Below are 53,305 nucleotides of genomic sequence, written 5' to 3' on the forward strand. Positions count from 1 at the left end.
ATTTCATTTGACAACAGGAACTTTTGAAGCTGTTCTATAGGCTAAACCAAGGCTACGATTAGCCTTGGCTAGTTAGCCTAACAGCTCCAAACCTGCTATCAAATGAAATAAGGAATCGACATCAAAAAGTTAAAGTACTTAAATTTCTAATAGGGTGGGGTGGCTAACTTCATTTTAGAACTTTCAAAATAAAACATAATATTGAAAAGTGTTTAGATATTTGAGATAATAAAGACAAATGACAAGCCAAATGCTATAATAGAACTAGTATTTTTATGAGGAGAAAAGTCCATGGAATTAGTTCGTGATAAAATTTTTGTTAGTCAATACCATTATGATGCTCGTAACTTTGAGTGGGAGAAAGAAAATGGTGCCCCTGAAACGAAGATTGACGTCAATTTCCAACTCATTAGTCGTGATGAAGCTAGTCAAAAGACTTCAATGGTTGTTATTGTAAGCTTTATGGTTGTTTTTGATACTTTTGTAATCAGTGGTGTGATTTCCCAAACCAATCATGTGCAAAATCGTTTTATCAACGAACCAAGTGAACTAGAGCAAGCTGAAGTGCAGCAGTTGGCGGAGCCAAGTCTTGGTATGCTTAACCGCTTGACCTATGAAGTAACAGAAATTGCCTTGGATATGCCAGGTATTAATTTGGAGTTTTAAAAAATGAAGAAAGTTGCAGTGATTACCGATGCATCTGCTTATCTAACAGATTTAACAGATGCAAAGAATTTGTTTGTTCTAGATATTCCTGTCTTGATTGATGGGGAGACTTATCTAGAAGGCAAAAATCTGACTGCTGAAGAATTTTATGAAAAAATGGCGGCTTCTAAGGAACTGCCTAAGACGAGTCAACCAAGTTTAGCAGAGCTGGAAGCTCTCTTGCAGCAGTTGGAATTGGATGGCTATACTCATGTACTCGGTCTATTTCTTTCAAGTGGAATTTCAGGTTTTTACCAGAATATTCAATTTTTGAAAGATGAGTTTTCAAATTTAGAAATTGCCTTTCCAGATACCAAGATTACCAGTGCGCCGCTTGGTCTGATGGTTAAGACTGCGTTGGAAGCTCTTGAAGCTGGGCAAGATTTTGACAGGGTTCTTGAAAATATTCAAAAGCAAATTGACGGTGTCCAAGCTTACATCTTGGTAGATGATCTTAATCATTTGGTTAAAGGGGGACGGCTATCGAATGGTGCTGCTCTCCTAGGGAGTCTCCTAAGTATCAAACCGATTCTCTATTTTACAGATGAAGGTAAGATTGAGGTCTTTGAGAAAGTTCGGACTGAGAAGAAAGCGATGAAGCGTCTTTGTGATCTGGTTAGTCAGGAAATCACAAATGGGGACTATTATGTCGCTGTTATCCATTCTCACTGCGAAGATAAGGCCTTGCAAATGCAAGCTCTTCTTCAGGAAGCTGGTGTAGTTGGCGAGATTCCTTTGGTAACTTTTGGAAGTATTATTGGAACCCATCTAGGTGCAGGTAGTGTTGCTGTCGGTCTCCTACCTCGTGTGCTCTGATTTTAATAGTAAATCAGTATTAGTGGACTTATTTTTATGAAATTAACAAGTTTGCCTTCTGAATTTCAGAAGGCTTTGCCTATATTAAGCAAAATTCAAGAGGCTGGTTTTCAAGCCTACTTTGTCGGTGGTTGTGTGCGGGATGTACTTTTGAATCATCCCATCCATGATGTAGATATCGCTTCCTCAGCTTATCCGCAAGAAATTAAAGATCTTTTTGAACGGACGGTCGATGTCGGTATTGAGCATGGGACTGTCTTAGTTCTGGAGGGCGGTCAGGAGTATGAAATTACCACTTTCCGGACGGAAGAAGAGTATGTGGATTATCGTCGCCCGAGTCAGGTTCATTTTGTTCGTTCTTTGGAAGAAGATTTAAAACGGCGGGACTTTACGATTAATGCTCTGGCCTTGGATTCTGAGGGGCATCTCGTGGATCTTTTTCATGGGTTAGAGGATTTGGAAGCGAAAGTGATTCGAGCTGTTGGGTTAGCACAGGAGCGTTTTCAAGAGGACGCTTTACGAATCATGCGGGGATTTCGTTTCCAGGCTTCTTTAGGTTTTGATTTGGAGTCGGAGACCTTTCAAGCTATGATGGATTGCGCCCCTTTACTTGAGAAAATTGCCATCGAGCGTATTTTTATTGAGTTTGAAAAATTACTACTTGCGGATTCATGGGCAAGAGGTTTTTCTTCTCTCCTTGCTGCAAATGCCTCTCTCTACTTACCTGGTTTTGAACTGGAGTCTCAGGGGCTCTATACTTTTTTGGAAAAAGTCCGATCAGATTTCAGTTTCACCAGTTCAGCGCAAGCTTGGGCGGCTATGTTGTATCACTTTGATAATAAGCAAGCTGGTCCGATTTTAAAGGCTTGGAAGACTTCTAGGGATTTTCAAAAACAAGTTTTAGAACTGCTCGAAATCCTCAAAAAACGTGAGAAGGGTCTTTTGTCCGCTTGGGATTGTTATATGTATCAAGATGATCTTCTGTACCAAGCTGAAGATATTCGAATGGCCATAAATCTGGAGACTAATTCTCAATATATCACAGATACCTTAGCAGATTTAGCCATTCGAGATAAGCAAGAGATTGTGGTGACTGGTAGGACCTTAATACAAGAAGAGGGCATTCAACCTGGTCCTTTAATGGGACAAGCCTTAAAAGATGTTGAACGAGCTATCGTCAAGGGCGATTTACCAAATGAAAAAGCGGCTATTTTAGCCTTTGTAAAGGAGCGAATGCATGACTGATTTTATTGTGGAAGGTCTGACCAAATCGGTAGCCGATAAGGTCTTGTTTCGAGACCTGTCCTTCATTATTCATCCGCAAGATCGGATTGGTTTGATTGGTCTAAATGGAACTGGGAAATCATCTCTTTTAGACGTACTCGCAGGTGTAGCGGGTTTTGATGGGGATCGCAGTCCTTTCCAGACTAAAACGGATTATGAGATTGCTTATTTGACACAGGAGCCTGATTTCCAAGCTGGTGCGAGTATTTTAGAGACAGTTCTTTCGAGTAGACCCAAAGAGATGAGCTTATTAAAGGACTATCAAGAGCTGATGGAAACGTATGAAGAGTCGAAGCAGGATAGACTCGATCAGTTGGTTGCTCAATTAGAGGCTCAGGATGTTTGGGGACTGGAAAGCCAGGCTAAGACCATTCTTTCGAAGTTAGGTATGGAGAATATGCAGCAATCGGTAGATGACTTGTCTGGCGGACAGCGTCGCCGAGTGCAGTTGGCTCAGGTTCTTTTGCGGAAGGCAGATTTATTATTGCTAGATGAGCCAACTAACCATCTCGATATTGATATGGTCGATTGGTTGGCCAATTACTTGACCAGTCATCAAAGCACCGTTTGTTTTATTACTCATGATCGCTATTTTTTGGATCAAGTTTCTAATCGCATTTTTGAATTAGACCAGGGACGACTTGCCGAATATCAAGGAAATTATCAGGATTATGTAGCTCAAAAAGCGGACGAGGAAGAACGGGCAGCTAGTGCGCAACACAAACGCCACCAGCTTTACAAACAGGAACTTTCTTGGATGCGTCGTCAGCCACAGGCGCGAGCGACTAAACAGGAGGCGCGTATCAAACGGTTTGAAAGTTTGAAAAAAGATATGGCTGCCTATCAGACAAAAGACGCGTTGGAAATTCAGTTCGAAACTAGTCGGATTGGAAAGAAAGTTTTGGAATTTAAAGATGTGAGTTTTGGCTATGGGCAGAAACTCCTTTTCCAAAACTTCAATCTTCTTATTCAAAATCGAGATCGGATTGGTATTGTTGGAGATAACGGGGTTGGAAAGTCTAGTCTCCTAAACTTGATTGCCGACCAGCTTGAACCAACTGCGGGTGAGCTGATTCGTGGAGAAACGGTTAAAATTGCCTATTTTTCTCAATCTGCGGAGGATTTGGATGAATCCATGCGGATGATTGAATATCTGAGTCAGGTAGCTAGTGAGGCAAAGACATCTAGTGGGAGTGTCAGTGTTTCAGAATTGTTGGAGCAATTTCTCTTTCCGCGTTCCAGTCATGGAACCGTGATTGCTAAATTGTCTGGAGGAGAGAAGAAACGGCTTTACCTATTAAAATTACTGATTCAGCAACCAAATGTTCTGTTATTAGACGAACCGACCAATGATTTAGATATTGCGACCTTAACCGTTTTAGAGGCTTTTCTTCAACAATTTGCTGGTCCAATTTTAACGGTCAGTCATGACCGCTACTTTTTAGATAAGGTTTCAACGAAACTCTTGGCTTTTGAAAGCGGTGAGATTCGAGAGTATTTCGGAAATTACACAGATTATCTAGATGAAAAGAAATTTAGGCAAGAACTCCTTCAAAAGAAGGAAACCCAGAGTAAGTCCAGCAAACCACGTGAGCGCTCACAAGTGAAGCGGATGACCTACCAAGAGCAACAAGAATGGAAAGAAATTGAAGCCAAAATTGAAAATTTGGAAGCTACTATTGAAGAAGTTGAAAGTCAAATGCAGGAGAATGCCAGTGATTACGGGGCCCTGGCTCCTCTCCAAACAGAACTAGAACAATTAAATGAAGACCTGCTTTATCAATATGAACGGTATGAGTACCTTTCTTCCTTTGAATAAAAGGTATGGGATGTGACAGGACGAGAGGGTAGTATTAGTTCGTCGTTTGATTCCTCATTTGAATGTTGCTTGATAAGTGGTACTTGATTTCCCCTAACAGCTTGGGATGCTAGTAGGGCTATCAACAACTTTGGAAAAGCAGATTGGATTAAGCAGAATAAGGAAACTAAGAAGGTTGAGGCATGGTTCTCAGCCTCTTTTTAGGTTGTGAAAGCGAGCAACTTACAAGTTTAAAGTGGTATCCTTTATAAAACCGCTTAAAACCAATACTGATTAAACTTTTTCACCTACTCAAAGTACCAGTAAAATCCTTGTGAAATAGGGTGAGATAAGGATATAATAGAGTCAAGGAAAGGAGAAATCATGAAAAAGAATTTGTCCATGCCCTTACATACGCAACTAACGGATCAATTAATGGAAGCGATTAGAGAAATGCGCATTCATGAAAAACTCAGCTCAGAGAGAGAGTTATGTCAACAATTCCATGTTAGCCGTACAACGGTTCGTAAATCATTAGCAGAGCTCGAAGACTTAGGCTATATTTATCGCAAACATGGTCAAGGAACTTTTGTTTCAGGTTTATGGAGACGCAAGCAAAATCTCTTAGATTCTTACAATTTTAACCAACATATGGTGAATCTTGGTAAGGTTCCATCTGATCAGATCGAATATTTTGAACTGGTACAGGCCCATCAAAAAGTGGCCTCCTATCTTCATATCGAAGAACAAGATTTGGTTTATAAAATCAAACGTCTTCGTCTAGCTGATGGAGAAGCTATGATGTTTGAAACGACCTATATACCAGCTCATCTTTTTCCAGACTTGACCCAGGAGCGGATTCAGGAAAAGGGACTGTATAAGACCCTAGAGCAGGATTATGGTCAACGAATTGTGTATGCAGATGAACTTTTTTCTGCTGGCCAAATCGGTGAAAATGTGACCCAATACCTGAATCAACCGATTTCGACTCCCTGTCTGAATATTCGACGCGAAACTTATAATCAAGATCGTAACATTATTGAATTGACCTTTACAACTGCAAGAAGTGATCAATTTTCCTATAAAGTTCGTCATTTCAACACCTATTTGGATTAGGAGGTTCTTATGTTCCAAAAAACAATCGAACAATTGGAAACACTCGGTGCCCATATTACTACTAGAGAGATTCAACAACAACCGGAGCTCTGGCAAGAACTTTGGGAATCTTATGTAGAACAAGAAGAGGAGCTTCAAGCTTTCTTAAGCCATATTCTTGATCAGCATCAACGGATGCGTGTTATCTTTACGGGAGCTGGGACATCTGCTTATGTGGGCGATACAATCCTTCCGTACTTAAAGGAAGTGGTTGATGAAGACGTTTGGGATCTCCAAGCTGTACCAACAACCCACTTAGTGTCGAATCCACGACAGTTTTTGAAAAAAGAGATTCCGACGCTACTTGTTTCCTTTGCGCGTTCTGGAAATAGTCCTGAAAGTATTGGAGCTGTAGAAGTTGGGCAAGCCTTAGTAGATGATTTTTACCAATTGACTATTACCTGTGCTCCTGATGGGCAATTAGCTCAGAAGGCACAAGGGGATGACAAGAATTATCTGTTTTTAATGCCTGCTGGTTCCAATGACCAAGGTTTTGCTATGACAGGAAGCTTTACCTGCATGAGTTTGGCAACTCTCTTAGTGTTTGATCCAAAACCACAAGCCACTAAGAAAGAATTTATCCAAGGTGTTATCACTTTAGGACAAAGTGCACTACAATTTGAAAGCGCTTTAGAGACGATGGTGAAACAACCTTTCACACGTGTTGTTTATCTGGGTTCTGGAGCTTTTGCGGGAATGGCTCGTGAAGCGCAGTTAAAAATCTTAGAGTTAACAGCAGGCCGTATTGCAACTGGATTTGATTCTTCCCTAGGATTCCGTCATGGCCCTAAATCTTTCGTGGATAAGAACACTCTTGTATTTACCTTTGTTTCCAATGATGCTCATACTCGTTTGTATGATCGGGATATTTTGTTTGAATTAGCAGGAGATCAGGTAGCGCAAGAAGTAGTTGCTGTATCTATTGGAAAAGTTGATGGGTTTGAAGGAACTCAGCTTACTTTCGATAAAGCATATAGCTTTATTCCAGATGCTTATGTGGCCTTAGCCTTTGTGCTACTAGGTCAGACCCTTGCTCTTCACGCTTCTATTAAAGTTGGAAACTTACCAGATACACCTTCGCCAACTGGAACTGTGAATCGAGTTGTAAAAGGGGTTGTCCTCTATCCTTTAGAAAAATAAATAAGGAGAAAAACATGTCAAAATTTAATCCAAGTCCAACCAAAATCGCTGCTCTAGAGAAATTAGCTGATGAGAACGGAGTCATCGGAGCTCTTGCCATTGACCAACGTGGTGCTCTTCAACGCATGTTGTCCCAAGGAGGACAGTCTTTAGGTGAAGACGGAGTTGTTCACTTCAAGGAGTTGGTCAGTCAAGAATTAACCCCTTACGCTTCTTCGATTCTATTGGATCCGGAATTTGGCTTACCAGCTTCACGGGTTCGTGCAGAAGGAGCTGGTCTATTGCTAGCTTATGAGAAAACTGGCTATGATGCTAGTGAACCAGGACGTTTTCCAGATTTAATTGATGACTTATCCGTTTTGAGAATCAAGGAAGCTGGCAGTGATGCTGTTAAACTTCTCCTTTATTATGATGTGGATGAGGATGCGGCTATCAACGAGCGCAAGAAGGCCTTTGTAGAGAGAGTTGGGAGTGAATGCCTAGCAGAAGAGATTCCATTCTTTCTTGAATTACTGACCTATGATGCTCATTTAGAAGATGTGAGTGGAGCTGAATTTGCTCGATTAAAACCTCATAAAGTGAATGAGGCGATGCGAGAATTTTCAAAGGATGTCTATCAAGTTGATGTCTTGAAGGTGGAAGTTCCTGTGAATATGAACTTTGTAGAGGGCTTCAGTCAAGGTGAAGTGGTGTATAGCAAGGAAGAAGCCGTTAAGGCTTTTCAAGAGCAAGCACAGGCAACTCACTTACCATTTATTTTCTTGAGTGCCGGTGTCTCTGCTCAACTGTTCCAAGATACTCTTTATTTTGCTAAGGAAGCAGGCTCCAACTTTAATGGTGTGTTGTGCGGACGCGCGACTTGGAAAGACAGCGTAGCTATTTTTGCCGAACAAGGGGAGGCAGCTTGTCGGGAATGGCTTCAAACTCAAGGTCGTCAAAATATCGAAGATTTGAATGCTGTCTTGGCTGAAACAGCTCATTCTTGGAAAGCGAAACTTTAAGTTGTTTTGATAAGCTAATATATTGACATCATCGAAAGAAAAGACTAGAATGAAAGTATAGAAAGCGCTTTCTATCTGGTGAGGGAAGTTGTATGGAAACATTTTCAATCTCACAAGATTTTCTATTGAATGAGCAACCCTTTAAGATTTTATCAGGGGCCATTCATTATTTCAGGATACCAAGAGACGACTGGTATCACTCGCTTTATAATTTAAAAGCTCTGGGCTTTAATACCGTTGAAACCTATGTCCCATGGAATCTTCATGAAGCTCAAGAAGGCGTCTATGATTTTCAAGGAGAACTTGACTTGGGTGCTTTCTTAGATTTAGCTCAAGAACTTGGCTTATATGCTTTAATTCGCCCTTCTCCCTATATATGTGCAGAATGGGAGTTTGGGGGATTGCCAGCTTGGCTATTGACGAAAAATATTCGCATTCGTTCAAGTGATCCAGGTTTTCTAAGCTATGTAGATTTGTATTACCAGCAGCTAGGACCGATTTTAGCTCAACGACAATTGAACCGTGGGGGCAATATTCTCATGTTTCAAGTGGAAAATGAGTATGGATCCTATGGGGAAGACAAGGCTTACCTCAGACGGCTGAAAGGACTAATGGAGAAGCAGGGCTGGGATATGCCTTACTTCACCTCAGACGGTGCTTGGTTAGCAACCTTACAAGCTGGAACCCTACTGGATGAAGGAATTTTGCCAACAGGTAATTTTGGTTCCAAAGCTGAGGAAAATTTTGCTAATCTACAAAACTTCATGCAGGAACATGATTTTCAAGGTCCCCTTATGTGTATGGAGTTCTGGTTAGGTTGGTTTAATCGTTGGAAAGAACCGATTATTCAGCGTGATTCTAAAGAGACGGTTGCTGCAATCATGGATACTCTTAAACGTGGTAGCATTAACCTCTATATGTTTCATGGTGGCACCAATTTCGGGTTTATGAATGGAACTTCGGCACGGGGGAATCGAGATTTACCTCAGGTGACATCTTATGACTACGATGCTATTCTGGATGAGGTGGGGAATCCAACTGAGAAGTACTATCTGCTCCAAGAAGCACTTCACCAATGGAACCCAGCCTTAGAGCAAAGTGAACCGTTGGTAAAGCCTATGATGGAGAACCGGATTATACAAAAGAAACGCAGTGTATCACTATGGTCTACCTTGGATCAGTTGACACAGAGTAAAAAGTCCTTGTATCCAATGAAAATGGAAGAATTGGGTCAAGCAACCGGTTATACCCTCTATCGGAAACAAGTCGCTTACGATGGTTCCCCTCAATCCTACCGCTTGGTCGATGTTAGTGACCGGGTACAGGTCTTCATCAATCAAGTTCCTGTCGTTGTACAAGATCAAGATACAGTGGGTGCTTCTTTTGAATTTCATTCACAAGAAGCAAGCGATCAATTGGATATTTTGGTTGAAAACCAGGGACGTGTTAATTACGGTCATAAGCTCTTAGCAGCTAGTCAAGAAAAAGGTATTCGAACCGGTGTTATTAAAGATCTTCATTTTTTGATCAATTGGGAACAATTCCCGTTGTCTTTTGACAGTAACATGCTCAATCATATTGATTTTGATGGAGATTGGGAATGTGGACAACCAGGTTTTCATGAATTTGAATTTGAGCTAGAGGAGCTCCTTTCTTGTCACATTAATGTAAGCGGTTTCGGGAAAGGCTTTGTTTCGGTCAATGGGCACAATCTAGGTCGCTTTTGGGAGGTTGGTCCCTATCTTAGCTTATATCTACCAGCGGCTTTTTTAAAAAAAGGAATCAATACCTTGCTCGTATTTGAGAGTGAGGGAATGATTAGAGACAGCATTCAACTCGGATCCAAGCCTGTTATTAAGGAAGGTTTGGAAGCACAAAAGGAGGAAAACTAATGGCAATTATCGCAACTCGAATCGATGGACGTCTTATCCACGGACAAGTGGCTAATCTCTGGGCTTCAAAATTGAATATTTCTCGTATCATGGTGATTGATGACGAGGTTGCCCAAAATGATATTGAAAAAGCAGGCTTGAAATTAGCAGTGCCACCTGGAGTACGCCTTAGTATTTTACCAGTTGCTAAAGCAGCTGCTAATATCAATGCAGGAAAATATGACTCTCAACGTTTGATGATTGTAGCTCGCAAACCAGACCGCTTCTTGGAATTGGTGGAAAACGGAGTTGCTCTTGAAGAGCTCAACGTTGGGAACATGTCTCAAAGTGAGGAAACACGTTCAATAACTCGGAGTGTCAATGTCACTGATAAAGATGTTGAAGACTTTAAACAATTACATGCCAAAGGGGTTAAGTTGTATCATCAAATGGTTCCAAATGATGGGGCAGAAGACTTCATGGCCTTGCTAAACAAATAGTAGATAGGAGGAATCTCTTATGATTCAATGGTGGCAAATCTTACTTCTAACCCTTTATGCGGGTTACCAAATCTTGGATGAATTGACCATCGTGTCTTCAGCGGGATCACCTGTATTCGCTGGTTTTATGGCTGGTTTAATTATGGGAGATTTACAGACAGGTCTTTTCATTGGTGGATCTCTTCAATTGACTGTATTAGGTGTTGGAACTTTCGGGGGAGCTTCCCGTATCGATGCCAACTCAGGTACTGTTTTAGCAACTGCCTTCTCAGTTGCCCTCAAGATGGATCCATTATTGGCGATCTCAACCATTGCCGTACCGGTTGCAGCCTTGATGGTACAAACTGACGTTCTTGGACGTTTTACGACCACCTACTTTGCTCATCGAATTGATAAACATGTTGAGAATTTCAACTATAAAGGGATTGAAGTCAACTATCTACTAGGTGCTCTTCCTTGGGCTCTCTCTCGTGCTCTTCCAGTTTTCCTAGCACTTACTTTTGGAGCAGGAGCTGTTCAGTCCACAGTAGATTATTTGGAAACTTCCCTTCCTTGGTTAACTAAAGGTTTGACTGTGGCAGGTGGAGCTCTTCCAGGTGTTGGATTTGCAATCTTGCTTCGTTACCTTCCAGTTAAGAAACATTTCCCATATTTGATTGGTGGTTTCGTCATCACTGCCCTTTTGACTACTCTCTTTGGATATACCTCAACTTTGGGTACTGCAGTAGCTGGCTTGTCTGAAGACTTTACTGCGAAATTTAACGGACTATCCATTTTGGGAATTGCCTTGATCGGTTTTGCCATTGCTTCTCTTCACTACAAAAAACTCATTGAAGCACCAAAAGTAGTTGCGGCAGCCGACCCAAATGAGACAGAGGAGATTGAAGATGATGAAATCTAAATACCAATTAACCAAAGAAGATTTTAACCAAATCAATAAACGGAGTTTGTTAACCTTCCAATTGGGTTGGAACTACGAACGGATGCAGGGATCTGGTTATCTCTATATGATTCTTCCGCAATTGCGTAAGATGTATGGTGATGGAACTGAAGAGCTTCAACAAATGATGAAAACGCATACTCAGTTCTTTAACACTTCCAACTTTTTCCATACAATTGTAACTGGTATTGATATTGCTTTGGAAGAAAAAGAAGGAGTTGCTTCTAAAGATGCTGTTTCTGGTATTAAAACCGCTTTGATGGGACCATTTGCAGCGATCGGAGATGCAATCTTTGCCGCTATCATTCCAGCCATTATGGGTGCAATTGCAGCTAATATGGCTATTGAAGGAAATCCAATCGGAGTCTTTCTTTGGGTAGCAGTATCCATGGCTATTAACGTTTTCCGTTGGAAACAATTGGAAATTGCTTATAAAGAAGGGGTATCCCTTGTAACAACCATGCAGTCACACTTGGAAGCATTGACTGACTCAGCTTCTGTATTAGGTATTTTCATGGTTGGGGCCCTTATTGCAACCATGATCAATGTCAAAATTGCTGCTGTACCAGAAGTGTTCGGCGTTCCATTAGATATTCAAAATTACCTTGATATGATCATGCCACGAATGGTACCAGCTTTGATTGCCGGTGGTGTTTACTGGCTTCTTGGTAAAAAAGGAATGTCTTCAACTAAGGCTATCTTTATCGTTATTGCAATCATTGTTGCTCTATCAGCACTCGGACAAGCAATTGGAATGGATATCCTAACGAAATAGAAAATGAGGCCACTATGGAAAAACAATTAATTTTGGTCAGTCACGGTCATTTTGCTACGGAATTGAAAAAAAGTACAGAAATGATTATGGGACCACAGGACAATATTCATGCAGTCGGTCTCTTGGAAAGTGAGGGTCCAGAGGACTTTCAAGCAAAAGTCGAGGCTATTCTTGCGGAACATGAAGGAGATGAGTTTGTTATTTTTGCAGATTTGCAAGGTGGAACTCCCTGTAATGTTGTCAGCCGCATGGTACTAGAAGGTGCTACATTGGATATCTACGCAGGTATGAATATGCCCATGGTCATTGCCTATCTCAATTGTTTGTGGACTGGACAGGAAGCAGACTTCGTCGAGAAGGCAAGGCAGAATACCCTACACGTCAATTCCCTCTTATTTGGAGAGGACGATGACGATTTAGATGAGTAGTCCTTATCCTAGATTGAGAAGGTTGGTCTTCTCCAAATTGTAGGAAAACATGGGCAGAAAGCTGATTTCTCAAGGTTTGTGGAAACTGGGATCCCAAACTTTAGAGAGTCAGCTTTTTGTTTTTCCATTAAAAATAATGTAAACTAATGGTAGCAATATTGAACTAAATTTAAGGAGGTAAGGGATGGAGACAGTAAAAGCGTTAGTAGTTGAAGCTCCAGGTGAGGTTACAATCAACCAGCTTACTTTGGATAAACTTGGATCTGGAAATGTTCTAATCAAGATTGCCTACTCTTCAATTAATTTTAAGGATATGCTCGCTTTAGAACCAGGGGGAGGGATTATTCGTGATTATCCGATGATTCCTGGAATTGATCTCAGTGGGTGGGTTGTAGCCAGCGATGATTCTAAGATTTCGGTTGGGCAGGAAGTTCTAGTGACGGGATATGGTCTTGGTGTGAATCATCCAGGAGGTTTTGCAGAATATGCTAGAGTACCTGCTGATTGGCTAACCCCCTTACCATCAGGGCTCAGCCTGAAAGAGGCTATGGTTTATGGAACGGCTGGAGTAACGGCCGCTATGTCTGTTATCGAACTAGAACAGGCGGGTATGTCTCCGCAGCAGGAGCCTCGAATTCTGCTAACTGGAGCTAGTGGAGGTGTTGGAAGCCTTGCCCTCCAATTCTTGGTCAAGGCTGGCTATCAGAATGTCCAGGCCTTGATTCGCAAAGATTACCAGGCATTGCTTGTAGAAAACTTGGGAGCCAGTAAAATTTTATTTGCTTCAGATTTAGTATCCTCTGGAAAACCGTTGGAAAAGCAGGAATTTGACTATGTTCTAGATACAGTAGGTGGAGAAGTACTTTCACGGTTGCTTCCTAAAATTGCCTATGGAGGTGCAGTAACGACCTGTGGAAATGTGGGTGGTTTAAACTTGGAGACAACAGTGTTCCCTTTTATTCTTCGGGGAATTCGTCTCATTGGTATTGATTCTGTTGCACTTGACCAAAAGAAACGCCAAAAAATCTGGTCCCTTCTAGCTAAGGAATGGAAACTTTCTAGAAATGAAGCTGTTAGAGTGGTCAGATTGGAGGATGTTGTGCAGGTTGCTCAGGAACTCAAGGAGGGTCAGCATTTGGGGCGGACAATTGTAGAGATTTCTTGACAAGAATATAGGAAATCTATATAGTAGAAACAGCTAGAAGGAAAGGAGCCTGATTGATGAAGCAGGGTAGTAAATGGGGAGTAATGGGTTCGGCTTTTATCTCAATTATATTAGGGATTTTTTTATTTTTGAACCCAAGTACTGACCTTAAGAATATCTTCTGGCTCTTATCAATTTCGATACTCTTTGACGGTATAACAGGCTTTTATTTTTATAGGGAACTACCAAGTAGGGCAAAATCAATTTGGTTGTTATTGGTCGTCGGAGCAGAAATTCTGGTGGGAAGTTATCTTTTAGCTGGTGGAGTTTTAGGTTTGTCCTTAGTTATTCCGACTCTTTTAGGAATTTGGATTCTAGCACTCTCGCTTATTCGCTTGGGCCAGGCAATCAGTTTGTGCAAGGATGTTCCGATTCTAACCAATTACCTATTTTGGTCTAGTATCCTTGGATTGGTTTTGGGCTTCTTTCTTATCAATCATTCAATGGTTGGAAGTGGCGTTGCAGCCCTTTTAGTTGCAGCTTCCTTTATCTATGTAGGTTTGGTGCAATTGATGAAGGTTTTGAATAATTGAAGTAGCTGGGCTTACCCAGCTTTTTTAGAGGAAAATGATGAAACTTCAAGAATTAACTAGACACATCATGTCAGATACTATGAATTAAGAGACAAGTTCAAGGGAAATTTAACAGAAACGGTTCAACAATACTCGGGTTACCTACCACAGTATTTTCCACTTCCCCATCCATCTCCTCGGAATAATATCTGGCTTAAAAAGAACCTCTGGTTTGAAGCAGAGGTTATTGTTGATTTGCAAAAAAAGATTCGTGAGATTAGCTCTAACCATTCATAAAGCAAGCGTTTGCCTCTTTTCAGGAAGGGGGATTTTTGATATACTAAAACCGATATAAAAATCGAAGGAGTTCGAAAATGGAGAAGAAAATCATCGGTATTGATCTTGGGGGAACATCCGTAAAATTTGCAATTTTGACACAGGCGGGTGAAATTCAAGAAAAATGGTCTATCAAAACCAATATTCTAGATGAGGGAAGCCATATTGTTCCAGAAATGATTGCTTCGATCAAACATCACTTGGAGCTATTGAATTTAACAGCTGAAAATTTCCTTGGAATCGGTATGGGTTCTCCGGGTGTTGTTGACCGTAAAGCTGGTACAGTTGTTGGAGCCTATAATCTTAACTGGAAAACTCTTCAGCCAGTAAAAAAACAGATGGAAGAAGGACTTGGTATTCCATTCTTTATTGACAACGATGCCAACGTTGCAGCACTTGGTGAACAATGGGTAGGTGCTGGTAGTAATGATCCAGATGTAGTTTTCATGACTCTTGGAACCGGTGTTGGTGGTGGTGTCATTGCTGATGGCAATCTGATTCACGGTGTTGCAGGTGCCGGTGGCGAATTGGGGCATATTGTCGTAGACTTTGATCAACCAATTATGTGTACCTGTGGGAAACCAGGTTGCTTGGAAACCGTTGCTTCAGCGACTGGTATTGTTAACCTGACTCGTCGTTATGCAGATGAGTATGCAGGAGATGCTCGTTTGAAACAATTAATCGATGATGGTGACGATGTAACGGCTAAAGTTGTCTTTGATCTCGCTAAAGAAGGGGATGAGTTGGCTTTGATTGTGTACCGTAATTTTTCTCGATATCTTGGAATAGCATGTGCGAATATTGCTAGCATTCTAAATCCATCAACCATTGTTATTGGTGGCGGTGTTTCTGCGGCTGGAGAGTTCCTCTTGAAAGGTGTAGAAGAAGTCTTTAAAGCAAATGCTTTTCCACAAGTAGCCAGCTCTACCAAGTTATCTTTGGCCCAATTGGGGAATGACGCCGGTGTCATTGGAGCAGCTTCCTTGGTTCGCCAATAATGAACGAAGAGGAATAGGAAAGAACTCTTTGGTTGCCCCAATCAACCACTGCGTTAAAGAATGTTCATGAACTAAAAATTAGAGGCTGGTATCTTGCCCAGCCTCTTCTAACGTGAGAAGGAAATAGGCAATGACATACGCAGATGAAATATTTAAGACCAATATACGAAAAATCCTTGATGAAGGTGTTATGAGTGAGCAGGCTAGACCTCTGTATAAAGACGGTCGGCCTGCCCATTCGAAATACATTACGGGTTCTTTTGCTGAATACGATTTATCTAAAGGTGAATTTCCTATCACCAGCCTACGACCAATTCCTATCAAATCGGCGATTAAAGAGATCTTGTGGATTTACCAAGATCAGTCCAACAGCCTAGACCTGTTAACTGAAAAATATGGAGTTCACTATTGGAATGACTGGGAAGTGGGCAATACTAGAACCATTGGACAACGATATGGAGCTGTTGTAAAAGAACATAGGATTATGGATCGTATCTTGGAACAACTCGCAGAAAATCCTTGGAACCGGCGGAATGTCATTTCTCTATGGGACTACCAAGCCTTTGATCAGACTGAGGGACTGTTACCGTGTGCTTTTCAAACGATGTTTGATGTTCGTCGGGTAGATGGAGATATCTATTTAGATGCTACTTTGACGCAACGTTCTAACGATATGCTAGTGGCTCATCACATTAATGCAATGCAATATGTTGCTCTGCAAATGATGGTTGCCAAACATTTTGGGTGGAAAGTCGGAAAATTCTTTTACTTTGTCAATAATCTTCATATTTATGACAATCAGTTTCCACAAGCTGAGGAATTATTGAGTCGTATACCCACTAACCAATCCCCGCGGTTGATGTTACATGTTCCAGATGGGACTAATTTTTATGATATAAGAATTGAGGATTTTGAATTGGTTGATTATGATCCAGTTCATCCACAATTGAAATTTGATTTAGCAATATGATTGATTTGAAAAAATATGGTATCGAAATGTGGCCTGAAGAGAAGATTCAGGCTTTTCGGTTGGCCTTGCTTCGTTGGTATGATCAAGAAAAAAGAGATTTGCCTTGGAGGGAAAATACAGATCCTTATCGTATATGGGTTTCGGAAATTATGCTTCAGCAGACTCGTGTTGATACAGTGATTCCTTATTTTCATCGTTTTCTGAAAACATTTCCGACAATCCAAGACTTGGCAGCTGCTGAAGAAGAAATTCTGCTAAAAACCTGGGAAGGACTAGGTTATTATTCGCGAGTTCGGAATATGCAGACGGCAGCTCAGACGATGGTCGAGGAGTATCAGGGACGTTTCCCAGAAACCATGGAAGAGATTCGAAAACTGAAAGGAATTGGTCCTTATACCGCAGGAGCTATCGCAAGTATCGCTTTTAATTTACCGGAACCAGCTGTTGACGGTAATGTGATGCGGGTATTAGCGAGGCTTTTTGAAGTCAATCTGGATATTGGAAATCCAACGAATCGGAAGATTTTTCAAGCTATGATGGAAGTGTTGATTGATCCTCAACGACCAGGAGACTTTAATCAAGCCTTGATGGATCTTGGATCTGACATTGAAGCTCCAGTTAATCCAAGACCAGAAGAAAGTCCCGTTAAAGAATTTTCAGCAGCCTATTTACATGGAACGATGGACAAATATCCCATTAAGGCTCCTAAGAAAAAGCCAGTACCGATTTATTTGAAGGCTTTTATTCTGCAAAATCAAGAGGGGAAATTCCTTCTGGAAAAAAATGATCACAGTAAACTCCTAGCAGGTTTTTGGCATTTTCCCTTAATAGAAGTAGAGGAGGAACCAGAAGTGGATCTGTTTCATCCAATACTTGAGGTTAGTGAGGTTGTAGATGCACGCACGCGCCTTGAAGCGGACTATCCTTTCGAGATTGAGTGGGAGGAATACCAATTCCCACAAGTAAAACATGTCTTTAGTCATCGTAAATGGCATATTGACATCCAGCTAGGGCAAGTGAAGGGGACTCCAGAGTTACCAGATGGTAGCCTTTGGTTATCCGCAGAGGAATTCAGTTCTTACCCTTTGGCTAGACCTCAACAAAAAATTTGGGAAGTGTTTCTAAGCCAGAAAATTGATGGTTTTTGATAAAACTACCTGGAAAGAAATAAGATCATAGGAATTGTATTATAGTTTTAAGTTTAGTGAGGGTATTTCAGCCCTAATGTATAGGAGTGCTCCTTTACTTTATATGAAATTTACGATAGCAGTATAGAATAGGCTCATTTCTTTATCGCCTATCACCCAAAAAGAGTTACAAACTGAGGTAACTCTTTTTCCTTTTTTCTGTGGGTATATTCGATTGTTTCTTTAAATAGTTTCAGATTTTCCGCAATCATTCGATATCTTTAGCCTTGAATGACAGGCTTAAATAATCTTTGTATTTTATGAAAATTATTATGTTTTTAAAAACTATTGACAAGACCGTTCATAAGTGTATAATTAGAACAGTTCTAAATAAAAAGAATAGGGTGCGACATAGACAGACTTTGGGAAAAATCTGTTAGGAATTACTAGTGACAAAAGAAGGTTAGGAAATCGTCTCACAATGTCATCAATCGCGGAGAAGAGGAGTGGCAACTCGACGTTATCTATAGCCCTGTTCATAAAAGTCAAGTTCTTGTAATTGTAGAGGAGGAAGTAGGAGAGTATGGATATGCATTCATCTAAGTTGATTCAATTAGAGACGATTGGCTTTTCCCATGAAGGAAAGTCGATTTTAGAAGACATCACTTTTTCCATTAGTGAAGGGGAGCGTGTCCAATTAGTGGGACCATCAGGTAGTGGAAAAAGTACGATTTTGAAATTAATTGCAGGAATTCAATCTCCTACACAAGGGCAAATTTTCTACCAAGGACGGAATCTGGATGATTTGGATATGCCAGTTTACCGACGCAGTGTATCCTATTGTTACCAGCAACCGGTTCTTTTTGGAACAACAGTCGAGGATAATTTGGCTTTCCCTTACCAAATTCGGCAACAAGATTTTGATTCAGAGCAGGCTCTTCTTGCACTTTCTTCCGTTGATTTATCAGCAGATTTTTTACAGAAAAAAATCATTGAATTATCTGGTGGAGAGAAACAACGGGTTGCTCTTATCCGGAATCTGTTATTTGAACCAGATGTCTTGTTGTTGGATGAAATTACAGCAGGGCTTGATCCACGAACTAAGGACATTGTTCGCGAGCTTCTGGAAAATTACCATGCTAAAGGAAAAACATTAATAGAAGTTAGTCATGATCAAGATGAGATCATGCAGGCGAAACGTATTATTTCCATTCAAGGAGGGAGAATGCAATCATGACATCTGTATCCGTTGATAATCTATCACTGGCTTTGGTTTTTGGATTGGTATTAGTGGCGCTTGCAATTAGCCAAAAGGAAAAACTAGACTTAACCAAGGATATTCTGTGGGCAGTTGGTCGCACAGTTGTCCAACTTTTTTTGGTGGGTTATGTTTTGCATTTTATCTTTGCAGCATCTAATGCGGTACTTAGTCTCGCTATGGTTTTGGTTATTCTTTTCAATGCAAGTTTACAGGCTAATAAGCGAAATCCTAATCCCAATAAGAAACAAATATATCCATTCATAGCCCTCCTAGTATCAACTGGACTGACTCTTTCTATTCTGATTTTATCAGGAGCTATTCAATTTATTCCGTCTCAGGTGATTCCAATAACAGGGATGTTGGCTAGTAATGCCATGACAGCTATCGGCTTGTCTTATCGAGCTATGTATCGATCTTTTACAGATAATCGTCAAGCGGTCTTGGAAAAATTGAGTTTAGGCGCTCCCATTAAATTGGTGTCTCAAGATATATTACGAGAATCCATTCGTACGGGGATGCAGCCTACGATTGATTCTGCCAAAACAGTTGGGCTAGTGAGTTTACCTGGAATGATGTCAGGGTTAATTTTCGCTGGAGTAGATCCAGTCGAAGCGATTCGCTATCAAATCATGGTCATGTTTATGCTCTTGTCTGCGACTAGTATAGCCTCTATGTTGGCTTCTTATGCAGCCTATAAAACGTATTTTAATGATAAGGCTCAATTAATTTTAGAGTAAGACCATTTCATTTCAAGACTTGAATGTGCCATTCTCTTGGTTGACTTGTTGTTCAGTCTTCATCTGAGAAGTTCCAGAGACACCAGCCTCATTGGTCTATAAAGTGCAGCCCAATTTGTTAGCTGAGACCTTACTTCAGATTTCGAATAGTTTTAGATATAAGAAAAAGCCCATGGAGTTTATTTCTCCAGGGCTTTTAAGGTTATTCAATAAAGGCATTAATTTCAGCTTCAATAGCTGCGATTTTTGCTTCAGCATCTTCATTGGATTCTCCAACGACTGCCAAGTAGAATTTAATTTTTGGTTCTGTACCTGAAGGACGGACAGCGATCCAGGAGCCGTCTTCCAAGGTGTATTTGAGCACGTCACTTGGTGGAGTTGTAAGAGTAGTGACTTGACCTTGAGCATCTGTTGCGGTTAATTCTTTGAAGTCTTCGGTTAGAACTACTGGACTTTGGTTGAAGTTCGCTGGAGCATGCTCACGGAATTTACTCATAATAGCTTTGATTTGAGCAGCACCATCTACACCAGAAAGAGTAACAGAGAGAGTTTTTTCAGAATAGTAGCCATATTCTTTGTAGATTTCTTCAATTCCATCAGCCAAAGTTAGTCCACGAGAACGGAAATAGGCTGCAATTTCAGCTACGATTAGAACAGCTTGAATAGCGTCTTTATCACGAACAAATGGTTTAATGAGGTAACCGAAGCTTTCTTCAAAGCCGAAGAGGTAAGTGTGGCTACCAGTGTCTTCAAATTCTTGAATCTTTTCAGCAATAAATTTGAAACCAGTCAAGACATTGAACATGGTTGCTCCATAGCTCTCAGCAATCTTAGTGACAAGATCTGTTGATACGATAGATTTAGCCAATGCTGCATTGCTTGGAAGGGTACCAGCTGATTTATGAGCTTCCAAGATGTATTTGGCGATGATAGCACCAATTTGGTTACCAGAAAGATTTTTATAGGAGCCATCGGCTTGCAAGACTTCAACACCAAGCCGGTCTGCATCTGGGTCTGTTGCAATCAGAACATCGGCACCAACTTCACGGCCTAATTCTTCTGCAAGAGCAAAGGCAGCTTGACTTTCCGGATTTGGTGATTTGACAGTAGAGAAGTTAGGGTCAGCTGTTAATTGGCTTTCAACTAATTGTACAGAATCAAATCCTGCTTGAGCTAGAGCACGACGAGCTAACATTTCACCGGTTCCATGCAGTGGTGTGTAGACAATCTTCATATCCTTACCATACTCTTCAATCAATTTAGGATTGATAGTAACGGTTTGAACTTCCTTGAGGTACTCCACATCGACTGCTTCACCAATGATTTCAATGAGGTTACTTGCTTGGGCAGCTTCTGCATCAGCAACTTCAATGCTAAATGGATCTGAGATTTCACGAATGAAATCTGTCAAGGCATCTGCATCTGCTGGTGGCATTTGGCCGCCATCTTCGCCATAAACCTTGTAGCCATTGAATGGTGCAGGGTTGTGTGAAGCTGTAATCATAATTCCAGCGAAAGCATTGAGGTGGCGAACAGCAAAGGACAATTCCGGAGTTGGGCGAAGGCTTTCAAACACATAAGATTTGATGCCATGTTGGGCCAAAACAGCTGCAGCTTCCATTGCAAACTCAGGAGAGAAGTGACGGCTATCATAAGCAATAGCTACACCACGCGCTCTGAATTCATCTCCTTTATGTTCAATTAGCCGCGCTAAACCTTCAGTTGCTTGGCGGACCACAAAGATATTAATGCGATTCGTACCAGCACCGATAATCCCACGCATACCTGCGGTTCCGAATTCTAGGTTGGTATAAAAGGCATCTTCTTTTTGCTTGTCATCCATAGCTTCCAATTCTTCGCGTAAGTAAGCTGGAAGATTTTCTTGCTCAAGCCAGTTTTGATAAGATTCTAAATAGGTCATACTCTAATCTCCTTTTATTATAATCGCAATCGCTTACATTATATCACTTTTCTTTTATTTTTAAAATAGGAAAAGCAGCAGCTGTAATAAATCCAGCTAGAAGCATTTCGGCAAAAGAGTTAGTTGTGAGAATGGCAGCTAAGAAAGTTTGCAAGTTCCCTTGGTAAATTGCAGGGAATAATAAGAAAATTCCTGAAAGAACAAAGAAGGTATTGGTTAAGGAACCTAGAATACCAGCTAGACCTAATCCAAAGCGGTTGGGAAGCCATCGATAAATGAAGTAAGGAAAGAGGCCGATTAGAATTCGAGGAATAAAGGCAATTACAAGCGAGGCCCAATTACCATTCTCCACAAAGGGGGTAAAGAGATAGCTAGTAGGCTGAATAAAAATAGTATTGGTTACCATGGAGATTAGTCCCATAAAAAAACCAAGTATCATTCCAGTTTTAGGTCCATAGCGAATGGAAGCGATAATGACAGGAATATGAATTAAGGTTGGACGAATGACAAAGGGGAAGATGTTGAATACGAATCCACTTAGCCAGTGAATGACAAGCATAGCGGCTAGGAAAATAGCTAGGGCTGCAGTTGAATTGGATTTACGCAAGATCGAGAACCTCCTTCACACGTTTTAAAATAGTTGGAATCTCTGCTAGGGCACCAACGCCTTGATCACCACAGGCTAAAAGGGATTCCCGAGGTGAGACCATCTGATAGCCGTAATCATGCAATCTAGCAAGATTCTTCTGGGTTGCTGGGTGTAGATACATATTGGTATTCATGGCCGGAGCCAGTAATTTTGGAGTAGCGGTTGGTAAAGCCAAGGCTGTAGTAGTTACGATGTTATCTGCCAAGCCATGGGCTAATTTGGCTAAAGTATTGGCAGAAGCAGGGGCTACTAGGAATAGATCCGTCTCTTTAGCCAATTGGATATGATTAACCTTAGCGGGATCTGGTTCATCCATGGTATCCAGATGGACACGATTCTTGGAGAGAACCTGTAAGGTTAAGGGAGTTATGAATGCCTGTGCTGATTCAGTCATCAAAACGTGGACCTGGTGACCATTTTTGCCGAATTGACTGACCAGATCAGCGGCTTTATAGGCCGAGATACTTCCAGTTACTGCTAATGTAATGGTAGCCATGCTAGGATTCCTTTCTAACAAAATCAAGAAGTTTATAGGCGATTTCTTGTTTTGTATGGGCTTGATCAATTTGTTCGGGACCAACTAAGAAAGCTGGATGTTGGTCTTGGTCAATTTGTGATAAATCATTGGCGACAATTAAATCAGCACGGTTTTTTTTCAAGGAAGCCTGTGCTATAGAGATGAGTTCTTCCGAGCTGACAGAAACCAGTAGTTTGAAGCCAATCAGGCGAATAGCAGGATTCCAATCTTTGATTTTTTGGATCAGCTTAGGCGTTTTCTCTAAGAAAATTACTTGGTGCTTGGCTGTAGAGGAATGTTTCCCTCCTTTTTGTTCTGGTTCTAAAAAGACCTGATAAGTGGATACTTCTTGAAGTTTTTCTAGAGGTACCATTTGCAAAGGACGGTAGTCTGAAACTGCCATACTGTGAATGAGGACATGATGGTTGGGGACTTGCTCTTGAAGGGCCGATTCTAAGTCACTGGTAGTTTTGATGAGAATTTGTTGGAGCTTTGGATGAGCTTGAGGCTTCACCGCATTGGGGGTTGTAATCAAAGTGACTGCAAATCCAGCTTCCAAAAAAGTTTGGGCAATTTGACTACCCAATCGACCAGTGGATTGATTGGTAATGGCCCGGACCTGATCAATAGGTTCGCTAGTCCCGCCGGATGTTATTAAAATTTTCATATGCTCATTATACACCTTTTACTGTATAAAAGTGTATCTATTGAGATAAATCCTATAGATACTGTATTTTCAGGCTTTTTAAGAGGATAGTTAATCCAAAGGGGACATAGAAGGGGCAAAAGATTATTTAGTTTACCGATTAAATCGTCACTCATTCGCTTTGTTACATGACTATAGATTTCCATAGTCACTTTTGAATCGCTATGTCCGACTCTTTCCATAATCAAAGGGATTGGTGTCCCAAGTTCGACCAAAAGCGAGATGTGAGAATGTCTGAAAAAGTGACTTGTAATTTGTTTATCCAAGCCTGCGCTCTTTCTACTTCTTTCCAAGAATCCGTTAAAAGATCTCAAATTCATTGGTTCAGGATTTCCGAAAATGAATCGTCCGTTGATACCTCGAATTATATTTTCCTCAATCTGTTCTTTGATTGCATGAAGCGTAGAGTCGCTAACTGAAATTATACGTTTTGATTTTTTTGTTTTGGGTGTAGTTATTTTTTTACTAGTATTACTAAAACTTTGTTTTATCGATATTGTCTTTTTATCAAAGTCCACTGACTCTAGCTCAAGAGCAGCTAACTCTCCGAATCGCATACCTGTCAAATACAATACTTTTATAGCTCGCAGGTATCTAGGTCTGTATTTGTTTTTGTCTGCTTCTTGTTCCAGATAAGAGATGAACTGTAAATACTCTTCACGATCTAAATATTTAGAATTTGTTTTCTCTATCTCAGTATCCGTCTTAATTTGTTTTGGCAGTTCCACATACTGAAGTTCATTGTTTTCAATATACCCCATTCGGATAGCATACTTTAAAGATTGATTCACACAGCTTTTTATCTGACGGATCGTACCAAGGCTATATCCTTTATCTATTAGTTGATCAAAAAGTTTTTGAAGAAATCGTCTATCTATGTTTTGAATCAAGTAGTCTGTAGGAATCATCGATAGGATAATGTTGATATTTAATTGACGATTTATTCTAGTCGATTCTTTAATACTACGAGCGTGAATTTTTTCGAAGTCTTTGGCCAATTCGTGGAAAGTTATCTGTTCAGTGATCTTTGAGCTTGTCTTCTCATCTATTTTTCCTTGGAGCAAGACAAGAGCCTGCCTCTTTGCCTGCGGTGATTTCTTGTCCAGTGTGACAGATACCTTTTTCCACTTCTCACTATATGGGTCTTTGTATCGCTCAAAGTATTTGTATTTTCCTGTCTTGGTCTCTTCGATCCACATTGTTTTTTACCTCATTTCTTGATAAAATGGGTATAAGAAAAAGAGCTTTTGAATGCTTGTTTTCTTATACGATCTGATTCTCTACACTTCGGCTTTGGTCGGTTGGAAGTGTAGGGGATTTTTTGTTTTTATAAATAGTAATCGTATGTATATTTACTATATTTCGAGAGATATTTTTCGATTACACGTAAGTCTTTAACTAGAATATTATCACGGATAAATTCAATATCTTTATTAGTTAAAAATGTCTTTTCATTAAAAGATCTAAAAAGTCTCTCTGCTCTTTTGAAGCAATCGAGGTATTCATCGTGATCACGTTCCTCAGCTATGTTTCTCAAATCATTCACGACATAGCTATTAAGCATACCATCTTCGTCATATATTGGCATTGTTGAGTCATTCTCAGGAAATTTTAGGTTATGAGAAATACCAGAAGCGTCTAATAAAGTGACTAATATATAATACATCATATAGTCAAGTTTATTCTGTTTTTGATAAGTTTCCGCTAGTGCTAGGTAATCACTTCTTACAGAACCATAGAAACCTCGTTCTTTGTTTTTATTGATTCTATCAATAAGAATTGCTTGTTTGATTGCGTCAAAAGACATGCCGTGTGGGAGTTTATCCCGATAGGATTGAAATTCATAGGGGGTAATATCTACATCACGATGAGCGTCAACTATCCATTGGTTTTCTTTGATTATCTCTTCCCCATCTTCTGTTAAACAAAGTCCAATAGGTATATCTGCTTCAGTAATGGAGTAATTGTCCATTATTCGCTGTATGAGAATATCTTTTTTTCCACTAACAGGTAGATTATATTTTTTTAAAATTGCCTTCAGGTTAACAACTTTTAGTCTTGCTAAACTTCTGTGGGATTTTTGACTTTTTAGAAATCCCATATTTACTAATTTATTCCTATGCCTTTGGGGGTTAATTTTGTAGTCGTATTCGAAGTATCCAGGCAACCTATCAGATGTTGATGTACTAATCCAGTATAAGAGGACAATGTCTCCTAGTTCAAGTGAATCATCCTCATCTATTTCCTGGTGATCTGCATGAGGGTAGAGGGGTATAGCTGGCTCGTCGAATGTATTTGTAGACTCTGAGTTATAAAATAGCTTTTCTATCAATTTTGAAAAGAAGTTCATATATTCCTCCTATAGATTTTCTAAAAGCTCAATAATCATATCTAGTTTATTGTTTGTTTCTCTTTGAATTGCTATCAATTCGTCTATTTTGTTTATAAGGGATCGCTGGAGTTTTAAATCAGCGACATTAAGGCGCTTCATGCTCTCTTGATGTTTTTCAGAGTTACCAAAATTATAGGTGCTGTTGTCTCCATCGTAATTCGAGACACTATTTTCTCCACCTTTAGGTTGGTTGATGCTGCGGTTTCCTTCTAGAATCGAAGTGGACTCATCTGTCCAACCCATGAAATAAGCTGGACTGGTGTTTAACGCTGCAGCAATCCTTGCTAAAGTTTCAGTAGGCATTTTTTCGATGTCCCCTTTTTCATATCTAAAAATTGTTGAGCGTGACACGCCAATTTTTTCAGCTAGCCAATCGGCGTTGAGACCGAGTTCAGTTCTACGTTTCTTGATTCTTTCACCTACATTCATCATTCACCTCTATAGCTTTCTAAATAAATTATACACCTTATGTAGCATTATTGCAACAAAAAATAATCGCAATAATGGGATTTTATTGTTGACATTTAATTTTTGGTAGTTTATAATTTAGTCACAAAGTCGCACTAATGCGATTGAGAAAGGAGGTTTCTTATGGTCGACGTTTTAAAGTTAAAAGGTAAGATTGTTGAAAAAAATACAACTCAAGAAGCTTTAGCAGATAAAATGGGCATTGATAGAAGTACCTTTTATCGAAAAATGAAGCAAGGTGGGAATTTTTCAATTAAAGAAGCTAATGCTATAGTCCAGTATTTAAGTCTATCTAGAGACGAAGCGCTGAGAATTTTTTTTGCAGAAACTGTAGCGTAAATGCGACAAAGTTACTACTTTTCTCAAATAAGGAGGAAGAAAGTATGATTATTTTGAAATTAATAGCGTTGGCTTTTCAGTTAATTGCTCTAGTTTTCTTGATTCTTACTGTTTTAGAAAGGAGAAAATAATGAATGAAATCTTTGATTTTCGTGGACAGCAAGTCCGCACAGTAACTATTGACAATGAGCCTTACTTTGTCGGTAAAGATGTGGCAACTATTTTAGGATATACAAATTCCAGAAAAGCATTACTAGATCATGTTGATGAAGATGACAAAACAGATGGGGTAACGATTCGTGACTCCATGGGAAGAAGTCAAAATCCTATAGTCATCAACGAGTCGGGTCTATATTCGCTAATTTTATCTAGTAGATTACCTCAAGCCAAAGAGTTCAAGCGTTGGGTCACATCGGAGGTGTTGCCAGCTATCCGTAAACATGGAATGTTTGCAACTGATGAGCTACTTGATAACCCCGACTTTGCAATTGCGACATTACAGAAGCTAAAAGAAGAGCGTGAGGCTAAAAAGTTGCTAGAAGCTCAAATCGAGGCGGACAAACCCAAGGTTTTATTCGCTGATGCAGTTAGTGCGAGTCAGTCGTCTATTTTGGTTGGTGAGCTGGCAAAGCTAATTAAGCAGAATGGAGTAGACATTGGAGCGACTCGTCTATTCGAGTGGCTGCGAAACCAAGGTTATTTAATCAAGCGCAAGGGTCGTGATTGGAATATGCCGACTCAGAAAAGTGCAGAACTTGGATTGATCCGCATCAAAGAAACGAGTATTACTCATTCTGATGGACATATTACCGTAAACAAGACACCGCTCGTGACGGGTAAAGGTCAACAGTACTTTATCAATAAATTTTTAGACCAGGTGTCTTAAGGAGTGCAGTTATGAATCTTGAACATAAATACCTTGAAATTTCAGGTGAAATTGCAGGCCGTATTGAAGCGGAAACAGAAAAAGACCTACTTGTTCGGAGAGCGATAGTTCTTGGTGAAGCTATCGGGCTATGCGAGCAAGCGGTCTATGTGAATAAGGGAATTCTAGATAGTTATTGGGTTAGAATCGTTGAACTATCCACTGTTTCTGAAACCGTCAATAGCGTTAACAGCGCTAATCTGGTTAGGAAATACTTGAACATGTAGAAAGGAGAACAAATATGGGGCCATTAGATAAATTAAAAGTAACAATTGGAATTAAACCGCATCGTGAACATGAACACGGTAATCGACTTAATTCGTCAGCGTATTCTGTAAAAATCAATGATTGGGAATTAGGACGTGGAGTGACGCATTTTAGCTTGGATATGAAAGCTAACGAAAAACCAACAGCCACTATCACCTTCCGCCCAGATGTTATTGAGGTAGATGGAGTAGTGGCTGACCTGGAGACCTTATTGTCTGAAATTGAAGGAGAAGAAAATGCGTGAAGAAATTTTTAATTTACAAAAAGAGTTAATTTCATACACGGAAGAAGTTCTAAAGGAATCAGATAAAAAAGACCCTGCGGCCATTATCGCAGTCGCAGAGCTTTTGAAAGTAATAGACAACTCAATCTTCCATTTTTAGAGCATTCAGGATATGTTGAAATTGTTCACCAACATATTCACCGAGTTCCTTATGGAAAGTTGGATCTTTATGTAGTCTATTGTTGTAGCTTTTGTAGAGTTCTTCATGAAGAGAAACTACAATTTCTACAGCTGCTTCAGCACGAGTTTTACTCATCGCCATTCCACCTTTCTATTAGATTTGAGTAGATATTGAAAGGGTTTTCTACTCAAATTCACATTACTAAAATATTTTTATTTTGTAATCGGTCTCAAGACTGATATTTGGAGGTTATCATGGAAGACAAAATGGTTGAAATAACAGACTACTTGCTTGGTAAAAGTAAGACCTATAGCGAAGCACAAATGCTTGGTAAAGAACTTTTTAAAAGAGTAGCTCATGAAATCGAGTTAAGGGCTTTGGAAGAGAGGATCACACATGAGACCTAAAAAATACCCCTATTCAAAACAGAGGTACCAAGATGGTGCCGTTACAGAAACTTGGTATACAGATGGAACTTCTAAAACTTATCTGGAAATTGCCATTGTAGATACATGGACTGGGAAGACAGTAGGTTATCGTCATGAAGTTAGGGAAGAATAGGGAATAGAAAAAAGCCCCAGCGACGGCAATCGCTAAGGGGCTCAAGAATAAATATTCACGTTAATTATATCACAGGAAGGAGTTCGTATGGACACAATTATCAGAATTGAAGATGTCATAATCGAAAAAATTTCAGCAAACGACGCCGAGTTAAGTCATATCTTTGGCCTATCAAAAAAGGTTTGTGGTAGGCGACGCAGAGAAATGAAGAAGATGCCGAGTCAGCAGAAACACCTGCTTGATTGTGGCAGTGTGGTGTTAGTCAAAGGTTTTCAACAGTATTTGGCTTACCGAGGTAGTCAAGCATGGAAAAAAGAAATGGCCAAAATTGAGAAAGCTGGATAGGGGAGCGCAATATGAAAAATAATATCCGTGTTCTCTTGGCCAAAAGACGGGAGAAGATTGCAGACTTAGCAGAAGGTACAGGAATTTCAAAGAGTACCCTGACCGCTATCTACTATGAGCGAACCAAGAACCCATCTTTTGAGACCATGAAGAAAGTTGCTGATTATTTCGGAGTAACGATTGATGAACTGATACAAGTTGATCATTAGAAGGAGGTTAGAGACGTGACGGAAAAAGTACCAAACATCTTTCAGAAACACAAATGAGAACTACACATCAGTAAATAACGCTTTCATCAGAGACAAGTCCTTAGAGCCTGCAACGATAGGTATTTTACTTGTCATTCTCTCAAATGATCCGCACTGGATAGTCTATCCAGAAGAAATTGCGAAAAGAATGGGAATCAGTAGGACAACCGTAGATAGACATTTCAAAATTTTAGAAAAATCCGGTTACATGAGGACTATTAGATTCAATCTTAAAAATAGGGGAGGATCAGTGGTTCGAAGATTATTTTCAGATGTACCGGTAACCGATGTATTTTTTGAATACTGGAAAGGTAAGGTTGAAAAAGAATTGTTCGATGATAGTAACCAAGAATCCAGTTCGTAGATTCTGTGATGTGGAAATCTGTGATGTGGAAATCTGTGATGTGGAAATCTGTGATGTGGAAATCTGTGATGTGGAAATCTGTGCACTAATAAATACTAAATAACAATAAGTATTAAATAACAATAATACAGGCTACGCCACAAACTGACAATAATACGGCGCTAAGGCGCACAAAATGGCAATAAACCTACCAGCACCTAATAAATAAATATATAAGGTGTTTCACACAAAATTGGGGGAGAAATGGAAAGTAAAAAAGCATTTATCATGAGGTTTACAGGAGTAATGTCGTTAGATGACAATGCTTCTACACCAAACGAATTAGTTTTAAACAGTAAAAATATATTTTATTTTTCAAAAGAATTTCACGAGACATTAAAAGAATTTCTTGGTGATGAAGAAGAACTTGAAATCAAAATTACATTAAATGCAGATGACTTTAAGAATGGGAAGGTTAGAAAATGCTAGACACACTTTTGAAACTAACTGAAATCTTGGCACTTGGAACAGCGTCTATATGTGCATTGGATCTAATGATTCGGAGAATTCGTTTAAAGCGTAGACGTAAACGTGAAGCAGAGATTGCAGTAATTGAAGCTAGAGCGTACAAGAAAGCAGAGCAGGATCTGGCAGAGAAACAACGCCTGAAAGTTGAACAGCTGGCAGAAAGTCGAAAGCGTTTGGATCCATGGTCTGCAATTCAAGAGGAGCGTGCTTATCGAAAGGCAGCAAATGGGAATGTTATCCAACTCCCATACCGACCATGAGTCTGAAATGTCAGTCCGCTACATAGATCTACTGGAGGACTACATCAGGGAAGTTGAGAGGAACGAAAAGCTAAGAAAAGAAATCAGGAGGTTAGAAAATGAGAACTGGGCGCTTAAGCGAAAGCGTAAGTTTCGAAATTAAAGAGAAAAAGGTCCGTGAGAGTTTGTCACCTAAACTTATTAAAAAATTGGATGACTTACAGAGCAAAAGTTATGAAGCCTATGTGGAATTTATCGAGGAAGATTACAAAAATCTTGATCCAATACCTTTTTGGGAAGAGTATGTTGATGCACATGGTACTCCAGAGCAGATTGAAAAACTTTTGAAGGAAAAAGGAACTGATAAATACTCGACTAAACTGCAGCACGTTTTCCACGGTTTGGTAAATCGAGTTGATTAAGAAGGAGATGGACGATGGCAGATTTAACATTTCCGGAATTACAGAAAAAAATGCAACTCGAAAAGGAGCAAAAGCAAGGTGTTAAATATCCTTTTCGTACTGCAGAAGATATCTACAACAAATTTAAAGCGCTAGATAGCGGGTGGAGTGTTCATTTTCCAGATGATGATATCCAAATCATCAAAGATAGAATTTATTATAAAGCGACAGCAGTCGTTAGGAATGATAGCGATGGTACTGAGGTGAGGGCCATTGGATGGGCTAACGAAGATGACGTACCTATTTTGAACACCCAAAAGGGTCCTGTTAAGCAGATGAATTCAGCTCAATGGACTGGGGCAGTGGCTTCTTATGCTAGGAAATATGCCTTGCAAGGATTGTTTGCAATTGGTGATAAGGATGTCGATGATATTGACAACGAGAATGGCATCGATAAAAGTTCTACGCAAAGTGGCCAGCAAGAACCGCAGATCAAGTACATTGATAATACTCAGTACAACCAGATTTTGAATGCTATTAGGCAGATGGCAGAAATCTTTGGAAGTGATTCTGACCAGCTCATCAATAGGGTGGCAGATAACTTTAGGATTGAAAATTTCCACCAAGTTCCCGCAGAACATTTTGGGACTGTGATGAATTGGATTCAGAGTCAAATTGCTAAACATCAAGGACAAGATAATTTCGACAGTTTATAGGAGTGACAAATGGTAAAAGACGTAACAAATTCAATGCTGACAAAAATTGATGTCGATTTTGTACCGGCTACAATTTCGGTTGATTATGAACTCGTTGAGAAACAACTTGCAGAGGTTGTTTCTCAGTACGAGAATTACGAAGTGACTGCAGCAACTTATAAAGTTGATTACGATGAGCGGACACGGCTGAATAAGCTAAAGGAAAGCTTGGAACAGCGGCGGAAAGAAATTAAAGACACCATTACTAATCCATACAAAGAATTTGAAAAACGCTATCGAAAGATGGTTGATCCACTAGACCAGGTTATCAATCAGATTTCAGAAGGTCTAAAAGCAATTGATGAACATGAAAAGATGATGCGCGTGGATCATGTTCGTTCAGTCTTTGAAGATAGAGCAATGGTCGCAGGTCTTGAAAAAGACACATTTGCTGATAAGTATGAAGGCTACAGCTTAAAGAAATATTTCAAAGCTGGAAAGATTGAGTTGAAAAAAACTACTCTCGCAGAAATTGATTCTTTGGTACTTGCAGAATTCGACGCACTGGAAGAATATAAAGCAAATAAACAGGCTATTGAAGACCAGGCACAAGAATACGAATTGCCAGCAGAAAGCTACTTGAGACATTTAGAAAACGGCCAATCCCTAGTAGATGTTCTTAGTATCATGAAGGCAGATCGAGACGCTGAGGTCTTGCGTAAAGAACAAAGGGCGGCGAAAGAGCAGGCAGAAGCTGAACGTAAAGCTGAGATTGAAAAGATGGCAAAGGAGCAGGCTCAAGAGTCAATTAAAGCCATTGATACAGATACAGGTGAAATCTTAGAAGAAGCGGTACAGGCTGTCCAAACTCCAAAACTAATCTTTGAACAGGGATCTCCAGTAAGCTATGATTTGAGACTGACATTTCCTCAAGGTAAAGTTCAAGCAAAAGAATTTAAAGATTGGCTAGAAGCCAACGGAGTCCAGTTTGAAGTGTTGTACCAAGGAAAAACTCAAACCGAGCTATCACTTGGATCAAATGGAATTTTCTAGGGGGGTAAAATGGATTTTATGAATTATTACGTTAGTGGTGAAATGGCCAGATTTGATACTACTGTCAGTTTTGGTTTAGAGGTTAAACAGTCAAACCAGTTTATGGCTGCTATCGAAGCTGCGTATAAAATAAAAGAGGACTTTTCTGCAACCAAAATTAAAGTTATAGATGTGTATGTTTTGGAGGAAGAAGATGATTAATAATGTTACTCTTGTTGGTCGCTTGGTCAGGAAGCCGGAATTAAGATACACGCCTTCAAATACTGCGGTAGCAACCTTCACTTTAGCAGTTAATCGTATGAGTAAGAATGAGGCTGGGGAGCGTGAAGCGGATTTTATTAATTGTGTGATTTGGAGACAGAACGCTGAAAATTTGGCCAACTGGACAGATAAAGGTCATCTGATTGGTGTTGTGGGTAGGATTCAAACTAGGAGCTATGAAAATGATCAAGGGCAACGTGTATTTGTAACCGAAGTCATCGCTAGTCAATTTCACATTTTAGAGAGTCGTAAAAATCAAGAAAATAATAATCAAGGTTATAACCAAGGACAACAGCAAAACCAAGGGCAATATCAGAATCAGGGCGGTTTCCAGGCTCCAGGCAACCAAAGCGGCTTCCAAACCCCTCAATCTCCTAACCAGCAAAGTTATGGTAATCAATCAGGTAACTTCCAGCAAGGTTCAAACCAAGGCTATAATCAACCTTTCGGGCCACAGCAAACAAATCCGATGGACATTTCAGATGATGATTTGCCGTTTTAAAGTTTACGAGGAGAATAAAAGTGAAATTAGTTTTAGAGCAAGACGATATAAAGTTACATTTGGAAAAAATTGGAGAGCTGGACTTTCCTACTCTTTTCAAAGCCTACCAACTTGTTACGGGATCTGACGAAGTGCTTGAGGATATGCGTAGCGCTGACGAAGAAGAGGTCGATGAAAAAGAGGGTGGCACAAACGAATCTAGCCGTGAGGTCCATCTAAATATACCCGATAATTTTACGGAAAGACTAGAACAGCGACGATTTGCTGACAGAGATTCAAAACCTCAAAAAGAACTCGTTGATGTTGATTTGCAATGTCCGTTTTGCGGGGAAGTTAAAAGACTGAAAGCGCCTGAACATTTTAACCGTATTTTTTGTCCGGAGTGTGGCGAATGCCTTTTCCTTTCTTGGGCCACTGGAATCAGAGGAGAAATCGATGAGGATGGTTATTACTACAGAGCTTGCTCTCCAATGGTAAAAAAAGGCGAGAGGGATGATTACGAGAAAATGTTTAATGTTCACGATTGATGAAATTTGAATTTATACTCTCAAACACTAAGAAACAAAAAGAGATGCTGAATGCCAACGACCGACCGCATTGGACGCAGAAGGCTAAAATCACCAAATTTCTACGCCATATTGGAGCGATAGAAGGCAGAAAGAGTAAAACTACCACCTTTGACAAAAAGCGCCCCTGTGGGTTAATTATCACGGTATTTTCACCAACGAAGAGACGGATGGATCCACCAAATTTTTATCCAACTATTAAAGCCTTGGTTGATGGACTGACCGATGCCAAGGTTTGGACGGACGACAATCATGAGGTGATTAAGTACATGACTTTTCAATACGGCGGTCTGAGTGGCATTTCAGGAAAATACAGATTAGAAATGGAGGTTGTAGACCTTGGAAAAACCTAAATTTGCGGTCCAGCTTTGGCTGAAAGGTGAATTACGAAATGTATACCGCTTTTCACGCAAAGAAGCAGCAAAGTTGTACATGAAGCAGAGACGGCACACGAATTATGATATGAGGTTGGTGGAGCTGGATGACGAATAGATTTAAGGAACTGAGAATCGAGGATAAGCGTTGCGACGCTAGACTTGGAATGTATCAGTTTTTGATTGATGGTGAATGGATTTTTGTAAGTCCTTATGAGTACCACTGTTTTGAAATTGGGGAGACGGTTCCGCAGTATGTGTTGAAAAGGGGAAGTGAATGAATCTATCTAATGTTATTGGTTTCATATATTTGTATCTTGCTACGATGACGAAGTTTGGTGCAGAGTTCGATTTTTGGGATAGTTTCTTTATAGGGATAGCTATTACCCTACTGTTTGCTAAAAATAATAAGGAGAAGTGAATGATTGGACTATGTCGATTTTGTAAACGAGAAAAAAGAAATTGTGGCTACTGGGATAATTTGCGGACCAGGAGGAGGGTTCGTAGGACTTTGTCACGAATGTTCTACAGTGATGTTTGAAGATGACGAGGAGGACGATTGAATGACTGAACGAGAAGAAACTATCAAAGAAACCGCTTTGTTCGGTGTGTGGATCATGACAATGTTCGTTTTCGTAATTGTGCTTCATTTTGGAATCCAGTTACACGAGCTGGAGCAGAAAGTAGAGCGGCTAGAGATGAGCCAAGTCCAACTTAGGCAGTCGTATACTGGGCTGACTGTCGGAAAAGTAGTCGACAAGCAGGATAAAGACGGTAAGTACACGCTGACTATCTCTGGCTACGGGACTTTCTTGGTGAAGAAAGAAACTTATGATAAAGCAGTTCTCGGAGCTGATATGCCAGAGGAAATCAAGGAGCGTGTGGAAGTGAAGAATGGAGTGGGAGGATAGAAGATGAATTGGTTAGTTTTTGCAGTAGTAGTTTTAAGTCTGATTTGTATATTGTTAAACATTTATTTATATCTAATGTTCTATGTCAATTTAAAGCGACTTGATAATCAAGTAGAATATTATAAAAAAAGTTTTATAAGAGCTTTTGGCTGGGATGAGTGGGATTGGTCTAATGGTTTTGAAAAATATCGGAAAGAGGCTAAGAAAAATTCTAGTAGATTAGATGATATTGAGTCCTTGCCAGTTATCCAGGCCGCTGTAAAAGCCCGAAGAATCGAAAACCTTAATCGTGAAAAAGAAAAAGTTGAAGCAGAGCTTGGTAAATTAGGAGGATAGTATGAAATTAGTAAATATTGATACAGGTTGGATAAATATTTCTGCGGTTAGTGCTATAACACCATCTAGCACAGGAGACTTTAAAACAAATATTTATCTAATAGGTGACAACACTCCTATGCGTTCATATCTACCACTTGACGAAGTAGTTGCAATTATCAATGGAGGGTTGAAATGACTAAAGAAGTGTTCGTAACTGAACGTCTGATTATAGATTTTCTGACGGGTATGTTCAAGACTCTGTGTAAGAAAATTGAGAACCCGAAAAATCCAAGACAAAAGATGTTTTCTGAAAGTTTTGATTTAGATATAGATAACGTAACTTATACTTGTCGATTAGAAGTCGAAAGAAAAGATAAGGAGGGAACAGAATGACAGCTAAACGAAGACATAGAGCGATTGAGAAAGCACGGAAAAGAGCTACAGTTTGGGAGTTGCGTTGGGAAGAGTATAGAAACTATAATTCTGATTCAACACCTTACAGAGCAAGATTTAAAAGTGAAAAGTTGGCTGTTGAGTGGGCTAAGGAAAATATTGGTTGCCCTAGTTCGACTAGTTTGAGGGAGATTACGCTATGACAGAAAAACTAAAATACAAAGTTGGGGACAAGGTGATGGTACAAATGGAAGTTCAAGGAATAAGTAAAGACAATGTGCCTTATTGTCTATCTGTTCCCGATTTAGGTGGAATTAGTTATTGGCTGTCTCGTAAAGAGTTAGAAAACAACGTCGTCAACCTCCCACCAAAACCAAAAGTACCGCAGGTGGTGATGGATTGGTGGGAGGAGCACGAAAATGAAAGAGCAGACTGGAAAATTTCAAATTGGTTAAGTGATATAGATACACTAGAGGGTATGTATGATTGGCTTTATGGAGAAAATCACCTAGAAAACCAACACGCTCTAGCAACCCTAATTGCTTACGGCCCAGAAGCTGTGGAGGTTGAGAAGGAGAAGAAGAAGAAGTATCGGGTTTTACTAAAAGAGACAAAGCAATACCTAAGCACATGGCTAGATGCCTTCCGATTTACGGTTGACCGTCACGAAGAAGAATTACAATATGAATTCACCAAACAAGAACTAATTGACGCAGGTTTTGAAGGTGTGTTTGATAACCCGATGTTTGAAGTTGAGGAGGTAGAGTGGTGAGATACAGACATTTAAAATCAGGAAAAATTTATAAAGTTTTATTCACAGCAATTATTGAAAAGGACATGATACCAGGAGTCGTATATCAATCAATTTCAACTGGGAATGTATTTGTAAGACCCGCTTCAGAGTTTTATGATGGTAGATTTGCACTGGAGGTGGAGTGATGAAAACTGAAGAAATTAAGAAAGTCTATAACAGAATAGATAAGATTGTTAATGCTTGTGAAGATGATTTTGAATACATGGTTGGAAATCCAGATGGTACATTTGATACTCTCTTGGATGCACATATGGTACTGAGAAATATCCTTCTTGAATGCGGAGAGGATCTCGAAGATGGTTAATATCAAAAAGAGCACCAAATTCCCTGGCGGAAAGAACAGGCTGATCCTGACATTGTGGGCAGACAAAGTTTATACGAATCACACTTATGTGACGGTTAGCTTATCGAGACCGAGTACGAAATATAGATTTATTTCAGTTTGGTTGAATGAATTGAAAGGTTATGAGTATACTGTCAAATTCTTCATAAAACTTTACGAGAAGTATAGCCTACTGAGTGAGAAGACGGCTGAACACTATGTCAGAGATATTGCCAGTAAGCTGTTAGAGTTAGGTTTGATTGGAAAATAAAAAAAGCCAGCCACTCCTAAAGTAGCTGGGAAACCTTTACACACTATAATTATACCAAAAGGAGTGGCTGATGGCTTTTTTTCCAGAAATTGATGTTAAGAAGACAGTCGGAAATGCGGACCGTAAACTGAATGAGTATCTGAAATGTCGTCGTATTGCAAGTGACGCTGGTGGCCAGAAAGTCACTCAAGAATACAAATTTATGCCAAGATCAAAACACAGCCAGCCAAATAAACCAGTAGAGAAATTGGCAATCAATCGAGTGGATGCGGAGGCGGAGTTGGACGCTATAGAAAGTGCAGTGAGCAGGATTTTAGATCCGTTGCACCGAAGATTGCTATTTGAAAGGTACATGGTAAATCCAAGAGAACGGCTCAAAGTCGTTGCGTTTTGTGACTTGACTAATATTTCAGAGACGCAATATCGAAGAGAACTCGAGATAGCTTTGCTGTCTTTTGCAGAGCAGTATAGAAATTCTTCACTTGTTGAAGTTGCATAATTTGGCGGTTTCTTGGTTGTTTTCAGGTAGTTTCTCGGTGTGTTTCTAGGTTTTTAAAGTGCTAAACTAGTATTATCACCAGTTGAGCAGAAGCGGTGATAAGTGTCTCCTATTTTATTTTTCGGTGTGTTTTTTTCCGATTGCAAATCGGTTGGGAAGTAGCTCAGTGGAAGAGCCATTGATTTTCATCAATAAGTCGCAGGTTCGATTCCTGCCTTCCTAATTTGGAGAGTTGGCAGAGATGGATGATTGCACCTGTTTGCTATGCAGGCGGTCGCTGGATTGGCGTCCCGTGGGTTCGAATCCCACACTCTCCTTTTGGCACGACAAGTGTCAAAACAAAGAACGACTAATTAACCCAGAAGAAGGCCGGAAGGTCTTTTTTTGGTGGAGAGAATCATGCAGATTGTACAAAAGAAACTAGAGGAGATTAGACCTTATCCCGGGAATCCCAGAATCAATGATGAGGCCGTGGATCCAGTCGCTGAATCCATTAGAGAATTTGGCTTTAAAGTTCCGATTGTAGTAGATGGTGACGGTGAAATCATCAATGGCCACACTCGCTATAAAGCAGCTCAAAAACTCAATATGGAATCTGTTCCGGTTATTGTGGCTGATGATTTGTCAGAAGAACAAATAAAAGCGTTCAGGCTTGCTGATAACAAGACATCTGAAATCGCTCAATGGGATTTGGAGCTTTTGTTTGATGAAATGTCGGGTATAGCTGATTTAGACATGACTTTATTTGGTTTTGATGAGTCTGATTACTCGCTAGATGATATTTCAGAAGAAACAGACTCAGAGATTGCAGATGGTGATGATGTAGAGAAAACTGAAGCAGAGTTTGTTTCACTTGGTGACGTCTATCAGCTTGGCCGCCATCGCTTAATGTGTGGTGATAGTACCAATCTTGATGATATGTCTGTCTTAATTGAAGGGCATGAGATTGATTTGTACGTCACTGATCCACCGTACAACGTAGCTTACGAAGGCGGAACAGAGGAAGCCATGACTATTCTTAACGATAGCATGGATGACGCTAGTTTCCGTCAATTCTTAAAAGACTCTTTCAAGGTTGCAGATGAATTTCTGAAACCAGGAGGGGTCTTTTATGTTTGGCATGCGGATTCGGAAGGTCTTAATTTTAGGGCTGCAGTCAAAGAAACTGGTTGGCTCTTAAAGCAGAATCTCGTATGGGTTAAGAATTCCATTGTGTTAGGTCGTCAGGACTATCAATGGAAACATGAACCTTGCTTGTATGGTTGGAAAGAAGGCGGTCCACATTACTTCGTTGATAATCGAGCGCTTGCTACTGTTATTGAGGAAGATGAGGATAGCCTAAAGGAGATGACGAAGAGCGAGCTTATCTCTTATATCAAAACGATGCAAGAAGAAAGTCTGTCTACCGTTTTCTTTGAGGATAAGCCAGTTAGAAATGATATTCACCCAACCATGAAACCTCTCAAGTTGATTGCCAGGTGTATTTTAAACTCAAGTAAGAAGGGCGACAAGGTGCTTGATAGTTTTAATGGTGGAGGATCTACTTTGATGGTCTGTGAACAGACAGAGAGGACCTGCTTTGCTATGGAGTTGGATCCGCTCTACGTAGAAAGAACCATCAAACGTTGGGAAGATTTGACTGGTGGAAAGGCAGTCAAGGTTAGCTAAAAATTAAATAGAGGCGGTTTGTTCGGTGGGTAATGAAAAGAATCTTATTCCGAATTCAGCACGAACTCCGAGCGAACGCCGAGAAAATGCAAGAAAAGCAGGACTTGCTTCAGGTCGAGCGAGGAGAAAAAAGGCTGATTTAAAGAAAGCATTTGAGATTATCTTGCAGGCTGACGTGGCTAATCCTAGCGTTAAGAAACAGCTTGAGGACATGGGATTTGAGTCCACTAATGAGATGGCTTTGGCAATGGTTATTTTTCAGAAGGCTTTAAAAGGCAATATAAAAGCATTCGAGCAGATTGCTAAGTTGACTAATCTCGAGACGAAGGACTCGCTTGATAGGAAAGAGCAGCGTAGACGAGTTGAGTCGATTGAGTTGGCTAATGAGCAGAAGAGAGTTGCTTTATCTGAAGGTCGTCCGGATTCTGACGAAGAAGAAGTGACAGGATTCATTTTTGATAGAAACAGGGAGGAGTGATGTGATGAATGGCTAAGATTACAGATAAGCAGATAGATGATTTTGTGGCATTCTTAGTCGCTGGTCAGTCGCAACGTGAAGCGTATCGGAATACTTTCAAACAGTCTGCTAGATGGAAGGATAAAACAGTCGACGAGCGTGCTTCTAGATTATGGAAAAGCGACAAGGTGCAGACAAGGTATCGAGAGTTATTTCTGGAAATAAAGCAGAAGAATTCGAAGATGGCACTGTGGTCTGCTTCACAGGCTTTTGATGAATATGAATGGTTAAAAGAGCAGGCTAAATCAGATATACAGATGGAAGGTGTACGGCAGGCTAACTCTAACGCTTTTCTCGCTTCAATTGAGGGGATGAATGCAATGGCCGGCATTGGTTCAGAAATTCAAAACGAAAAACTTCAAGCTGAGATTGAATTGCTCAAGTCTAAACTTCCACAGACTGAAGAAGATGAGTCAACTATCACAGGATTTACATTTGAAAGGAACAAGGTTTTAGATGGCACTGATGAATCTAGCGAATCTGATTAACCCAACATTTGACGAAACGCTCTTTACTGAAAAAAGCCACGTTGTCTTAAAAGGCGGACGTGGATCTACAAAGTCATCTGTGATTTCAATTAAGCTAGTTAATGATTTCTTGAGTGATCCTTTAGCTAATGTGGTTGTTCTCCGGAAGGTCGGTAAGTATCTTCGTATGTCTGTCTATGAGCAGATTAAGTGGGCAATTTATGAAATGGGAGTTTCCCATCTTTTTACTTATGGTACATCTCCACTAAAAATCACTCATAAGAAAACAGGGACGGCATTTTATTTCTACGGTGTTGATGATCCTATGAAATTGAAATCCCAAAAGATTTCAAAAGGCTATGTTCACGCTCTATGGTTTGAGGAGTTAGCGGAGTTTGCAGGGCGAGAAGATATTGACGTGGTTGAGGATACATTCATTCGTCAAAAGCTACCAGATGGAAAGCAAGTCAGAGTCTACTTTAGCTACAATCCCCCTCGCAATCCTTATGACTGGATAAATGATTGGGTGGCTGAAAAAGCTAGTGATCCAACCTATCTAATCCACCACAGCACCTATCTTGATGATGAGCTTGGTTTTTTATCTGAAGATATGAAGAGCAAAATAGCTCGCTATAAGGAAACTGACCCAGATTATTACCGCTGGATGTATCTTGGCGAAATCGTAGGTCTTGGAAATCATGTCTACAACATGAATTATTTCAAAAGGCTTGAATCACTACCGACCGATGATAAAGTCATCGGCATTTCTTTTGCACTTGATACAGGACATCAGCAATCAGCTACTGCTTGCGGCGCTTATGGATTGACTGCCAAGGGCAATGTTATCTTGCTAGATACTTTCTACTACAGTCCAGCAGGTCAGGCAGTCAAGAAAGCACCTAGTGAGTTAACCGTGATGGTCCATGATTTCTTGGACGAGGTTCTGAAAGAGTATCGAGTGCCAAAGTTGAAAATGACAATAGATAGTGCAGAGGGTGCGTTGCGAAATCAGTATTTCAAGGACTACGGAGAACGCTGGCATCCAGTCGCTAAGAAGAAAAATCAGACCATGATTGATATGGTTATCAGTCTTTTGGCAGAGGGTCGATTCTATTATCTGGATATCCCTGCCAATCAAATCTTTGTAGAAGAGCATAAGATGTACCGATACGATGAAAAGACCTTGAATACTGATGATCCAAAAGTCATCAAAGAGGACGATCACACGGTCGATGAATTCAAATACTTTGTTCTGGACAATGCTAGAGCCTTAGAACTTAAAGCCTAGAAAGGAGGAGACATGGGACTGCTCCAATCGATCAAAAATCTTTTTAAAAGGAGTCAGTATGTAATGACAAACCAAAATCTATCTAGTATTACAGACCACCCTAAAATCGCAATATCTGCGGATGAATATCAGCGAATTAAAGACAATATCAAATACTTTTCTGGCAAGTATCCTGCTGTTGAGTATCGAGACAGTAACGGTACTAAGCAAAAGAGGGATTTCAATCACTTACCAATTGGCCGAACTGCTTCGAAGAAGATTGCCAGCTTAGTCTTTAATGAGCAGGCAGAAATCACACTTGTTGATGAAGTCGCAAATAAATTTATCCAGGAGCAGTTACAAAATGACCGATTTGTTAAAAATTTTGAACGCTATCTTGAAAGCTGTCTTGCCTTGGGAGGGCTTGCTATGCGTCCTTACGTTGACGGTGATAGGGTGCGTGTATCATTCATTCAAGCCCCTGTTTTCTTACCTCTCCAGTCGAATACACAGGACATTTCAAGTGCTGCAATCGTCACCAAGACAGTCAAAGCAGAGAATCAAAAGAACAAGTATTACACGTTGATTGAGTTCCATGAGTGGAATTCTTCAGATGGCTATGTAGTTACTAATGAACTCTACAAGTCGGATAGTTCTGATAAGGTGGGTTCTCGTGTACCGCTTGCTACTTTGTACGAGGATTTGGAAGAGACTGTCACCTTAACTGGTTTAAGTAGACCGCTTTTCACCTATCTTAAGCCCCCAGGAATGAATAATAAGGACATCAATAGTCCGCTAGGTCTATCTATTTTTGATAATGCCAAGACTACGATTGATTTCCTAAATACCACCTATGACGAGTTCATGTGGGAGGTCAAGATGGGGCAGCGTAGGGTTGCAGTTCCATCTCAAATGATTAAAACGGAATACAGTCAGAGTGGGGAATTGATTACAACCAGACGTCAATTTGAAGCTGGCCACAATGTCTATGAGCAGTTTGAAAGTGGACTTGATGAAGGTATCAAGATTACCGACCTCACTACTCCAATCCGAGCAGATGACTACATCAAGGCTATCAATGAAGGGCTTTCGCTCTTTGAAATGCAAATTGGAGTATCTGCAGGAATGTTCACTTTTGATGGCCAGAGTATGAAGACCGCTACGGAAATCGTTAGTGAGAACTCGGACACTTATCAAATGCGGAACTCAATCGTTGCACTGGTTGAGCAGTCTTTGAAAGAGTTGATTATTTCGATTCTTGAATTGGCCAAGGCTTCAAACATCTATTCTGGTGCTATTCCAGAGATGGACACAATCAGTATCAACTTAGACGATGGGGTCTTTACTGATAGAAATGCGGAACTCGATTACTGGATCAAGATGGTTACAGCAGGTTTTGCTCCTCAGTCTATGGCGATTGAGAAAACCTTGAATGTAACTGAAGAGGATGCTAAGAAGATTCAAGCAGAAATCAACCAAGGAACAATTGACGAAGCGAATCGCTCAAGGTCTCAAGATGATGTAGACATCTACGGTGAATAACCATGGGACATAAGAAACCGATTAAGTACAATGACCAGCAACTCATGATGATGGCTGGAAACGTTGCGGATCTTTATCATCAGCTATCAAATGAGTTGTTTGATAACATTATCGATCGCTTGAAATCCCGTGGCAGTCATTATCTCTATGAGCAGCCTTACCTGTGGCAATTGGAAAAGATGGCGGACATGGAGTTGCTTAATGAAGCGAATATCAGAACGATGGCAGAGTATTCTGGAATTGCAGAGGAACAAATCCGCTACATCATCGAGAATGAAGGCTATCAGGTCTACGAGGATACCTACACCTACCTTGGTGAGAAGCCTCCAGGAGGCCATGTCATGGAGCTACTGAACGGCTATTCTAATCAAGCAGTTAGTGATATGGATAACCTAATCAACACCACGCTACCGATTAGCGTTCAGAAGGTTTATAAATCCATCATTGAGGAAACCGTGGGAAAGGTCGTTATCGGGATAGCCACAGAGGACACAGCGCTTGATGACACCATCATCAAATGGCACGCAAAAGGATTCTATGGTTTCACAGATCGAGGTGGAAGATGGCAACGTGCCGATTCATACGCTCGGACAATCATCCGAACTACAGTCAATCGGGTTAATAACGAAATGAGGACAAGGCCAGCTCTAGAATTGGGGATTGATACCTTTTACTATTCAATCAAAGCAGCTGCAAGGAAAAACTGCGCTCCAATTCAAAATAAGGTTGTTACGACTGGAAGTGCTAGAACGGAGCATGGTATCGAAATTCACGCTTTGAGTGACTACGACTACGGAAAGCCAGGCGGTTGCCTTGGTATCAACTGCGGTCACAATATGATTCCCTTTATTCCAGGGGCTAATAAATTACCTGATATTGACTACGACTTAAAAGGTTTGACTCCAGAACAGGCCATGGAAAATGCCAATATCCAAGCTAAACAACGAGCCTTAGAGCGGTCTATCCGATTCACCAAAGAGCAGATTCACGTTGCTGAAAAATTGGCCAATGAAAAATTTCACTCAAGGTTTGTCAATAAGCTAAGGCGGCAGACGACTGCACTTGATGATTTAGTGGATCAGCATGATTTTCTTTATCGTGACAGCAAGCGTGAAGAATACTACAATGATCCACTGTCTGCAGCTAAAGAGGAAATCCGTCAAAGAAGAAAATTGGCCAAAATGGCTAAAAGAGAAACTAACTGACCTGGAAATGTCGTAAAACTTTCTGTATTTCTGTCCCCCGTGACGTAAAACAAGGAGTTAAGACATGAGTCTTAATCGTGAAATGTTGGTTAATGCAGGTATTGAAGATAAATCTGTGCTTGATAGTCTCATGCAAGCGTACGGTGCAGGGATTGAAAACGCAAAAGCGCAGGCGAAGTCAGAAGTACAGGCAGAAAACGACACATTGAAGCAGCAACTTGAGCAGCAAAATCAAGCTATCAAGGATTTACAAGCCAAAGAAGGGGCTAGTGAGGAGAGTAAGCAAGAACTTGCTGATCTACAAGCTCAATTTGAGCAGTATAAGACTGAAAGTGAGACGAAGCTGGCTCAGCTAACCAAAACTAGCGCTGTCCAACTGGCTTTGAAGGACGTTGGCGCTCATAATTCAGATGATTTGATGAAGTTCATCGATTTGGAAAAGATTGAACTTGGAGAGGATGGTAAGCCAGTTCTTGATGAAACCATCAAATCACTAAAAGAGTCCAGTCCGTATCTTTTTCAAAGTCAGGAAGGGCAGCCAAATCCTAAATTTTCAGTTGGTGGGAATCCGCCAGCGGATCCATCAGAAACTAATGACGCTTTTACAGCTATTGCCGATAAGTATTAACAACAGGAGGATTTTATGGCAACAAAAGTTTTTACAAAACAATATCAGATGATTTTTTCTCGTATCTTTGATACCCGTTCTCATTTCATTCGTTCTTTTGGCGGAAAAATTCAAACCTTCGATGGAGTTTCAGACGCTGATACTATGATGTACATCAAAACAAACTCTACTGAAGCAGTTTTAAAAACTTACTCTACTGATTCAAATGTTGCTTTTGGTTCTGGCACAGGTTCATCAAGTCGCTTTGGGGAGCGTACAGAAATTAAGTCTGTAGATACTCAAGTTCCTTATGAAAAACCTATCTCCATTCACGAAGGAGTCGACAATGTCACTGTCAATGATGTTGCGGATCAAGTTGTGGCAGAACGTTTAGAATTAAATGCTCTAGCAACTACTGAGTACATCAATGGTCTGTTAGGAAAAGCTATCTCTGAAGCTGCAAGCGAAACTTTGACTGGTGCTTTGACAGAAGAAGGGGTCACAAAACTTTTTGCGGAAGCCCATAAAAAATTCGTTAATAACAAGATTAAAACGGATATTGTTTGGGTGGCATATGTCAATGCGGATGTCTTTAATTTCTTGATTGATTCCAAGTTGGCAACTACAGCGAAGAAATCTGCTGCAAATGTTGATGAACAGACTCTCTATAAATTTAAAGGCTTTGTTCTTGCTGAAACTCCAGATGAATACTTCCAAACTGGGGAGCAGGCTTACTTTGTAGCTGACAATGTTGGAGTTGTCGGAGTTGGTTTTTCCATCGTCCGTACAATTGACGCAGACGACTTCTACGGTGTAGCAATCCAGGGGGCTTCTAAGTACGGTAAATACATTCCGGAAGCAAACAAAAAAGCCATTCTAAAGGCTAAGTTAGCCCCTAGCGCATAAGGAGGTCTAAATGGCTAAATTTCGAGTGAATTTCACTTACTACGACACTGACTTAAACAAACTTCACGAGGTTGGGGAAGTAGTCGATATGACTAAAAAGCGAGCGGAAGAAGTCAATAAGCGTTTAGCTGACTATTCTTCTGCAGTTTTAACAGAAACGGAGTGATAGATGGAATATCTAGTACTTAAAAATGTCAGCGTAGACCGAAAAGGGAAGATTACAGACTATTTTGGTGGTCAAGTAGTCAGCCTAACCAAAGCAGAAACTGACCGGCTAAATAAGAAGGCCAATGGTCCTTACTTTGAAGCTGTTGAAAAGAAATCAAAGAAAAAGCAAGAGGACGGTGAATAGCCATCCTCTTTTTGATTGGAGGAGAAAATGGCTTACTTAACTTTAGATGAATTTCTTGATTTAGGTTTTGATGAAATTGATAGCAATGCCTTTGAGAAACTTCTCAAGCGTGCTAGTTCTTCAATCGATCTATTTATCAATTTCTTTTATGACCAGGTGAATTTTGAAACTGACTTTGAACCACGAAAGCGAGCAGTTAAGCACGCAGTGGCTCATCAAATCGCTTATTTAGATAGTTCCGGCATCATGAGTGCAGAAGATAAGACATCACTTGCAAGCATGACAATTGGGCGAACCTCTGTAAGCTATCAGAATGGCTCACAGGGCGCTTCAAGAGGTCGCCAGTATAATTTATCGCTTGACGCTTTAAACTGGCTAGAACAGGCAGGATTTGGGGCAAGGATGGTGAATTATGATAGATAAGCGAATGTTGAAAGACACAGTTACTATTCAAAAGAAAAGCGGTGATGATCAATGGGGCAAACCTCAATATGACGAACCTATTTTCTTACATCCTGTCAAATTTGACCGGACTTACTCTTTTAGAGGTTCGCAAAACAACCGAACTGAAGATAAACAGAGTTCTGTAGTGCTGATTTATCCACAGTTCGTAAAAGTGGACATCGATAAGAGTATCTTAGACGCTAAAGTCGTTGATGTGTCAGATGGAACTGAATTCACTGTCAAATCTCTCTTGATTCAACGTCATCCTTTTACTAAAAAGGTTCTGTGCTATGAGTTGGAGGTGGTTTGATGGTTGACATTAAAGTTGACATCGACATCAAAAAACTAGAGAAAAAAGTAGGTCCGCAAGCTGTGCGACGTGGGCAGATTGCTATGACTAGTCAAATGCTTATGGATATGAACCAGTATGTTCCCATTCAAAGTGGGGAATTACGGGAAAAATCTTATGCAAGAGTTGATACAGTGGTTTGGCACTCGACTTATGCTCGAATCCAGTTTTATGGTAAAAAACGAAAAGGATTCTTTTCTAAGAAACAACGCAGGTACTTCTTTGCGAATAAAGACAGGTTGTTGAACAACAAGCGGAAACGTGGAACTGGTACTCGGTGGGATCAAAAAGCAGCTAGAAAACATATGAAGGATTGGGAGGAAGCAGCTCTGAAAGGAATGGGAATTGATGAATAATATTGATTTTATCGAACAGCTTAAAAAGGTTATTGACGACCTTGGTTTGCCGATTAAAACCAGACTTGATTACCTGAATGAGTTCAAAGATTTGGTTATTTATGCTTTGCCGGGTGGTCGAGTTTTGGAGGAAGATTTAGCAGGAACTCAAACGGTTCAGCTACCATTTGAGATTGCCATTAAATCTCAAGACCAGTCTTTGAATAACTCTATTTTGTGGAAGATTAATAGTGCCTTGTCAGCGCTAAACATTGAAATCCCGAGCGGAAATGGCTCTTATACGTTTTTGAGTCTATCTGTTGAGACTCCATCTTTGAATGATCTGGACGACCAGGGATTCTATGTCTATCTTCTCGATGTGACAGCGACTATTGAAATTGAAAGGAATAACTCAAATGAAAATTAAAAATGCCCTACGTAAACATTTTCTAGCGCCAGTTGATCCAACTGATCAGACAAAAGCCCCTGAAACTGACGCATGGTTATGGATTGCAAAAGGAATCAAAGAATCAGCACCAGAAAATGACGAAGAGACAGATGATTCTGGCTACTTCGATGGTGACGGCACTCCAGATGAGATTGTGACATCCAAGAAATTGGGTCGGTCATTCGAAGGCCACCGCCACTACGGTGATGCTGCTCAAGATTATGTAGCAAGCAAAGAGTATGAAATCGGTGATGACCTGCTGGTTTGGTACAAAGAAGTTAGTGCCAACGGTAAAGTCCAAAAAATGGGACTTGCTCGTCTTTCTGAAATTGAAATCGGAGACGGTGAAGCGACTGAACTTGAAACTATTGCTTTTAAAGTGGTATGGATCAGCAAGCCAATTGTTTCTGATGTGGTGACAGATAGCCCCGTGGCTGGAGTTACTGAATAATAGTTTTTTGTGAAGAGGGTTTCTTGCCCTCTTTTTCTTTTTAGGTAAGGAGTAATTTGAAATGGTTGTAATTAAAAAGCGTAATAATGTCATTCCTGTTGATTTTGAGGATTTCAAGCTAGAGTTCAAAGCGAACGATGCAAGCATTAAGAACTTGACGAAAATTGAGAAGCAGCTAAAAGAACATGAAGAGCGATTGAATGAGCAAGAATACTCTGAATCATTTTTGGATGATTTGAAAGATATTGTGAAGGGTTACTGGATTGACTTGTTTGATGAAGCAGCTTTTGAGAAGGTTTATGACTATTCTGATGGCACAACTCTCGATACTTTTCTCTACTTGATTGCGGCCATCCGTGGAATCCTTGAAGAGTACGAAGGCCTCAATAATCAAGATGCACTTTCTAAGTATCTTGAAGTAAAGAAATGATATGAAGTTTGATTTATCAAGGAAGTTAGAGGATAAGCTCTATATAGGTCCGGATGTCTATGGTCTGGACCTCTCTTTTGATAATGTGCTTAAAATTTTTGAGTTATGGGAAGATGATGAAATTCCTAGTCACATCAAGCCTCATGTCGCTTTGAAAATGTTGTCATCTGAAGCTTTTGAGGAACATTTCAAGGAAATGCCAATCGAGGAAGTCTATGAGATTTTCGAGGAAATATTTGATGAGCATATCAATCTGAATCCATCATCTATCAAAGATGTGGAGTATGATTTGGCAGGAAATGTCATGACTACAAGTCCAACTGGTAGTTCAGAACAAAAGTTCTTTAATGCTCGGTTTGATGGCGAGTATATCTTCGCTTCATTCATGCAGGCATACGGTATCAATCTTTTCAAAGTCCAAGGGGAACTTCATTGGAAAGAGTTCAATGCACTTCTGGCAGGTTTACCAGAAGGAACTAAGCTATCGGAGGTTATCCAGGCTCGTAAATATAAGCCACAAAAAGGTGATACAGAAGAGTATAAGAGAGAGATGCTGAAACGCAAAAAAGAGTATGCTCTGCCAAACCAAAAAATCGAGGACGAGGAAGAAGAATCATGGGAAGGAGGTTAACAAATGGCTGATGGAATGGTCAAAATTAAGGCTTTTTTCGATGCTAAAGATGCAAATAGCGGTGTAAATAAGCTAAAGGCTAGCTTGAACGGATTGAAAAGTTCAGGATCTAGTGTCGGTTCTGTCTTTAAGTCGGTTCTTGGTGCTAATCTTGTCAGCGGTGCTTTAATTGGCGGCTTTAACGCTCTTAAAAATACGGTTGTTGGTGTTGGTAGTGCTGCAGTCCAGGAAGGCGCCAAACTCGAGCAGTCATTCGGTGGTATCGATACGCTTTATAGTGGTGCAGAGGCAGCAGCAAAAAGCTACGCCGCAACAGCCTATAAAGCTGGTATTTCCGCTAACACCTACGCAGAGCAAGCTGTTTCCTTTGGTGCTTCACTGAAACAAGCACTTGGAGGGGATGCAGTTGCAGCTGCTAAGGCGGCAGATATGGCCATTACGGATATGGCGGACAACGCCGCTAAGATGGGTACTGATATCGGTATGGTCCAGCAAACCTATCAATCTTTGGCCCGTGGAAACTATGCCATGCTTGATAACCTAAAACTCGGATTCGGTGGTACTAAGTCTGAAATGGAGCGATTGCTCAAGACGGCCGAGGAGTTAACTGGTAAGAAGTTCGACATCAGCAACTTTGCAGATATCACTGAAGCCATCCACGCTGTCCAAGAGAGCCTAGGTATTGCAGGAGTTGCAGCAGAAGAAGCTAGAACAACCTTGAGCGGTTCTTTTGGGGCCATGAAGGCTGCTTGGGAAAATACCATGGGAGCTATCACTGGTAAGGAGTTGGATATTACTCCAGCGCTTGAAGGGCTAGCACAAACCGCATCTACTTTCCTTTTCGGTAACTTTATTCCGATGGTCGGTCGAGTCATGCAGAATCTTCCCAAAGCGATTGGGACTTTCATTGAAAAGGGACGACCTGCCCTTGAAGAAGGTCTGAGAAAGACTTTTTCTGAAGGTGCAGTTAAAAAGATTATGGGGGTCTTTGATGGAATTGTTGATTTCGGTTCTAAAATAAAGGCCTTTTTTGATAACTTCGGTAAAACTGGAGCTATTTCTGCTATGGCAGACGCTCTTGAATCTGTCGGTGGTGCAATAGGTAACATCATGTCAGCTTTAAGCGGCAAGGGTGATTGGTCCGATTTCGGAACTACTCTAGGAGAAATTGCTAAGACGGTTTCTGATGTAGTATCCGGAATTGGTGATTTTGTAGGAAAACTAGATCCAGGAGTTATTCAAGGAGTCGCTGGAGCAATCTTCGGAGTTGTTGGGGCTTTCAAAGCACTTTCCGGAGTGGCTTCAATTGTTTCAGGAGCATTAAGTCTCATTTCTTGGGTTCTATCCGCAAATCCTTTCACGATTGCTATTGTTGCGATCGGTGCTTTGGTAGGTTGGTTCATCACAGCTTATAACACAAGTGAAGATTTTAGAAATAAGGTTGATGGTGCTTTAAAAGCTGTAGGGAAAGCCTTTGACTCTGTAAAGAAAGCCTTAGAAGGTATTGATCCATCTATACTTCTTGGAATGCTGCCGGTTATCGCAACCGTCGGAAAAGCATTAGGTGGATTGGCTAAAACGAAAATTGGAGATATTTTCTCATCACTTTTCAAAAAGGTGAAACCTGCCAAGTGGCCTTGGTCAGAACCGCCAGAAGTTCCTGAACCTAAAGTTCCTAAAGGAGGAGCAAGTAAGATTACGAAGTTCTTCCAAGGAATAGCTAACGTAATTAAGACAATTTTTAACGGAATAGGCACTGTAATCAGTAAAGCTGGTACAGCTATCTCAACTGCTGCTAAAGGAATCGGAACAGGTCTAGCCACTGCATTTCGTGGTCTAGGCCAAGCTGTTGCCATGGCTAACCCTGCTCAATGGCTTGCTTTTGGTGCGGCTATGTTCATGGTCGGTGCTGGTGTCGCCTTGGCTGCCTTCGGTATCTCCATGCTTGTTCAGTCAGCTATTCAATTGGCTAGCGCTGGTAGTGGTGCAGCTATTGCTTTGGTTGGTATGGGAGTAGGGATCGCAGCACTTGCTGGGATTTTTGCTTTGCTTGGTCCTGCTTTGACTGCTGGTGCAGTGGGGATCATTGCCTTTGGTGCAGCAGTCGCTCTAATCGGTGCAGGTATCTTCTTAGCAACCGCAGGTCTCTCAATGCTTGCAGGCCATCTCCCTATAATTGCAGCCTTTGGGGCTAGTGCAGCGGTCGGTATTGCTGCTTTAGGCGCAGGATTGGTTGTTATGGGTGTTGGTGCTATTGTCGCCGGTGCAGGTCTGATGGTAGCAGGTGCTGGGCTTGCAGTAGTTGGTGCAGGAGCAGTTGTTGCAGCAGTAGGGGCAATAGCTCTTGGTGTTGGTTTGATGGTAGCAGGTGCAGGAGTTGCTGTCTTTGGTGCTGCTTTGAATGCCGCCCAACCAGGAATAGAAACCTTTGCAGATGCAATTTCTAAGGTTATTGACAGTTTGTCGAATGGTATTTCATCTGTCTTGGATTCTGTAGCAGGTATCTTTGACTCTATCGGGAATGCAGCTCTGAATGCGGGGCGTGGTTTCGATATGCTGGCAAATGGTGTTCAAAAACTGAACGGAGTTGGCATTATGAGACTTGGTGCTATCTTTGCAGAAGTTGCAGGGGGGCTTTCATCTCTAGCTGGGAATGCAGCTGGATTGACTGCAGTTGGGACTGGCATGATGCAACTTGGACAGGGATTCATGATGATCCAAATGTCCGGAGCTATTGTCACTACTATGTTGACGCAGTTATCTACAACTTTGCCAACTTTATCTGCCAGTCTTACCTCTGTTAGCCCAGCTATCACCATGCTAGGTGCATCGTTTACTTCTTTAGGACCAATTTTGACTAGTGTTGCAATGTCTTTCACCACTTTTACAACTAGCTTGATGGCAGCTGCTATGGTCTTTCCGATGGTTGGTATGCAGATTACTGCTTTAGGCATGAGTATGACGATTCTTACCACGGCCTTAGCAGCCGCTCAAGGGTCTCTATCTGCATTTACTGGTTCGATTGGATCAGTAACGGGTGCTTTATCTGCTCTAAGTGGTATGGTTGCCGGTGTGGCTTCATCTTTGATGGTGATCAACGCTTCATCAGCTTCAGCTAGTGATGCGTTATTTGCTTTGAGTGCCGCTTTCGCTATGCTTGCAGTCTCAGTCGCTGGTTCAATGACGATGGCAGCTGCTAGTGTGATTGCCGGTGGCGCTCAAATGCAGACTTCGATTACTTCAACAGGTCAGCGTATGGTTGTCTCCATGCAGTCAGCTATGAATCAGATTGTAAATGCGGTTCGTAATGGTATGAACAATTCTGTCTCTGCAGTTCGCTCTGGTGGAGCTCAAATGGTTGCTGCTATGCGTGCAACAGGAGCGCAGTTAGTATCCGCAGTTCAAAGTATGATGAATCAAGCTGTAAGTGCAGTTAGAAGTCATCATGGTGCTATGGTTGCTGCAGGTAACTTTATCGGCCAAGGTTTGGCACAGGGTATGCGACAAGCACTCCCTGCAGTTACTGCAGCCGCTAACGAATTGGTGGCTCAGGCAGAACGTGCGGCTAGAGCCAAGGCAAAAATTAATTCACCATCTCACCTATTCCGTGATGAGGTCGGTTGGTGGATTGGTCTTGGGGTTGCTCAAGGTATCGAGAATGCGACACCAGAAATCGCTCAGAAGATGGACTTCATCGAGGACATGGTGAATCGCTTTAATGTCAAAATCTCTGATGTTATGGATTCATCAGCCAACTCTTTGACTAGTCGAGTGCAAGCAGAGACTTTCAAGCTAAATGCTAAGAAAGAAGTCATTTCGAGACAGGAAGGTCAATCTACTTATATCGCTGATTTACTTGAGATAGCGACTGAAAAACTAGATGACGTAATCACTGC

73 protein-coding genes, 2 tRNA genes and 1 pseudogene (1 of these 76 cut by a window edge) are annotated in these 53,305 nt (G+C 40.7%); 68 read left to right on the plus strand and 8 right to left on the minus strand.

Annotated features, from left to right (window positions below):
* The first annotated feature begins 291 nt into the window (after nt 1-291).
* The 19 genes from ACXM1Q_RS00005 (at nt 292) to ACXM1Q_RS00095 (ending at nt 19,558) form a co-directional block, all read left to right on the plus strand.
* Nucleotides 292-666 carry a DUF1149 family protein gene (locus ACXM1Q_RS00005; RefSeq protein WP_135037428.1) on the plus strand — a complete coding sequence of 125 codons (375 nt, stop codon included), beginning with the start codon at nt 292-294 and terminating at the stop codon, nt 664-666.
* A gap of 3 nt (nt 667-669) precedes the next feature.
* Nucleotides 670-1,521 (plus strand): DegV family protein, encoded by an 852-nt coding sequence (locus ACXM1Q_RS00010; RefSeq protein WP_458515283.1) that lies wholly within the window; start codon nt 670-672, stop codon nt 1,519-1,521.
* Between the two features lie 36 nt (nt 1,522-1,557).
* Nucleotides 1,558-2,766 carry a CCA tRNA nucleotidyltransferase gene (locus ACXM1Q_RS00015; protein WP_458515284.1) on the plus strand — a complete coding sequence of 403 codons (1,209 nt, stop codon included), beginning with the start codon at nt 1,558-1,560 and terminating at the stop codon, nt 2,764-2,766.
* The gene (locus tag ACXM1Q_RS00020) at nt 2,759-4,624 is read left to right on the plus strand and encodes an ABC-F family ATP-binding cassette domain-containing protein (RefSeq protein ID WP_458515285.1); all 1,866 of its coding nucleotides are present in this window, start codon (nt 2,759-2,761) and stop codon (nt 4,622-4,624) included. The genes ACXM1Q_RS00015 and ACXM1Q_RS00020 overlap by 8 nt, the downstream gene beginning before the upstream one ends.
* A gap of 363 nt (nt 4,625-4,987) precedes the next feature.
* Nucleotides 4,988-5,719 (plus strand): GntR family transcriptional regulator, encoded by a 732-nt coding sequence (locus ACXM1Q_RS00025; protein WP_135037439.1) that lies wholly within the window; start codon nt 4,988-4,990, stop codon nt 5,717-5,719.
* Between the two features lie 9 nt (nt 5,720-5,728).
* Nucleotides 5,729-6,898, plus strand: coding sequence for an AgaS family sugar isomerase (gene agaS / locus ACXM1Q_RS00030; protein ID WP_458515286.1), 1,170 nt, complete (start codon nt 5,729-5,731; stop codon nt 6,896-6,898).
* 14 nt (nt 6,899-6,912) lie between these two features.
* Nucleotides 6,913-7,899, plus strand: a complete 987-nt coding sequence (gene lacD, locus ACXM1Q_RS00035) for a tagatose-bisphosphate aldolase (protein WP_458515287.1) — start codon at nt 6,913-6,915, stop codon at nt 7,897-7,899.
* A gap of 92 nt (nt 7,900-7,991) precedes the next feature.
* Complete coding sequence (locus ACXM1Q_RS00040) at nt 7,992-9,791, plus strand: glycoside hydrolase family 35 protein (RefSeq protein ID WP_458515288.1); 1,800 nt, start codon at nt 7,992-7,994, stop codon at nt 9,789-9,791.
* Complete coding sequence (locus ACXM1Q_RS00045) at nt 9,791-10,270, plus strand: PTS system mannose/fructose/N-acetylgalactosamine-transporter subunit IIB (RefSeq protein ID WP_458515289.1); 480 nt, start codon at nt 9,791-9,793, stop codon at nt 10,268-10,270. The genes ACXM1Q_RS00040 and ACXM1Q_RS00045 overlap by 1 nt, the downstream gene beginning before the upstream one ends.
* Nucleotides 10,271-10,289: 19 nt before the next feature.
* Nucleotides 10,290-11,171 carry a PTS mannose/fructose/sorbose/N-acetylgalactosamine transporter subunit IIC gene (locus ACXM1Q_RS00050; RefSeq protein ID WP_458515290.1) on the plus strand — a complete coding sequence of 294 codons (882 nt, stop codon included), beginning with the start codon at nt 10,290-10,292 and terminating at the stop codon, nt 11,169-11,171.
* On the plus strand, nt 11,158-11,985 hold the full coding sequence (locus tag ACXM1Q_RS00055; protein WP_458515291.1) for a PTS system mannose/fructose/sorbose family transporter subunit IID: 828 nt from the start codon (nt 11,158-11,160) through the stop codon (nt 11,983-11,985). The genes ACXM1Q_RS00050 and ACXM1Q_RS00055 overlap by 14 nt, the downstream gene beginning before the upstream one ends.
* Nucleotides 11,986-11,999: 14 nt before the next feature.
* Nucleotides 12,000-12,413, plus strand: coding sequence for a PTS sugar transporter subunit IIA (locus ACXM1Q_RS00060; protein ID WP_458515292.1), 414 nt, complete (start codon nt 12,000-12,002; stop codon nt 12,411-12,413).
* A 184-nt stretch (nt 12,414-12,597) separates the two neighbouring features.
* The gene (locus ACXM1Q_RS00065; RefSeq protein WP_458515293.1) at nt 12,598-13,578 is read left to right on the plus strand and encodes a YhdH/YhfP family quinone oxidoreductase; all 981 of its coding nucleotides are present in this window, start codon (nt 12,598-12,600) and stop codon (nt 13,576-13,578) included.
* Nucleotides 13,579-13,634: 56 nt separating this feature from the next.
* Entirely contained in the window at nt 13,635-14,150 is a 516-nt protein-coding gene (locus tag ACXM1Q_RS00070) for a DUF308 domain-containing protein (protein ID WP_458515294.1), read from the plus strand.
* Nucleotides 14,151-14,503: 353 nt separating this feature from the next.
* Nucleotides 14,504-15,463 (plus strand): ROK family glucokinase, encoded by a 960-nt coding sequence (locus ACXM1Q_RS00075; protein WP_458515295.1) that lies wholly within the window; start codon nt 14,504-14,506, stop codon nt 15,461-15,463.
* Nucleotides 15,464-15,593: 130 nt separating this feature from the next.
* Nucleotides 15,594-16,433: a thymidylate synthase gene (locus ACXM1Q_RS00080; protein ID WP_458515296.1), complete on the plus strand. Its 840-nt coding sequence runs from the start codon at nt 15,594-15,596 to the stop codon at nt 16,431-16,433.
* Entirely contained in the window at nt 16,430-17,581 is a 1,152-nt protein-coding gene (mutY, locus tag ACXM1Q_RS00085; protein ID WP_458515297.1) for an A/G-specific adenine glycosylase, read from the plus strand. Before ACXM1Q_RS00080 ends, mutY begins: the two co-directional genes overlap by 4 nt.
* Before the next feature lie 568 nt (nt 17,582-18,149).
* Entirely contained in the window at nt 18,150-18,797 is a 648-nt protein-coding gene (locus ACXM1Q_RS00090) for an ABC transporter ATP-binding protein (protein WP_458515298.1), read from the plus strand.
* Nucleotides 18,794-19,558, plus strand: coding sequence for an ABC transporter permease (locus ACXM1Q_RS00095; protein ID WP_458515299.1), 765 nt, complete (start codon nt 18,794-18,796; stop codon nt 19,556-19,558). The genes ACXM1Q_RS00090 and ACXM1Q_RS00095 overlap by 4 nt, the downstream gene beginning before the upstream one ends.
* Nucleotides 19,559-19,760: 202 nt before the next feature.
* On the opposite strand, the gene ACXM1Q_RS00100 is transcribed toward ACXM1Q_RS00095, so the two are convergent.
* The 7 genes from ACXM1Q_RS00100 to ACXM1Q_RS00130 form a co-directional block, all read right to left on the minus strand.
* Nucleotides 19,761-21,479, minus strand: coding sequence for a phospho-sugar mutase (locus ACXM1Q_RS00100; RefSeq protein WP_458515300.1), 1,719 nt, complete (start codon nt 21,477-21,479; stop codon nt 19,761-19,763).
* A gap of 43 nt (nt 21,480-21,522) precedes the next feature.
* A complete protein-coding gene (locus tag ACXM1Q_RS00105) occupies nt 21,523-22,086 on the minus strand; it encodes an ECF transporter S component (RefSeq protein ID WP_458515301.1) in 564 nt (187 codons plus the stop codon).
* A complete protein-coding gene (gene coaC / locus ACXM1Q_RS00110) occupies nt 22,079-22,624 on the minus strand; it encodes a phosphopantothenoylcysteine decarboxylase (RefSeq protein ID WP_458515302.1) in 546 nt (181 codons plus the stop codon). The genes ACXM1Q_RS00105 and coaC overlap by 8 nt, the downstream gene beginning before the upstream one ends.
* A gap of 1 nt (nt 22,625) precedes the next feature.
* Nucleotides 22,626-23,312: a phosphopantothenate--cysteine ligase gene (locus ACXM1Q_RS00115; RefSeq protein WP_458515303.1), complete on the minus strand. Its 687-nt coding sequence runs from the start codon at nt 23,310-23,312 to the stop codon at nt 22,626-22,628.
* Nucleotides 23,309-24,550, minus strand: coding sequence for a tyrosine-type recombinase/integrase (locus ACXM1Q_RS00120; RefSeq protein ID WP_458515304.1), 1,242 nt, complete (start codon nt 24,548-24,550; stop codon nt 23,309-23,311). Before ACXM1Q_RS00120 ends, ACXM1Q_RS00115 begins: the two co-directional genes overlap by 4 nt.
* 128 nt (nt 24,551-24,678) lie before the next feature.
* Nucleotides 24,679-25,701: an SAP domain-containing protein gene (locus tag ACXM1Q_RS00125; RefSeq protein ID WP_458515305.1), complete on the minus strand. Its 1,023-nt coding sequence runs from the start codon at nt 25,699-25,701 to the stop codon at nt 24,679-24,681.
* Nucleotides 25,702-25,710: 9 nt separating this feature from the next.
* Nucleotides 25,711-26,175: a helix-turn-helix domain-containing protein gene (locus ACXM1Q_RS00130; protein ID WP_458515306.1), complete on the minus strand. Its 465-nt coding sequence runs from the start codon at nt 26,173-26,175 to the stop codon at nt 25,711-25,713.
* A gap of 159 nt (nt 26,176-26,334) precedes the next feature.
* Here ACXM1Q_RS00130 and ACXM1Q_RS00135 point away from each other — a divergent pair, with 159 nt between their 5' ends.
* The 5 genes from ACXM1Q_RS00135 to ACXM1Q_RS00155 all read left to right on the plus strand — a co-directional run bounded on the left by ACXM1Q_RS00135 (nt 26,335) and on the right by ACXM1Q_RS00155 (nt 28,125).
* On the plus strand, nt 26,335-26,550 hold the full coding sequence (locus ACXM1Q_RS00135; RefSeq protein WP_458515307.1) for a DUF739 family protein: 216 nt from the start codon (nt 26,335-26,337) through the stop codon (nt 26,548-26,550).
* Nucleotides 26,551-26,680: 130 nt separating this feature from the next.
* Nucleotides 26,681-27,436: a phage antirepressor KilAC domain-containing protein gene (locus tag ACXM1Q_RS00140; RefSeq protein ID WP_458515308.1), complete on the plus strand. Its 756-nt coding sequence runs from the start codon at nt 26,681-26,683 to the stop codon at nt 27,434-27,436.
* A gap of 11 nt (nt 27,437-27,447) precedes the next feature.
* A complete protein-coding gene (locus ACXM1Q_RS00145; RefSeq protein ID WP_458515309.1) occupies nt 27,448-27,702 on the plus strand; it encodes a hypothetical protein in 255 nt (84 codons plus the stop codon).
* Nucleotides 27,703-27,716: 14 nt separating this feature from the next.
* Nucleotides 27,717-27,986 carry a hypothetical protein gene (locus tag ACXM1Q_RS00150; RefSeq protein ID WP_458515310.1) on the plus strand — a complete coding sequence of 90 codons (270 nt, stop codon included), beginning with the start codon at nt 27,717-27,719 and terminating at the stop codon, nt 27,984-27,986.
* Nucleotides 27,979-28,125, plus strand: coding sequence for a hypothetical protein (locus ACXM1Q_RS00155; RefSeq protein ID WP_458515311.1), 147 nt, complete (start codon nt 27,979-27,981; stop codon nt 28,123-28,125). The genes ACXM1Q_RS00150 and ACXM1Q_RS00155 overlap by 8 nt, the downstream gene beginning before the upstream one ends.
* Here ACXM1Q_RS00155 and ACXM1Q_RS00160 read toward each other — a convergent pair.
* Nucleotides 28,108-28,281, minus strand: coding sequence for a hypothetical protein (locus tag ACXM1Q_RS00160; protein ID WP_458515312.1), 174 nt, complete (start codon nt 28,279-28,281; stop codon nt 28,108-28,110). The two genes, ACXM1Q_RS00155 and ACXM1Q_RS00160, sit on opposite strands and share 18 nt — an antisense overlap.
* Before the next feature lie 119 nt (nt 28,282-28,400).
* On the opposite strand from ACXM1Q_RS00160, the gene ACXM1Q_RS00165 reads away from it, so the two are divergent.
* The 44 genes and pseudogenes from ACXM1Q_RS00165 to ACXM1Q_RS00380 form a co-directional block, all read left to right on the plus strand.
* Nucleotides 28,401-28,553: a hypothetical protein gene (locus ACXM1Q_RS00165; RefSeq protein WP_458515313.1), complete on the plus strand. Its 153-nt coding sequence runs from the start codon at nt 28,401-28,403 to the stop codon at nt 28,551-28,553.
* On the plus strand, nt 28,543-28,707 hold the full coding sequence (locus ACXM1Q_RS00170) for a hypothetical protein (RefSeq protein WP_458515314.1): 165 nt from the start codon (nt 28,543-28,545) through the stop codon (nt 28,705-28,707). The genes ACXM1Q_RS00165 and ACXM1Q_RS00170 overlap by 11 nt, the downstream gene beginning before the upstream one ends.
* Nucleotides 28,708-28,794: 87 nt before the next feature.
* Nucleotides 28,795-29,052 carry a hypothetical protein gene (locus ACXM1Q_RS00175; protein WP_458515315.1) on the plus strand — a complete coding sequence of 86 codons (258 nt, stop codon included), beginning with the start codon at nt 28,795-28,797 and terminating at the stop codon, nt 29,050-29,052.
* A gap of 11 nt (nt 29,053-29,063) precedes the next feature.
* Nucleotides 29,064-29,261 (plus strand): helix-turn-helix domain-containing protein, encoded by a 198-nt coding sequence (locus tag ACXM1Q_RS00180; RefSeq protein WP_458515316.1) that lies wholly within the window; start codon nt 29,064-29,066, stop codon nt 29,259-29,261.
* Nucleotides 29,262-29,346: 85 nt separating this feature from the next.
* Nucleotides 29,347-29,499, plus strand: a pseudogene (locus ACXM1Q_RS00185) (helix-turn-helix domain-containing protein); the annotation flags it as partial.
* 408 nt (nt 29,500-29,907) lie between these two features.
* Nucleotides 29,908-30,132, plus strand: a complete 225-nt coding sequence (locus tag ACXM1Q_RS00190) for a hypothetical protein (RefSeq protein ID WP_458515317.1) — start codon at nt 29,908-29,910, stop codon at nt 30,130-30,132.
* Nucleotides 30,126-30,431 carry a hypothetical protein gene (locus ACXM1Q_RS00195; protein WP_458515318.1) on the plus strand — a complete coding sequence of 102 codons (306 nt, stop codon included), beginning with the start codon at nt 30,126-30,128 and terminating at the stop codon, nt 30,429-30,431. The genes ACXM1Q_RS00190 and ACXM1Q_RS00195 overlap by 7 nt, the downstream gene beginning before the upstream one ends.
* A gap of 98 nt (nt 30,432-30,529) precedes the next feature.
* On the plus strand, nt 30,530-30,832 hold the full coding sequence (locus ACXM1Q_RS00200; protein ID WP_458515319.1) for a hypothetical protein: 303 nt from the start codon (nt 30,530-30,532) through the stop codon (nt 30,830-30,832).
* Between the two features lie 14 nt (nt 30,833-30,846).
* Complete coding sequence (locus tag ACXM1Q_RS00205) at nt 30,847-31,527, plus strand: ERF family protein (protein ID WP_458515320.1); 681 nt, start codon at nt 30,847-30,849, stop codon at nt 31,525-31,527.
* Between the two features lie 9 nt (nt 31,528-31,536).
* Nucleotides 31,537-32,559 (plus strand): DUF1351 domain-containing protein, encoded by a 1,023-nt coding sequence (locus ACXM1Q_RS00210; protein WP_458515321.1) that lies wholly within the window; start codon nt 31,537-31,539, stop codon nt 32,557-32,559.
* 9 nt (nt 32,560-32,568) lie between these two features.
* On the plus strand, nt 32,569-32,760 hold the full coding sequence (locus tag ACXM1Q_RS00215) for a hypothetical protein (protein WP_458515322.1): 192 nt from the start codon (nt 32,569-32,571) through the stop codon (nt 32,758-32,760).
* Nucleotides 32,753-33,322 (plus strand): single-stranded DNA-binding protein, encoded by a 570-nt coding sequence (gene ssb, locus ACXM1Q_RS00220; protein WP_458515323.1) that lies wholly within the window; start codon nt 32,753-32,755, stop codon nt 33,320-33,322. Before ACXM1Q_RS00215 ends, ssb begins: the two co-directional genes overlap by 8 nt.
* A 20-nt stretch (nt 33,323-33,342) precedes the next feature.
* Nucleotides 33,343-33,849, plus strand: coding sequence for a hypothetical protein (locus ACXM1Q_RS00225; protein ID WP_458515324.1), 507 nt, complete (start codon nt 33,343-33,345; stop codon nt 33,847-33,849).
* Nucleotides 33,850-34,058: 209 nt separating this feature from the next.
* On the plus strand, nt 34,059-34,241 hold the full coding sequence (locus ACXM1Q_RS00230) for a hypothetical protein (protein WP_458515325.1): 183 nt from the start codon (nt 34,059-34,061) through the stop codon (nt 34,239-34,241).
* Between the two features lie 128 nt (nt 34,242-34,369).
* Nucleotides 34,370-34,543 (plus strand): hypothetical protein, encoded by a 174-nt coding sequence (locus tag ACXM1Q_RS00235; RefSeq protein ID WP_458515326.1) that lies wholly within the window; start codon nt 34,370-34,372, stop codon nt 34,541-34,543.
* Nucleotides 34,544-34,825: 282 nt separating this feature from the next.
* Entirely contained in the window at nt 34,826-35,173 is a 348-nt protein-coding gene (locus tag ACXM1Q_RS00240; RefSeq protein ID WP_458515327.1) for a DUF1372 family protein, read from the plus strand.
* 3 nt (nt 35,174-35,176) lie between these two features.
* On the plus strand, nt 35,177-35,509 hold the full coding sequence (locus ACXM1Q_RS00245; RefSeq protein ID WP_458515328.1) for a hypothetical protein: 333 nt from the start codon (nt 35,177-35,179) through the stop codon (nt 35,507-35,509).
* A gap of 1 nt (nt 35,510) precedes the next feature.
* Complete coding sequence (locus ACXM1Q_RS00250) at nt 35,511-35,687, plus strand: hypothetical protein (RefSeq protein ID WP_458515329.1); 177 nt, start codon at nt 35,511-35,513, stop codon at nt 35,685-35,687.
* Entirely contained in the window at nt 35,684-35,884 is a 201-nt protein-coding gene (locus tag ACXM1Q_RS00255) for a hypothetical protein (protein WP_458515330.1), read from the plus strand. Before ACXM1Q_RS00250 ends, ACXM1Q_RS00255 begins: the two co-directional genes overlap by 4 nt.
* Entirely contained in the window at nt 35,881-36,087 is a 207-nt protein-coding gene (locus ACXM1Q_RS00260) for a hypothetical protein (protein WP_458515331.1), read from the plus strand. Before ACXM1Q_RS00255 ends, ACXM1Q_RS00260 begins: the two co-directional genes overlap by 4 nt.
* A complete protein-coding gene (locus tag ACXM1Q_RS00265; protein WP_458515332.1) occupies nt 36,084-36,656 on the plus strand; it encodes a DUF1642 domain-containing protein in 573 nt (190 codons plus the stop codon). The genes ACXM1Q_RS00260 and ACXM1Q_RS00265 overlap by 4 nt, the downstream gene beginning before the upstream one ends.
* Nucleotides 36,653-36,823: a DUF1653 domain-containing protein gene (locus tag ACXM1Q_RS00270; RefSeq protein WP_458515333.1), complete on the plus strand. Its 171-nt coding sequence runs from the start codon at nt 36,653-36,655 to the stop codon at nt 36,821-36,823. Before ACXM1Q_RS00265 ends, ACXM1Q_RS00270 begins: the two co-directional genes overlap by 4 nt.
* Nucleotides 36,823-37,002: a hypothetical protein gene (locus tag ACXM1Q_RS00275; RefSeq protein ID WP_458515334.1), complete on the plus strand. Its 180-nt coding sequence runs from the start codon at nt 36,823-36,825 to the stop codon at nt 37,000-37,002. Before ACXM1Q_RS00270 ends, ACXM1Q_RS00275 begins: the two co-directional genes overlap by 1 nt.
* Nucleotides 37,003-37,361: 359 nt before the next feature.
* Nucleotides 37,362-37,790, plus strand: a complete 429-nt coding sequence (locus ACXM1Q_RS00280; RefSeq protein WP_458515335.1) for an ArpU family phage packaging/lysis transcriptional regulator — start codon at nt 37,362-37,364, stop codon at nt 37,788-37,790.
* Nucleotides 37,791-37,942: 152 nt separating this feature from the next.
* Nucleotides 37,943-38,013: transfer RNA gene (locus tag ACXM1Q_RS00285), tRNA-OTHER, on the plus strand.
* A gap of 3 nt (nt 38,014-38,016) precedes the next feature.
* Nucleotides 38,017-38,107: transfer RNA gene (locus tag ACXM1Q_RS00290), tRNA-Ser, on the plus strand.
* A gap of 82 nt (nt 38,108-38,189) precedes the next feature.
* The gene (locus ACXM1Q_RS00295) at nt 38,190-39,458 is read left to right on the plus strand and encodes a DNA modification methylase (RefSeq protein WP_458515336.1); all 1,269 of its coding nucleotides are present in this window, start codon (nt 38,190-38,192) and stop codon (nt 39,456-39,458) included.
* Between the two features lie 25 nt (nt 39,459-39,483).
* On the plus strand, nt 39,484-39,936 hold the full coding sequence (locus tag ACXM1Q_RS00300) for a stress-induced protein (protein ID WP_458515337.1): 453 nt from the start codon (nt 39,484-39,486) through the stop codon (nt 39,934-39,936).
* 8 nt (nt 39,937-39,944) lie between these two features.
* A complete protein-coding gene (locus ACXM1Q_RS00305) occupies nt 39,945-40,463 on the plus strand; it encodes a terminase small subunit (protein WP_458515338.1) in 519 nt (172 codons plus the stop codon).
* Nucleotides 40,432-41,730, plus strand: coding sequence for a PBSX family phage terminase large subunit (locus ACXM1Q_RS00310; RefSeq protein ID WP_458515339.1), 1,299 nt, complete (start codon nt 40,432-40,434; stop codon nt 41,728-41,730). Before ACXM1Q_RS00305 ends, ACXM1Q_RS00310 begins: the two co-directional genes overlap by 32 nt.
* 12 nt (nt 41,731-41,742) lie before the next feature.
* Nucleotides 41,743-43,251 carry a phage portal protein gene (locus tag ACXM1Q_RS00315; RefSeq protein WP_458515340.1) on the plus strand — a complete coding sequence of 503 codons (1,509 nt, stop codon included), beginning with the start codon at nt 41,743-41,745 and terminating at the stop codon, nt 43,249-43,251.
* A 2-nt stretch (nt 43,252-43,253) separates the two neighbouring features.
* The gene (locus tag ACXM1Q_RS00320) at nt 43,254-44,456 is read left to right on the plus strand and encodes a phage minor capsid protein (protein WP_458515341.1); all 1,203 of its coding nucleotides are present in this window, start codon (nt 43,254-43,256) and stop codon (nt 44,454-44,456) included.
* A gap of 64 nt (nt 44,457-44,520) precedes the next feature.
* Nucleotides 44,521-45,084 carry a phage scaffolding protein gene (locus ACXM1Q_RS00325; RefSeq protein WP_458515342.1) on the plus strand — a complete coding sequence of 188 codons (564 nt, stop codon included), beginning with the start codon at nt 44,521-44,523 and terminating at the stop codon, nt 45,082-45,084.
* Nucleotides 45,085-45,099: 15 nt separating this feature from the next.
* A complete protein-coding gene (locus tag ACXM1Q_RS00330) occupies nt 45,100-45,969 on the plus strand; it encodes a capsid protein (protein ID WP_458515343.1) in 870 nt (289 codons plus the stop codon).
* Nucleotides 45,970-45,979: 10 nt separating this feature from the next.
* Nucleotides 45,980-46,135 carry a hypothetical protein gene (locus ACXM1Q_RS00335; RefSeq protein ID WP_458515344.1) on the plus strand — a complete coding sequence of 52 codons (156 nt, stop codon included), beginning with the start codon at nt 45,980-45,982 and terminating at the stop codon, nt 46,133-46,135.
* A gap of 3 nt (nt 46,136-46,138) precedes the next feature.
* A complete protein-coding gene (locus ACXM1Q_RS00340; RefSeq protein ID WP_458515345.1) occupies nt 46,139-46,321 on the plus strand; it encodes a hypothetical protein in 183 nt (60 codons plus the stop codon).
* Nucleotides 46,322-46,348: 27 nt separating this feature from the next.
* Entirely contained in the window at nt 46,349-46,744 is a 396-nt protein-coding gene (locus ACXM1Q_RS00345; protein ID WP_458515346.1) for a head-tail connector protein, read from the plus strand.
* Nucleotides 46,734-47,075: a putative minor capsid protein gene (locus ACXM1Q_RS00350; RefSeq protein WP_458515347.1), complete on the plus strand. Its 342-nt coding sequence runs from the start codon at nt 46,734-46,736 to the stop codon at nt 47,073-47,075. Before ACXM1Q_RS00345 ends, ACXM1Q_RS00350 begins: the two co-directional genes overlap by 11 nt.
* Nucleotides 47,075-47,470: a minor capsid protein gene (locus tag ACXM1Q_RS00355; protein WP_458515348.1), complete on the plus strand. Its 396-nt coding sequence runs from the start codon at nt 47,075-47,077 to the stop codon at nt 47,468-47,470. The genes ACXM1Q_RS00350 and ACXM1Q_RS00355 overlap by 1 nt, the downstream gene beginning before the upstream one ends.
* On the plus strand, nt 47,463-47,876 hold the full coding sequence (locus ACXM1Q_RS00360) for a minor capsid protein (protein WP_458515349.1): 414 nt from the start codon (nt 47,463-47,465) through the stop codon (nt 47,874-47,876). The genes ACXM1Q_RS00355 and ACXM1Q_RS00360 overlap by 8 nt, the downstream gene beginning before the upstream one ends.
* Nucleotides 47,866-48,348 carry a phage tail tube protein gene (locus ACXM1Q_RS00365; protein ID WP_458515350.1) on the plus strand — a complete coding sequence of 161 codons (483 nt, stop codon included), beginning with the start codon at nt 47,866-47,868 and terminating at the stop codon, nt 48,346-48,348. Before ACXM1Q_RS00360 ends, ACXM1Q_RS00365 begins: the two co-directional genes overlap by 11 nt.
* Before the next feature lie 61 nt (nt 48,349-48,409).
* The gene (locus ACXM1Q_RS00370) at nt 48,410-48,778 is read left to right on the plus strand and encodes a hypothetical protein (protein WP_458515351.1); all 369 of its coding nucleotides are present in this window, start codon (nt 48,410-48,412) and stop codon (nt 48,776-48,778) included.
* Nucleotide 48,779: 1 nt separating this feature from the next.
* Complete coding sequence (locus ACXM1Q_RS00375; protein WP_458515352.1) at nt 48,780-49,409, plus strand: Gp15 family bacteriophage protein; 630 nt, start codon at nt 48,780-48,782, stop codon at nt 49,407-49,409.
* Nucleotides 49,410-49,412: 3 nt separating this feature from the next.
* Nucleotides 49,413-53,305, plus strand: partial view of a hypothetical protein gene (locus ACXM1Q_RS00380; protein ID WP_458515353.1) — the 5' portion only. It continues 124 nt past the right edge of the window; only the first 3,893 of its 4,017 coding nucleotides appear in the window; it begins with the start codon at nt 49,413-49,415; its stop codon lies beyond the right edge, outside the window.

It is taken from the genome of Streptococcus sp. 10F2 (assembly GCF_054331515.2).

Coding starts and splice junctions, on each gene's coding strand:
- ACXM1Q_RS00235 (WP_458515326.1), top strand. CDS start 34,370: ATGACGAATAGATTTAAGGAACTGAGAATCGAGGATAAGCGTTGCGAC.
- ACXM1Q_RS00125 (WP_458515305.1), bottom strand. CDS start 25,701: ATGAACTTCTTTTCAAAATTGATAGAAAAGCTATTTTATAACTCAGAG.
- ACXM1Q_RS00190 (WP_458515317.1), top strand. CDS start 29,908: ATGGAAAGTAAAAAAGCATTTATCATGAGGTTTACAGGAGTAATGTCG.
- ACXM1Q_RS00365 (WP_458515350.1), top strand. CDS start 47,866: ATGAAAATTAAAAATGCCCTACGTAAACATTTTCTAGCGCCAGTTGAT.
- ACXM1Q_RS00340 (WP_458515345.1), top strand. CDS start 46,139: ATGGAATATCTAGTACTTAAAAATGTCAGCGTAGACCGAAAAGGGAAG.
- ACXM1Q_RS00075 (WP_458515295.1), top strand. CDS start 14,504: ATGGAGAAGAAAATCATCGGTATTGATCTTGGGGGAACATCCGTAAAA.
- ACXM1Q_RS00120 (WP_458515304.1), bottom strand. CDS start 24,550: ATGTGGATCGAAGAGACCAAGACAGGAAAATACAAATACTTTGAGCGA.
- ACXM1Q_RS00095 (WP_458515299.1), top strand. CDS start 18,794: ATGACATCTGTATCCGTTGATAATCTATCACTGGCTTTGGTTTTTGGA.
- ACXM1Q_RS00215 (WP_458515322.1), top strand. CDS start 32,569: ATGGATTTTATGAATTATTACGTTAGTGGTGAAATGGCCAGATTTGAT.
- ACXM1Q_RS00160 (WP_458515312.1), bottom strand. CDS start 28,281: ATGAGTAAAACTCGTGCTGAAGCAGCTGTAGAAATTGTAGTTTCTCTT.
- ACXM1Q_RS00180 (WP_458515316.1), top strand. CDS start 29,064: ATGAAAAATAATATCCGTGTTCTCTTGGCCAAAAGACGGGAGAAGATT.
- ACXM1Q_RS00135 (WP_458515307.1), top strand. CDS start 26,335: ATGGTCGACGTTTTAAAGTTAAAAGGTAAGATTGTTGAAAAAAATACA.
- ACXM1Q_RS00145 (WP_458515309.1), top strand. CDS start 27,448: ATGAATCTTGAACATAAATACCTTGAAATTTCAGGTGAAATTGCAGGC.
- ssb (WP_458515323.1), top strand. CDS start 32,753: ATGATTAATAATGTTACTCTTGTTGGTCGCTTGGTCAGGAAGCCGGAA.
- agaS (WP_458515286.1), top strand. CDS start 5,729: ATGTTCCAAAAAACAATCGAACAATTGGAAACACTCGGTGCCCATATT.
- ACXM1Q_RS00370 (WP_458515351.1), top strand. CDS start 48,410: ATGGTTGTAATTAAAAAGCGTAATAATGTCATTCCTGTTGATTTTGAG.
- ACXM1Q_RS00345 (WP_458515346.1), top strand. CDS start 46,349: ATGGCTTACTTAACTTTAGATGAATTTCTTGATTTAGGTTTTGATGAA.
- ACXM1Q_RS00195 (WP_458515318.1), top strand. CDS start 30,126: ATGCTAGACACACTTTTGAAACTAACTGAAATCTTGGCACTTGGAACA.
- ACXM1Q_RS00240 (WP_458515327.1), top strand. CDS start 34,826: ATGACTGAACGAGAAGAAACTATCAAAGAAACCGCTTTGTTCGGTGTG.
- ACXM1Q_RS00175 (WP_458515315.1), top strand. CDS start 28,795: ATGGACACAATTATCAGAATTGAAGATGTCATAATCGAAAAAATTTCA.
- ACXM1Q_RS00255 (WP_458515330.1), top strand. CDS start 35,684: ATGACTAAAGAAGTGTTCGTAACTGAACGTCTGATTATAGATTTTCTG.
- ACXM1Q_RS00080 (WP_458515296.1), top strand. CDS start 15,594: ATGACATACGCAGATGAAATATTTAAGACCAATATACGAAAAATCCTT.
- ACXM1Q_RS00065 (WP_458515293.1), top strand. CDS start 12,598: ATGGAGACAGTAAAAGCGTTAGTAGTTGAAGCTCCAGGTGAGGTTACA.
- ACXM1Q_RS00260 (WP_458515331.1), top strand. CDS start 35,881: ATGACAGCTAAACGAAGACATAGAGCGATTGAGAAAGCACGGAAAAGA.
- ACXM1Q_RS00060 (WP_458515292.1), top strand. CDS start 12,000: ATGGAAAAACAATTAATTTTGGTCAGTCACGGTCATTTTGCTACGGAA.
- ACXM1Q_RS00335 (WP_458515344.1), top strand. CDS start 45,980: ATGGCTAAATTTCGAGTGAATTTCACTTACTACGACACTGACTTAAAC.
- ACXM1Q_RS00245 (WP_458515328.1), top strand. CDS start 35,177: ATGAATTGGTTAGTTTTTGCAGTAGTAGTTTTAAGTCTGATTTGTATA.
- ACXM1Q_RS00315 (WP_458515340.1), top strand. CDS start 41,743: ATGGGACTGCTCCAATCGATCAAAAATCTTTTTAAAAGGAGTCAGTAT.
- ACXM1Q_RS00320 (WP_458515341.1), top strand. CDS start 43,254: ATGGGACATAAGAAACCGATTAAGTACAATGACCAGCAACTCATGATG.
- ACXM1Q_RS00325 (WP_458515342.1), top strand. CDS start 44,521: ATGAGTCTTAATCGTGAAATGTTGGTTAATGCAGGTATTGAAGATAAA.
- lacD (WP_458515287.1), top strand. CDS start 6,913: ATGTCAAAATTTAATCCAAGTCCAACCAAAATCGCTGCTCTAGAGAAA.
- ACXM1Q_RS00275 (WP_458515334.1), top strand. CDS start 36,823: ATGAAAACTGAAGAAATTAAGAAAGTCTATAACAGAATAGATAAGATT.
- ACXM1Q_RS00250 (WP_458515329.1), top strand. CDS start 35,511: ATGAAATTAGTAAATATTGATACAGGTTGGATAAATATTTCTGCGGTT.
- ACXM1Q_RS00040 (WP_458515288.1), top strand. CDS start 7,992: ATGGAAACATTTTCAATCTCACAAGATTTTCTATTGAATGAGCAACCC.
- ACXM1Q_RS00210 (WP_458515321.1), top strand. CDS start 31,537: ATGGTAAAAGACGTAACAAATTCAATGCTGACAAAAATTGATGTCGAT.
- ACXM1Q_RS00155 (WP_458515311.1), top strand. CDS start 27,979: ATGCGTGAAGAAATTTTTAATTTACAAAAAGAGTTAATTTCATACACG.
- ACXM1Q_RS00050 (WP_458515290.1), top strand. CDS start 10,290: ATGATTCAATGGTGGCAAATCTTACTTCTAACCCTTTATGCGGGTTAC.
- ACXM1Q_RS00025 (WP_135037439.1), top strand. CDS start 4,988: ATGAAAAAGAATTTGTCCATGCCCTTACATACGCAACTAACGGATCAA.
- ACXM1Q_RS00020 (WP_458515285.1), top strand. CDS start 2,759: ATGACTGATTTTATTGTGGAAGGTCTGACCAAATCGGTAGCCGATAAG.
- mutY (WP_458515297.1), top strand. CDS start 16,430: ATGATTGATTTGAAAAAATATGGTATCGAAATGTGGCCTGAAGAGAAG.
- ACXM1Q_RS00100 (WP_458515300.1), bottom strand. CDS start 21,479: ATGACCTATTTAGAATCTTATCAAAACTGGCTTGAGCAAGAAAATCTT.
- ACXM1Q_RS00015 (WP_458515284.1), top strand. CDS start 1,558: ATGAAATTAACAAGTTTGCCTTCTGAATTTCAGAAGGCTTTGCCTATA.
- ACXM1Q_RS00090 (WP_458515298.1), top strand. CDS start 18,150: ATGCATTCATCTAAGTTGATTCAATTAGAGACGATTGGCTTTTCCCAT.
- ACXM1Q_RS00295 (WP_458515336.1), top strand. CDS start 38,190: ATGCAGATTGTACAAAAGAAACTAGAGGAGATTAGACCTTATCCCGGG.
- ACXM1Q_RS00350 (WP_458515347.1), top strand. CDS start 46,734: ATGATAGATAAGCGAATGTTGAAAGACACAGTTACTATTCAAAAGAAA.
- ACXM1Q_RS00200 (WP_458515319.1), top strand. CDS start 30,530: ATGAGAACTGGGCGCTTAAGCGAAAGCGTAAGTTTCGAAATTAAAGAG.
- ACXM1Q_RS00130 (WP_458515306.1), bottom strand. CDS start 26,175: ATGATGAATGTAGGTGAAAGAATCAAGAAACGTAGAACTGAACTCGGT.
- ACXM1Q_RS00055 (WP_458515291.1), top strand. CDS start 11,158: ATGATGAAATCTAAATACCAATTAACCAAAGAAGATTTTAACCAAATC.
- ACXM1Q_RS00360 (WP_458515349.1), top strand. CDS start 47,463: ATGAATAATATTGATTTTATCGAACAGCTTAAAAAGGTTATTGACGAC.
- ACXM1Q_RS00070 (WP_458515294.1), top strand. CDS start 13,635: ATGAAGCAGGGTAGTAAATGGGGAGTAATGGGTTCGGCTTTTATCTCA.
- ACXM1Q_RS00150 (WP_458515310.1), top strand. CDS start 27,717: ATGGGGCCATTAGATAAATTAAAAGTAACAATTGGAATTAAACCGCAT.
- ACXM1Q_RS00010 (WP_458515283.1), top strand. CDS start 670: ATGAAGAAAGTTGCAGTGATTACCGATGCATCTGCTTATCTAACAGAT.
- ACXM1Q_RS00265 (WP_458515332.1), top strand. CDS start 36,084: ATGACAGAAAAACTAAAATACAAAGTTGGGGACAAGGTGATGGTACAA.
- ACXM1Q_RS00170 (WP_458515314.1), top strand. CDS start 28,543: ATGAGACCTAAAAAATACCCCTATTCAAAACAGAGGTACCAAGATGGT.
- ACXM1Q_RS00305 (WP_458515338.1), top strand. CDS start 39,945: ATGGCTAAGATTACAGATAAGCAGATAGATGATTTTGTGGCATTCTTA.
- ACXM1Q_RS00115 (WP_458515303.1), bottom strand. CDS start 23,312: ATGAAAATTTTAATAACATCCGGCGGGACTAGCGAACCTATTGATCAG.
- ACXM1Q_RS00140 (WP_458515308.1), top strand. CDS start 26,681: ATGAATGAAATCTTTGATTTTCGTGGACAGCAAGTCCGCACAGTAACT.
- ACXM1Q_RS00045 (WP_458515289.1), top strand. CDS start 9,791: ATGGCAATTATCGCAACTCGAATCGATGGACGTCTTATCCACGGACAA.
- ACXM1Q_RS00005 (WP_135037428.1), top strand. CDS start 292: ATGGAATTAGTTCGTGATAAAATTTTTGTTAGTCAATACCATTATGAT.
- ACXM1Q_RS00330 (WP_458515343.1), top strand. CDS start 45,100: ATGGCAACAAAAGTTTTTACAAAACAATATCAGATGATTTTTTCTCGT.
- coaC (WP_458515302.1), bottom strand. CDS start 22,624: ATGGCTACCATTACATTAGCAGTAACTGGAAGTATCTCGGCCTATAAA.
- ACXM1Q_RS00310 (WP_458515339.1), top strand. CDS start 40,432: ATGGCACTGATGAATCTAGCGAATCTGATTAACCCAACATTTGACGAA.
- ACXM1Q_RS00165 (WP_458515313.1), top strand. CDS start 28,401: ATGGAAGACAAAATGGTTGAAATAACAGACTACTTGCTTGGTAAAAGT.
- ACXM1Q_RS00205 (WP_458515320.1), top strand. CDS start 30,847: ATGGCAGATTTAACATTTCCGGAATTACAGAAAAAAATGCAACTCGAA.
- ACXM1Q_RS00280 (WP_458515335.1), top strand. CDS start 37,362: ATGGCTTTTTTTCCAGAAATTGATGTTAAGAAGACAGTCGGAAATGCG.
- ACXM1Q_RS00355 (WP_458515348.1), top strand. CDS start 47,075: ATGGTTGACATTAAAGTTGACATCGACATCAAAAAACTAGAGAAAAAA.
- ACXM1Q_RS00375 (WP_458515352.1), top strand. CDS start 48,780: ATGAAGTTTGATTTATCAAGGAAGTTAGAGGATAAGCTCTATATAGGT.
- ACXM1Q_RS00230 (WP_458515325.1), top strand. CDS start 34,059: ATGGATCCACCAAATTTTTATCCAACTATTAAAGCCTTGGTTGATGGA.